Annotated in this window: 55 protein-coding genes (1 of these 55 cut by a window edge); 28 read left to right on the forward strand and 27 right to left on the reverse strand. The window is 65.8% G+C overall.

The genetic code is table 11. The features are described from left to right. Positions 1–134 precede the first annotated feature (134 nt). A complete protein-coding gene (gene dapD, locus DQG17_RS11610) occupies positions 135–962 on the reverse strand; it encodes a 2,3,4,5-tetrahydropyridine-2,6-dicarboxylate N-succinyltransferase (protein WP_116132997.1) in 828 nt (275 codons plus the stop codon). A 180-nt stretch (positions 963–1,142) separates the two neighbouring features. On the opposite strand from dapD, the gene DQG17_RS11615 reads away from it, so the two are divergent. Beyond that, on the forward strand, positions 1,143–1,991 hold the full coding sequence (locus tag DQG17_RS11615) for an LOG family protein (protein WP_116132998.1): 849 nt from the start codon (positions 1,143–1,145) through the stop codon (positions 1,989–1,991). Positions 1,992–2,204: 213 nt separating this feature from the next. After that, entirely contained in the window at positions 2,205–2,732 is a 528-nt protein-coding gene (locus DQG17_RS11620) for an HdeD family acid-resistance protein (protein ID WP_157973592.1), read from the forward strand. Positions 2,733–2,807: 75 nt separating this feature from the next. Here the strand turns inward: DQG17_RS11620 and DQG17_RS11625 are convergent, their stop codons facing one another. Continuing rightward, positions 2,808–3,533, reverse strand: coding sequence for a DsbA family protein (locus tag DQG17_RS11625; protein ID WP_116133000.1), 726 nt, complete (start codon positions 3,531–3,533; stop codon positions 2,808–2,810). 2 nt (positions 3,534–3,535) lie between these two features. Next, complete coding sequence (gene rlmN, locus DQG17_RS11630; protein WP_116133001.1) at positions 3,536–4,717, reverse strand: 23S rRNA (adenine(2503)-C(2))-methyltransferase RlmN; 1,182 nt, start codon at positions 4,715–4,717, stop codon at positions 3,536–3,538. 202 nt (positions 4,718–4,919) lie between these two features. Between rlmN and DQG17_RS11635 the strand changes: the two genes are divergently transcribed. Further along, positions 4,920–5,876: a PEP-CTERM sorting domain-containing protein gene (locus tag DQG17_RS11635; RefSeq protein ID WP_116133002.1), complete on the forward strand. Its 957-nt coding sequence runs from the start codon at positions 4,920–4,922 to the stop codon at positions 5,874–5,876. A gap of 78 nt (positions 5,877–5,954) precedes the next feature. Here DQG17_RS11635 and DQG17_RS11640 read toward each other — a convergent pair whose 3' ends face one another. Further along, positions 5,955–6,479 (reverse strand): invasion associated locus B family protein, encoded by a 525-nt coding sequence (locus DQG17_RS11640; RefSeq protein WP_116133003.1) that lies wholly within the window; start codon positions 6,477–6,479, stop codon positions 5,955–5,957. 178 nt (positions 6,480–6,657) lie between these two features. Here DQG17_RS11640 and DQG17_RS11645 point away from each other — a divergent pair, with 178 nt between their 5' ends. Then, on the forward strand, positions 6,658–7,653 hold the full coding sequence (locus DQG17_RS11645; protein WP_116133004.1) for an asparaginase: 996 nt from the start codon (positions 6,658–6,660) through the stop codon (positions 7,651–7,653). A gap of 66 nt (positions 7,654–7,719) precedes the next feature. Here the strand turns inward: DQG17_RS11645 and serB are convergent, their stop codons facing one another. Next, complete coding sequence (gene serB / locus DQG17_RS11650; protein WP_116133005.1) at positions 7,720–8,598, reverse strand: phosphoserine phosphatase SerB; 879 nt, start codon at positions 8,596–8,598, stop codon at positions 7,720–7,722. A gap of 216 nt (positions 8,599–8,814) precedes the next feature. Next, a complete protein-coding gene (locus DQG17_RS11655) occupies positions 8,815–9,657 on the reverse strand; it encodes a cytochrome c (protein WP_116133006.1) in 843 nt (280 codons plus the stop codon). A gap of 271 nt (positions 9,658–9,928) precedes the next feature. Between DQG17_RS11655 and DQG17_RS11660 the strand changes: the two genes are divergently transcribed. From DQG17_RS11660 to rnr, 7 genes are all read left to right on the forward strand, one after another. Beyond that, the gene (locus DQG17_RS11660) at positions 9,929–11,083 is read left to right on the forward strand and encodes a phosphoserine transaminase (protein WP_116133007.1); all 1,155 of its coding nucleotides are present in this window, start codon (positions 9,929–9,931) and stop codon (positions 11,081–11,083) included. A gap of 102 nt (positions 11,084–11,185) precedes the next feature. Then, positions 11,186–12,781 carry a phosphoglycerate dehydrogenase gene (gene serA / locus DQG17_RS11665; protein WP_116133008.1) on the forward strand — a complete coding sequence of 532 codons (1,596 nt, stop codon included), beginning with the start codon at positions 11,186–11,188 and terminating at the stop codon, positions 12,779–12,781. A 361-nt stretch (positions 12,782–13,142) separates the two neighbouring features. Further along, positions 13,143–13,622: a VPLPA-CTERM sorting domain-containing protein gene (locus DQG17_RS11670; RefSeq protein ID WP_116133009.1), complete on the forward strand. Its 480-nt coding sequence runs from the start codon at positions 13,143–13,145 to the stop codon at positions 13,620–13,622. Between the two features lie 128 nt (positions 13,623–13,750). Continuing rightward, on the forward strand, positions 13,751–14,494 hold the full coding sequence (locus tag DQG17_RS11675) for a metallophosphoesterase (RefSeq protein WP_116133010.1): 744 nt from the start codon (positions 13,751–13,753) through the stop codon (positions 14,492–14,494). Positions 14,495–14,659: 165 nt separating this feature from the next. Then, on the forward strand, positions 14,660–15,091 hold the full coding sequence (locus DQG17_RS11680; protein ID WP_116133011.1) for a MarR family winged helix-turn-helix transcriptional regulator: 432 nt from the start codon (positions 14,660–14,662) through the stop codon (positions 15,089–15,091). Positions 15,092–15,214: 123 nt separating this feature from the next. Further along, entirely contained in the window at positions 15,215–16,390 is a 1,176-nt protein-coding gene (gene bktB / locus DQG17_RS11685; RefSeq protein WP_116133012.1) for a beta-ketothiolase BktB, read from the forward strand. A 77-nt stretch (positions 16,391–16,467) separates the two neighbouring features. Next, positions 16,468–18,729: a ribonuclease R gene (gene rnr / locus DQG17_RS11690; protein ID WP_116133013.1), complete on the forward strand. Its 2,262-nt coding sequence runs from the start codon at positions 16,468–16,470 to the stop codon at positions 18,727–18,729. Positions 18,730–18,847: 118 nt separating this feature from the next. On the opposite strand, the gene DQG17_RS11695 is transcribed toward rnr, so the two are convergent. Beyond that, complete coding sequence (locus DQG17_RS11695; RefSeq protein WP_157973593.1) at positions 18,848–19,312, reverse strand: I78 family peptidase inhibitor; 465 nt, start codon at positions 19,310–19,312, stop codon at positions 18,848–18,850. Positions 19,313–19,384: 72 nt separating this feature from the next. Between DQG17_RS11695 and DQG17_RS11700 the strand changes: the two genes are divergently transcribed. Beyond that, positions 19,385–20,515 carry an S-(hydroxymethyl)glutathione dehydrogenase/class III alcohol dehydrogenase gene (locus DQG17_RS11700; protein WP_116133015.1) on the forward strand — a complete coding sequence of 377 codons (1,131 nt, stop codon included), beginning with the start codon at positions 19,385–19,387 and terminating at the stop codon, positions 20,513–20,515. 103 nt (positions 20,516–20,618) lie between these two features. Next, the gene (locus DQG17_RS11705; RefSeq protein ID WP_116133016.1) at positions 20,619–21,353 is read left to right on the forward strand and encodes an NYN domain-containing protein; all 735 of its coding nucleotides are present in this window, start codon (positions 20,619–20,621) and stop codon (positions 21,351–21,353) included. Here the strand turns inward: DQG17_RS11705 and DQG17_RS11710 are convergent. Then, positions 21,326–21,979: a TetR/AcrR family transcriptional regulator gene (locus DQG17_RS11710; RefSeq protein WP_369908022.1), complete on the reverse strand. Its 654-nt coding sequence runs from the start codon at positions 21,977–21,979 to the stop codon at positions 21,326–21,328. The two genes, DQG17_RS11705 and DQG17_RS11710, sit on opposite strands and share 28 nt — an antisense overlap. A 399-nt stretch (positions 21,980–22,378) precedes the next feature. Here DQG17_RS11710 and DQG17_RS11715 point away from each other — a divergent pair, with 399 nt between their 5' ends. From DQG17_RS11715 to DQG17_RS11730, 4 genes are all read left to right on the forward strand, one after another. Beyond that, positions 22,379–23,299, forward strand: coding sequence for an AEC family transporter (locus tag DQG17_RS11715; RefSeq protein WP_116133017.1), 921 nt, complete (start codon positions 22,379–22,381; stop codon positions 23,297–23,299). 76 nt (positions 23,300–23,375) lie between these two features. Beyond that, entirely contained in the window at positions 23,376–24,209 is an 834-nt protein-coding gene (fghA, locus tag DQG17_RS11720) for an S-formylglutathione hydrolase (protein WP_116133177.1), read from the forward strand. Continuing rightward, the gene (locus DQG17_RS11725) at positions 24,206–24,664 is read left to right on the forward strand and encodes a YaiI/YqxD family protein (RefSeq protein WP_116133018.1); all 459 of its coding nucleotides are present in this window, start codon (positions 24,206–24,208) and stop codon (positions 24,662–24,664) included. The genes fghA and DQG17_RS11725 overlap by 4 nt, the downstream gene beginning before the upstream one ends. A gap of 41 nt (positions 24,665–24,705) precedes the next feature. Further along, positions 24,706–25,326: an HAD family phosphatase gene (locus DQG17_RS11730; protein WP_116133019.1), complete on the forward strand. Its 621-nt coding sequence runs from the start codon at positions 24,706–24,708 to the stop codon at positions 25,324–25,326. A gap of 160 nt (positions 25,327–25,486) precedes the next feature. On the opposite strand, the gene DQG17_RS11735 is transcribed toward DQG17_RS11730, so the two are convergent. Continuing rightward, a complete protein-coding gene (locus DQG17_RS11735; RefSeq protein ID WP_116133020.1) occupies positions 25,487–26,746 on the reverse strand; it encodes an MFS transporter in 1,260 nt (419 codons plus the stop codon). 105 nt (positions 26,747–26,851) lie between these two features. On the opposite strand from DQG17_RS11735, the gene zapE reads away from it, so the two are divergent. Further along, on the forward strand, positions 26,852–27,946 hold the full coding sequence (zapE, locus tag DQG17_RS11740) for a cell division protein ZapE (protein ID WP_116133021.1): 1,095 nt from the start codon (positions 26,852–26,854) through the stop codon (positions 27,944–27,946). A gap of 10 nt (positions 27,947–27,956) precedes the next feature. Here zapE and DQG17_RS11745 read toward each other — a convergent pair whose 3' ends face one another. From DQG17_RS11745 to DQG17_RS11765, 5 genes are all read right to left on the reverse strand, one after another. Then, complete coding sequence (locus DQG17_RS11745; RefSeq protein ID WP_198666094.1) at positions 27,957–28,448, reverse strand: GFA family protein; 492 nt, start codon at positions 28,446–28,448, stop codon at positions 27,957–27,959. A gap of 101 nt (positions 28,449–28,549) precedes the next feature. Beyond that, the gene (locus DQG17_RS11750) at positions 28,550–29,824 is read right to left on the reverse strand and encodes a folylpolyglutamate synthase/dihydrofolate synthase family protein (protein ID WP_116133023.1); all 1,275 of its coding nucleotides are present in this window, start codon (positions 29,822–29,824) and stop codon (positions 28,550–28,552) included. Further along, a complete protein-coding gene (accD, locus tag DQG17_RS11755; protein ID WP_116133024.1) occupies positions 29,821–30,756 on the reverse strand; it encodes an acetyl-CoA carboxylase, carboxyltransferase subunit beta in 936 nt (311 codons plus the stop codon). Before accD ends, DQG17_RS11750 begins: the two co-directional genes overlap by 4 nt. A 76-nt stretch (positions 30,757–30,832) precedes the next feature. Further along, the gene (locus DQG17_RS11760; RefSeq protein ID WP_157973594.1) at positions 30,833–31,753 is read right to left on the reverse strand and encodes a CPBP family intramembrane glutamic endopeptidase; all 921 of its coding nucleotides are present in this window, start codon (positions 31,751–31,753) and stop codon (positions 30,833–30,835) included. An 84-nt stretch (positions 31,754–31,837) separates the two neighbouring features. After that, positions 31,838–32,728: a CPBP family intramembrane glutamic endopeptidase gene (locus DQG17_RS11765; RefSeq protein WP_116133026.1), complete on the reverse strand. Its 891-nt coding sequence runs from the start codon at positions 32,726–32,728 to the stop codon at positions 31,838–31,840. 495 nt (positions 32,729–33,223) lie between these two features. Here DQG17_RS11765 and DQG17_RS11770 point away from each other — a divergent pair, with 495 nt between their 5' ends. From DQG17_RS11770 to DQG17_RS11780, 3 genes are all read left to right on the forward strand, one after another. Next, a complete protein-coding gene (locus DQG17_RS11770; RefSeq protein WP_157973595.1) occupies positions 33,224–33,892 on the forward strand; it encodes a hypothetical protein in 669 nt (222 codons plus the stop codon). Between the two features lie 80 nt (positions 33,893–33,972). Then, positions 33,973–35,994 carry an NADPH-dependent 2,4-dienoyl-CoA reductase gene (locus tag DQG17_RS11775; RefSeq protein WP_116133028.1) on the forward strand — a complete coding sequence of 674 codons (2,022 nt, stop codon included), beginning with the start codon at positions 33,973–33,975 and terminating at the stop codon, positions 35,992–35,994. A gap of 142 nt (positions 35,995–36,136) precedes the next feature. Then, positions 36,137–37,042 carry a LysR family transcriptional regulator gene (locus DQG17_RS11780; protein ID WP_116133029.1) on the forward strand — a complete coding sequence of 302 codons (906 nt, stop codon included), beginning with the start codon at positions 36,137–36,139 and terminating at the stop codon, positions 37,040–37,042. Positions 37,043–37,082: 40 nt separating this feature from the next. Here DQG17_RS11780 and DQG17_RS11785 read toward each other — a convergent pair whose 3' ends face one another. The 3 genes from DQG17_RS11785 to DQG17_RS11795 are packed head-to-tail and all read right to left on the reverse strand — an operon-like array spanning position 37,083 to position 39,512. After that, complete coding sequence (locus DQG17_RS11785) at positions 37,083–38,051, reverse strand: OmpA family protein (RefSeq protein WP_116133030.1); 969 nt, start codon at positions 38,049–38,051, stop codon at positions 37,083–37,085. Next, positions 38,044–38,784, reverse strand: coding sequence for a GNAT family N-acetyltransferase (locus tag DQG17_RS11790; protein WP_116133031.1), 741 nt, complete (start codon positions 38,782–38,784; stop codon positions 38,044–38,046). The genes DQG17_RS11785 and DQG17_RS11790 overlap by 8 nt, the downstream gene beginning before the upstream one ends. Beyond that, the gene (locus tag DQG17_RS11795) at positions 38,781–39,512 is read right to left on the reverse strand and encodes a molybdopterin-binding protein (RefSeq protein ID WP_116133032.1); all 732 of its coding nucleotides are present in this window, start codon (positions 39,510–39,512) and stop codon (positions 38,781–38,783) included. Before DQG17_RS11795 ends, DQG17_RS11790 begins: the two co-directional genes overlap by 4 nt. Before the next feature lie 49 nt (positions 39,513–39,561). On the opposite strand from DQG17_RS11795, the gene sfsA reads away from it, so the two are divergent. The 3 genes from sfsA (at position 39,562) to DQG17_RS11810 (ending at position 42,348) form a co-directional block, all read left to right on the forward strand. Continuing rightward, a complete protein-coding gene (sfsA, locus tag DQG17_RS11800) occupies positions 39,562–40,281 on the forward strand; it encodes a DNA/RNA nuclease SfsA (RefSeq protein ID WP_116133033.1) in 720 nt (239 codons plus the stop codon). Positions 40,282–40,370: 89 nt separating this feature from the next. Continuing rightward, positions 40,371–41,180 carry a type I methionyl aminopeptidase gene (gene map, locus DQG17_RS11805; RefSeq protein ID WP_116133034.1) on the forward strand — a complete coding sequence of 270 codons (810 nt, stop codon included), beginning with the start codon at positions 40,371–40,373 and terminating at the stop codon, positions 41,178–41,180. A 133-nt stretch (positions 41,181–41,313) separates the two neighbouring features. After that, positions 41,314–42,348, forward strand: a complete 1,035-nt coding sequence (locus DQG17_RS11810; RefSeq protein ID WP_369908023.1) for a TRAP transporter substrate-binding protein — start codon at positions 41,314–41,316, stop codon at positions 42,346–42,348. 6 nt (positions 42,349–42,354) lie between these two features. On the opposite strand, the gene rsmD is transcribed toward DQG17_RS11810, so the two are convergent. The 8 genes from rsmD to DQG17_RS11850 form a co-directional block, all read right to left on the reverse strand. Next, complete coding sequence (gene rsmD, locus DQG17_RS11815) at positions 42,355–42,918, reverse strand: 16S rRNA (guanine(966)-N(2))-methyltransferase RsmD (protein ID WP_116133035.1); 564 nt, start codon at positions 42,916–42,918, stop codon at positions 42,355–42,357. Continuing rightward, positions 42,918–44,120: an NAD(P)/FAD-dependent oxidoreductase gene (locus tag DQG17_RS11820; RefSeq protein WP_116133036.1), complete on the reverse strand. Its 1,203-nt coding sequence runs from the start codon at positions 44,118–44,120 to the stop codon at positions 42,918–42,920. Before DQG17_RS11820 ends, rsmD begins: the two co-directional genes overlap by 1 nt. Positions 44,121–44,196: 76 nt before the next feature. Continuing rightward, positions 44,197–44,487, reverse strand: coding sequence for a 4a-hydroxytetrahydrobiopterin dehydratase (locus tag DQG17_RS11825; protein WP_116133037.1), 291 nt, complete (start codon positions 44,485–44,487; stop codon positions 44,197–44,199). Then, entirely contained in the window at positions 44,484–45,689 is a 1,206-nt protein-coding gene (locus DQG17_RS11830; RefSeq protein WP_116133038.1) for a GNAT family N-acetyltransferase, read from the reverse strand. The genes DQG17_RS11825 and DQG17_RS11830 overlap by 4 nt, the downstream gene beginning before the upstream one ends. A 59-nt stretch (positions 45,690–45,748) precedes the next feature. Continuing rightward, entirely contained in the window at positions 45,749–46,516 is a 768-nt protein-coding gene (locus DQG17_RS11835; RefSeq protein WP_232829410.1) for a glycerophosphodiester phosphodiesterase family protein, read from the reverse strand. Then, a complete protein-coding gene (locus DQG17_RS11840; RefSeq protein WP_116133040.1) occupies positions 46,509–46,973 on the reverse strand; it encodes a RidA family protein in 465 nt (154 codons plus the stop codon). The genes DQG17_RS11835 and DQG17_RS11840 overlap by 8 nt, the downstream gene beginning before the upstream one ends. A gap of 21 nt (positions 46,974–46,994) precedes the next feature. Continuing rightward, complete coding sequence (locus tag DQG17_RS11845) at positions 46,995–48,296, reverse strand: HlyD family type I secretion periplasmic adaptor subunit (RefSeq protein ID WP_116133041.1); 1,302 nt, start codon at positions 48,294–48,296, stop codon at positions 46,995–46,997. Next, a complete protein-coding gene (locus DQG17_RS11850; protein ID WP_116133042.1) occupies positions 48,293–50,029 on the reverse strand; it encodes a type I secretion system permease/ATPase in 1,737 nt (578 codons plus the stop codon). Before DQG17_RS11850 ends, DQG17_RS11845 begins: the two co-directional genes overlap by 4 nt. A gap of 181 nt (positions 50,030–50,210) precedes the next feature. On the opposite strand from DQG17_RS11850, the gene DQG17_RS11855 reads away from it, so the two are divergent. Both DQG17_RS11855 and DQG17_RS11860 read left to right on the forward strand, forming a co-directional pair. Next, positions 50,211–51,017: a VacJ family lipoprotein gene (locus DQG17_RS11855; protein WP_232829411.1), complete on the forward strand. Its 807-nt coding sequence runs from the start codon at positions 50,211–50,213 to the stop codon at positions 51,015–51,017. Then, positions 51,007–51,615, forward strand: coding sequence for a phospholipid-binding protein MlaC (locus tag DQG17_RS11860; protein WP_116133044.1), 609 nt, complete (start codon positions 51,007–51,009; stop codon positions 51,613–51,615). Before DQG17_RS11855 ends, DQG17_RS11860 begins: the two co-directional genes overlap by 11 nt. A gap of 121 nt (positions 51,616–51,736) precedes the next feature. On the opposite strand, the gene DQG17_RS11865 is transcribed toward DQG17_RS11860, so the two are convergent. Next, the gene (locus DQG17_RS11865) at positions 51,737–54,007 is read right to left on the reverse strand and encodes a transglycosylase domain-containing protein (protein ID WP_116133045.1); all 2,271 of its coding nucleotides are present in this window, start codon (positions 54,005–54,007) and stop codon (positions 51,737–51,739) included. Further along, on the reverse strand, positions 54,004–54,204 hold the full coding sequence (locus DQG17_RS21680; protein WP_157973596.1) for a hypothetical protein: 201 nt from the start codon (positions 54,202–54,204) through the stop codon (positions 54,004–54,006). The genes DQG17_RS11865 and DQG17_RS21680 overlap by 4 nt, the downstream gene beginning before the upstream one ends. A 73-nt stretch (positions 54,205–54,277) precedes the next feature. Between DQG17_RS21680 and DQG17_RS11870 the strand changes: the two genes are divergently transcribed. Together DQG17_RS11870 and DQG17_RS11875 are read left to right on the forward strand one after the other, a co-directional pair. Further along, positions 54,278–54,616 carry a P-II family nitrogen regulator gene (locus tag DQG17_RS11870; protein ID WP_116133179.1) on the forward strand — a complete coding sequence of 113 codons (339 nt, stop codon included), beginning with the start codon at positions 54,278–54,280 and terminating at the stop codon, positions 54,614–54,616. 34 nt (positions 54,617–54,650) lie between these two features. Further along, on the forward strand, positions 54,651–55,551 hold the 5' portion of the coding sequence (locus DQG17_RS11875) for an ammonium transporter (protein WP_116133180.1). It continues 452 nt past the right edge of the window; only the first 901 of its 1,353 coding nucleotides appear in the window; it begins with the start codon at positions 54,651–54,653; the stop codon falls past the right edge of the window.

Here is a 55,551-nt window from a genome sequence, read left to right on the forward strand (position 1 = left end):
AATGTTTATTTTCCGCGCTGCGCCACGTTATTGACTCAATACTGGCCCAATTTCGCCAATATGGTCCGCGGGTGCCCGAATTCTGCCGCATTCTCCCCCGGGCCCGCCTCTTCGACGGGCCCGGGGCAGGGGAATCAGTCGCGCAGCAGCTCGTTGATGCCGGTCTTGGACCGGGTCCGTTCGTCGACGCGCTTGACGATCACCGCGCAATAGAGGTTCACGCCGCCCGTCGTCGGCATCGAGCCCGAGACCACCACCGAATAGGGCGGCACCTCGCCATAGAAGACCTCGCCCGTCGCGCGGTCGACGATCTTGGTCGACTGGCCGATGAAGACGCCCATGCCGAGTACCGAGCCTTCGCGGACGATCACGCCCTCGACCACTTCCGAGCGCGCACCGATGAAGCAGTTGTCCTCGATGATCGTCGGGCCGGCCTGCATCGGTTCCAGCACGCCGCCGATGCCGACCCCGCCGGACAGGTGAACGTTCTTGCCGATCTGGGCGCAGGAGCCGACCGTGACCCAGGTGTCGACCATGGTGCCGCTGTCCACATAGGCGCCAAGATTGACGAAAGACGGCATCAGCACCACGCCGGGCGCGATGAAGGCCGATTTGCGCACGATGCAGTTTGGCACCGCGCGAAAGCCTGCCGCGGCCCAATCGTTGTTGCCCCAGCCCTTGAACTTGCTGTCGACCTTGTCCCACCAGCCGCCGCCCTGCGGGCCGCCATCCTGGATTTCCATGTCCTTGATGCGGAAGCCCAGCAGAACCGCCTTCTTGGCCCATTGGTTGACGTGCCAGCTGCCGTCTGCCTGCTTTTCGGCCACCCGCAGCTCGCCCCGGTCGAGCGCGTTCAGGGTGTCCTCGATCGCCTCGCGGATCTCGCCGCCGGTATGGGGGTTGAGGGAGTCCCGCACATCCCATGCGGCTTCGATGGCGCTCTCCAGGCTCGTTCTCGACATCTGCTGTCCTTCCTTCCTCGCGTCTGCCGCGCATCTAGCAGAAATGCCGCCCATTGCAACGCGGCGGCGCGGCGTTCTGCCGGCGGTTCCGTTGCAGGTATGCCGCGGGGCAGCGGGGTTTCCAGTCGGGCGCGGTCAGTCTAGCCTTGCCATCTACCAGCCACAGAAGGGCACCGCGCGATGACAGAGGACCACGCCAAACGCTCGTTCCGCGATGCGCAGGACGACATCCGCACCACGCGGGAAGTGCCCGAGACCGTGCAAAGCAGCTCGCCTGCCTACAAGCTCGCCTATGACGACTTTGACTTCATGCTGCGCGACGAGTTGCGTGCAGTGCGTCTGCAGCTGGAACTGCTGAAGCCCGAGCTCCTGATGACCGAGCAGGGTGTCGAAACGACCGTCGTGCTGTTCGGGGGCGCCCGGATCCGGCCGCGCGAGCAAATGGACGATAGCGCGACCGAAGGGATGGCGAAGCTGAGCCATTTTTATGACGAGGCGCGAAAGTTCGCGCGGATCATGACCGAACGCAGCCTTGCGGGCGGCGGGCGCGAGAACATCATCGTCACGGGCGGAGGCCCCGGCGTGATGGAGGCGGGCAACCGAGGTGCTGCCGACGCCGGGGGCAAGTCGATCGGGCTGAACATCGTGCTGCCGCACGAGCAGGCACCGAACCAATGGGTCACGCCCGAGCTGTGCTTCAACTTCCATTATTTCGGGATGCGCAAGATGCATTTCCTGATGCGCGCCGCGGCGATTGCGATATTCCCCGGCGGCTTTGGCACGATGGATGAATTCTTCGAGGCGCTGACGTTGATTCAGACCGGCCGGATGCGGCAGGTGCCATTCCTGCTGTTCGGCACGGAATTCTGGAACGACATCATAAATTTCGAGGGACTGGCCGAGGCCGGCACCATCTCGCACGACGATCTGAAACTGTTCCGTTTGGTGGACACTGCCGAAGCGGCAATTGCCGCAATCGACGACTGGCCCGGTGCCGGGACCAAGCGTTCAGCGATTCCGGGGCGTTAACACTTCTCGATCCGAGACCGACGGCATTTTGCAGCGCTGCAATTTGCTGTATCCTGCCGGCAACTTCGTCTGCTACAGAAGGCTTGCGGCGCAAAGGCAGGCACGAATTGGCGCGATAGATGAAAAAACTGACACTCCAAACCTGTCCCTACGCCGAGCGCATCGTCGATATATTGAATGTCGATGAATTCAAGCAACAAGGTAGGAACTCTGATGGGTAACCGCATTCTCTGGCTTTTGCTGGCCGTCCTGTTCATTGCGGGCGGAATGTTCGCGCTGATGAATCCCTTTGCCGCAAGCCTTGCGGCGACCGTGATCGCGGGCTGGGTCTTCATCTTCAGCGGCGTGGTCGAGGTCTTTGCCGGCTTCCGCGCCAAGGGTGCCGGCGCCAAGATCTGGACTGTCCTGCTTGGCCTTCTGGCAATCGTGCTCGGGATCATGATCCTCGGCAATCCGCTGGGCGGCATGGTGGCGCTGACGACGATCATCGCGATCATGTTCCTGGCCGGCGGCGTGGCCAAGATCATCATGTCCTTCACCATGGAAGATCGCCGCTTCCTGTGGCTGTTCCTGATCTCGGGGGCCGCCTCGGCAGTGCTGGGGTTCATCATCCTGACGAACTTCCCGCTGTCGGCTGCGACGTCGCTGGGTCTGCTTCTGGGGATCGAACTGCTGTTCGACGGGGCGGCTGCGCTCGGCATGGCCTTCAGCCGCGACCACGAAGAAGCCGTCATGGCCTGACCGCGCAGAGCGGTTTCAGGTCCAATGCCCTGCGCCGCGACCCTTCCCGGGGCCGCGGCGTTTTCCGTTCAGGCGTCAGGCCGCGCCGGTCCCGCCCGCCTGTTCGGCGATCAGCCGCCGGAAATTGCGCTGCGAAATCTCGCCCAGAACCAGCACCTTGCCGACGACCATCGCGGGCGTGCCGATAATGCCGAAGCGATGCGCCAGCGCCACGCTGCGTCGCAGCCGGTCTTCGGCCTCGGGTCCGTACATGTCGGCCAGCAGGCGCTGGGGGTCGAGCCCCTGTTCGACCGCAAGGTCCGCCAGATAGGCCTCGCTCGGCCGGAAGGCGCTGCGCATCAGGCGCTTGTGGAACGCCAGATACCCGCCCTGCATGTCGGCGGCGATGGCGGCTCGCGCCGCAACCTCGGATCCCGGCCCCAGAAGCGGCAGTTCGTGCCAGGTCACTGCGATCGCGCCGGCCTCGGCTTCGTCCGCAACCATCCTGGTCAGAACCCGGCAATAGGGGCAGTTGAAATCGGAGAATACCGCAACGGGGATCTGCGCGGTGGTGCGCGGCGTGGTGAACAGATCGGCAAGATCGCCCTGCGGCGGCGGCGCGCCACGGCTGTCGAGCCCGACGAAGGGGTCCGGGACGCCGCCCGACACCGGCCCCTGAACCATCCGGCGAAAGCCCGGCGGGTCGGACATCGGTTCGGTGCGAAGGGATTGGGGGCGGTTGCGCAACAGCCCCGAGATCCCGGCCGAGACCACGATCCCGACCGTCAGCACCGCAAGAAACTGCCGTCGCGACCCGGCCATGGTCAGCCGCCGAGACCGGCCTCGGTGGCGATCTGGGTCCGGCTCTTGCGAGCGCGTTCGGTCGCAGATTTCAGCTGTCCGCAGGCGGCCATGATGTCCTCGCCGCGCGGCGTGCGGATCGGGCTGGCATAGCCTGCCTTGTAGACGATGTCGGCAAAGCTCTGGATACGCGCGCGATCCGACCGCTGATAGGGCGCACCGGGCCATTCGTTGAACGGGATCAGATTGATCTTGGCCGGGATGCCCTGGATCAGCTTGACCAGCCGGCGGGCATCCGCGTCGCTGTCGTTAACGCCCTTCAGCATGACGTATTCAAACGTGATGCGCTCGGAATTCGACAGTTTGGGATAGGCGCGCAACTCGTCCAGCAGTTTTGCGATCGGCCATTTCTTGTTGATCGGCACCAGCGTGTCGCGGACCTCGTCGGTGGTGGCGTGAAAGCTGACAGCCAGCAGGCAGCCGATTTCCTCGGCCGTGCGGGCAATCTCGGGCACCACACCGCTGGTCGACAGCGTGATGCGCCGGCGCGACAGCGAGATCCCCTCGCCATCCATCACGATCTGCATCGCGTCGCGCACCGCGTCGAAATTGTACAGCGGCTCGCCCATGCCCATCAGCACCACGTTCGACAAAAGCCGGGTCTCGTCCTTGGGCGCTCGCCCCGGTTCCGGCCATTCGCCCAGATCGTCGCGGGCCAGCATCACCTGCCCGACGATCTCGCCCGCCGTCAGGTTGCGCACCAGCTTCTGGGTGCCGGTGTGGCAGAACGAACAGGTCAGCGTGCAGCCGACCTGGGAGGAGATGCAGAGCGTGCCGCGCCCCTCCTCGGGGATATAGACGGTCTCGACCTCGTGGCCGCCGGCGATGCGCACCAGATACTTGCGGGTGCCGTCGGCGCTGACCTGGCGGGTCACGACCTCGGGCAGCGCGATCTCGTAGCGCTCGGCCAGTTCGGTGCGATAGGCCTTTGACAGGTTCGTCATCGCCTCGAAGTCGCGCACGCCCTTCTGATAGATCCACTGCCAGATCTGGCCCACGCGCATGTTTGCCTGCCGCTCGGGCGTGCCGCCCTCGATCAGCACCTCGCGCAACTGCGCCCTCGTCAGCCCGACCAGATTGATCCGGTCGGATTCGGGCAGCTTGCGGGGCAGCGTCAGCACATCCTGAGTGATGGGCGCAGACATCGGGAGACTCCTGTTCGGAAAGACTGTTTTCTAGCAGAAATCGCCGCACATGCAAAGCCGTCCGACCTGTCGCTAGGGAATGTGGATTGCACCCACCGGCGTCACAAAAGCTTGAAAAAAGTGACACGTTGCGAGGCTAGGGCTCGGCACGGCGCCCGTCACCACCCGGGCCCGACATCAACAAAAAAAACCGGAGTTCCCCATGCGCCTTCTTTTGTCCGCCGCTTTCGTCGTTGCCGCGGCCGGCCCGATCCACGCCATGACATGGTCTCTCGACAGCTATGTCGATTATCCTCTCGTCGACGAAAACGAGACCGGCCTGCAGTTGACCCAGGGCATCGCCTGGAACGCCGCGGCCGGCGAATGGGTCACCTCGTGGCAATACGGTCTGGCCCGCTTCACTGAGGATTGGCAGTTCATTTCCGCAACCGGCCATATCGATCTGTCCACCATGAATGTGGTCAGCGGTATCCCGCAGGAGCTCGCCGATCAGGGCTTTGACCACATCGGCGATTTCGAGGTTCGGGACGGGGTCATCCATGCCTCGCTCGACAGCGCCGAGGGCGATTATCAGAACGGCCATGTGGCATTGTTCGATGCCGTCACGCTGGAATATCTGGGGGATCTCTATCCGATGATCGGGGACGAGACGAACCCCCGCAACGACGTTGCAAGCTGGACCGCGATCGATGCCGAAACCGGGCTCGGCTATGGCAAGGAATGGCAGCTTGGCGACACGATCAACATCTATGACGTGACCGACTGGAGCTTTCTCGGCACGCTCGAGATGGATCAGAGCCTGTCGAGCATCCAGGGTGCCAAGGTGCTGGACGGTATGATGTACCTGAGTTCGGACAACGACACGATGTCGATCTACGGCCTCGACTTGTCGACCGGACATGTCACCGAACTGTTCCAGCTTGATGGCGTCGACGGGGCCAGCATCGAGGTCGAGGGTCTGGCGCTGCGCACGCTCGGGGATGGCACCGTCGAGATGTATGTCGAGATGATCGCCAACCCGGGCGGCGGCAGCGAGCTCGATGCCTATACCCGGCTCTATCGCTATGTCGGCATCCCAAGCCCGGTGCCGGTGCCGGCAACCCTGCCGCTGGCGCTGTCGGGCCTTGCGGCCTTCGCGCTTGCGCGCCGCCGCCGCTAAGCTGCCGTTCCCTCGCGAAGCGGCCGGGGTATCTTGCCGATACCCCGGCCGCTAGGATCCTTGAACGCGCCCCGCGGTTCAGTTGGTGCAGCGCTTCTCGGCTTCCTCAAGCGCTGCGGTGAACCCCATCAGCGAGAAGGTGTCCTTGGTCTGGGTCCCGCGGGAAGAGCGTGCGGTCAGCGTCGCATCGGCGCCGCGCTTCAATGCCGTCACGATCTTGCTGTCGTCGGCCGCCGAGGCGGCCCAGGCCCATTCGCCATCGGTGAACATTTCGAACTGCGTGCCGCCGACATCGACCGTCACGGTCGAGCCGCCCGCAAAGGGATAGCCGCCGGTAAAGGACACCTCGCCCTCGGCGCTGCCCGGACGATAGGTGACGAACAGAAGAATGTCGCCACGTTGTACCGATACGGCACGCCCGTCACGGGAATTTTCGACCTTCTTGGGCGAAGAAACGCCCCAGCATTCCTTTGGATTGTCCTCGACGAAGACGCTCCAGTCGGTCTTGGCGGCGACCCGGTTGGTCGACTCCTGCGCCGACAGCGGTGCGCAAGCAAGAAGGGCAATGCCGGCGACGGCGCCAGTTCTGATCCAGAATGTCATGTGTGTCACAGCCTCCAGCTGTCTCTGCCTCAAGTGTGCCGCTTTCGGCCCTTGGCGGACTCTCAGCGAAGCGGAAGGAATTTCAACCTGCGCCAACTATGGTAACGCAGTTGTGGCAGGGGCGAAAACCCCAGAGACGCAAATATCGGCAACGAAGTGAGTTGGAAAGGGGCGGCCTATGGGCGCGGTTGAAATGGTCGAGATCTGGCGCGGCGCATTCCGGGAGACCGTGCATTCCGGTCATGCGGTGATCTGCGGCCCGGAGGGCGAGGTCGTGGCGGCCTGGGGCGATCCCGGGAAAGTGATCCTGCCGCGGTCCTCGCAGAAGGTCGTGCAGGCTCTGCCGCTGATCGAAACCGGGGCAGCCGATGCCCTGGGCCTGACCCAGCGGCATCTGGCCCTGGCCTGCGCGAGCCACGTCGGTGCCGAGGTTCACACCCAGGCGGTCGCCCGCTGGCTGGCGGATCTGGGACTTGGCGAGACCGACCTGCGCTGTGGCCCGCAAGAGCCCGAGGACCGGGCGGCCCACAAGGCGCTGCTGTGCGGTGGCGGTCAGGCCTGTCAGATCCACAACACCTGCTCGGGCAAGCACGCGGGATTTCTGACGGTGACCCGCCACATTGGTGCCGGTCCCGAATATGTCGAGCCCGACCACCCGCTGCAGCGGTCCGTGCTGGCGGCATGGGAGGATCTGACGGGCGAGACCAGCCCGGGCTTCGGCATCGACGGATGTTCGGCGCCGAGTTTTGCATCGAGCCTCGCCGGTCATGCCCGCGCCATGGCAAGCTTTGCCAATGCCCGCGCGGGTCAGGGACCCCGCGCCAGCGCCCAGGCGCGGCTGGTGCAGGCGATGATGGCGCATCCGGTGATGATTGCGGGCGAGGGGCGGGCCGACACGATGCTGACCCGGGCGCTGGCTGGCCGGGGCGTGGTCAAGTTCGGCGCCGAGGCGGTCTATATCGCGATCCTGCCCGACGCGGGCCTGGGGATTGCGCTGAAGATCGAGGATGGCGGTCTGCGCGCCGCCGAATGCGTGATTGCGGCCCTGCTGGTGCGGGCCGGCCTGCTCGATCCGGCGGACCCTGCCGCGCGGGCCTATCTGGCGCCGCCGGAGCGGAACCGCCGCGGGATCGAGGTCGGGCGGATGCAGCCGGTGCCGGGGCTGTTCGACTAGGCCGGGGCTGGCCGATGCCGCGCGGCTTGCATCGGCCGCACCTGCGGGACCCTTCGGCGGGGTCACTCAGGGTGTGACGAAGTCCTCCGCGGCATACCCCTGCAGAAACAGCAGCGCGCTCAGATCGCCGTGGTTGACGCGAATGTCGCATTCTGCGGCAACGCTCGGCTTGGCGTGCAGCGCAACGCCGGTCCCGGCAAGGTGCAGCATGCCAAGATCGTTGGCCCCGTCGCCGACCGCGATCACCGCGTCGTGCCCGATGCCAAGCCGGGCGGTGATCTCCTCCAGCGCCGCAATCTTGGCCTCGCGGCCAAGGATCGGCTCGGCGGGAACGCCAGTCAGATGACCGTCCTCGATCAGCAGCGTGTTGGCCCGGTTCTCGTCGAAACCGAGCGCCGCGGCGACCCGCGAGGTGAAGGCGGTGAAGCCGCCGGAAACCAGCACCGCATGGCCGCCATTTGCCTTCATCGTCGCGATCAGCGTGGCACCGCCAGGGGTAAAGGTGATGCGCTCGGCATAGACCCGGTCGATGACCGCCGCCGGCAACCCCTTCAACAGCCCGACCCGTTCGCGCAGCGCGCCCTCGAAGCCGATTTCGCCGTTCATCGCCCGTGCCGTGATCTCCTTCACGCGCGCGCCGACGCCGGCCATGTCGGCCAACTCGTCAATGCACTCCTGCCCGATCATGGTGGAATCCATGTCGGCCAGCAGCATCCGCTTGCGCCGGCCCTGGGATTTCTGCACCGCCAGGTCGATCTTTTGCGCCTGCAGACTGTCCCAGACCTGCCAGAGGTTGTCCGGCACTGCGGGCAAGGCGAACTCGGCGGCGATCCCGCGCGCAAGCCAGCGCGCCGCGCCGCCGCCCCAGGCCGAGCGCAGCGCCTCGACCAGCGGCGGTTCGAGGCTGGGATCGGCGGGGTTGGTCAGCAGCGTTGCAACAAACATTGGGGCGGCCCCGTGGTTTCTGTTGCGCGCGCAATACCGGCGGGCGCGCCGGAGATAAAGGGCCAGAGGCATTTCGCCATGCGACAGCGCCCGGGGCCGACGTCGAACAGCAGGTATTTAAGCCAAGAAGAAGACATGGCGCATTCTTCTTGGTCGAAATACCTGACGGAACCGCGATCGGTTTCTCCCCGGGCATCCAGGGCCCGGGGGAACGTTTCATCCGGCGTTGGGCAGCGGCGGCAGGCTGCGCAGATAGAGGATGATCGCGGCAAGGTCCTCGTCGGTCATCTTGGCAAAGAACGGATAGGGCATCGGCGGCAGCATCGGCGAACCGTCGGGTTCCACGCCCTTGGTGATCATCGCGGCAATCTCGGCGTCGGTGAAATCGGCCAGCCCGTCCTCGCTGCTGGTCAGGTTGGCCGAGACCGAGGTGCCCCAGGGGCCATGGAACTCGAATCCGCCCCGACCCAGATCGGTGTCGAGCAACGGGCCCTGCGGTCCCATCGGCGTGTGGCACTCCATACAATGCGCGACCGGACCGGCCAGATAGGCGCCGTAGTCGGCCGTGACCCCGCGCGGTATGTCCGCGACGTGATCGACCGGCGGGCCGTAGGCCGGCGGCAACGGAATGTTGTAGGTCGATTCGGGCAAGTCCGAGGCAACCGACGGTACTGTCCGCAAATAGGCGACGATCGCTGACAGATCGGTATCGGACAGGCCGCGGTACATCGGGAACGGCATCGGTGGGCCGATCAGCGATCCGTCGGGCCGGATTCCTTCGCGGATGGCGCGGGCCAGCTCCGCGTCGGTCCAGCCGGAAATCTCTCCGGCCGGGGTGATATTGGCCGATACGGCCGTAAACATCTCGTTTTGCTCGACCAGCCTGCCGGTCAGTTCCATTCCGGCAACGAACCCCTCGGGTCCGATCGGTGTATGGCAATTGCCGCAGCCCATCGGGCCGGTGACGAGGTATTCGCCCCGTTCCAAGAGGGTTTCGGCATGGCCGATGGCCGGCACGATAAATCCAAGGGCAAGCAAGGGTACCAGTTGAACGCGCATCTCCACTCTCCCTGTTCGCGTCGGTCGCGCAAACGATTGGCGACCTGCGCCAGTCTACACCCGCACCGCAATTTCATCGTGAGTCGTTTTCGCTGCGGCATGGCCGCATGTTTCCGATAGTGAACGCGATCCTGCCCGCGGCGCCGTGCAGCAGCATGCCAAGCTATCGGCGCCGCATTTTCTTGTTGCCAGCGTTGCCCAAGCGGTTCTATGACCCGCAGCGGGACACCCCTCCCCAACGAGGGGCAGATATCTGGAAGGATACCTGATCATGGCGATCGACACTCCGGCAGCGCGCCCGGCCAATCCGCGCTTCTCTTCTGGCCCCTGTGCCAAGCCCCCCTCATTCACGCTCGATGCGCTCAAGGATGCAGCGCTTGGCCGCTCGCACCGGGCCGCCATCGGCAAGGCCAAGCTGAAGGCCGCCATCGAGACGACGCGCGAGATCCTCGGCGTTCCGGCCGATTATCGCATCGGCATCGTTCCGGGCTCGGACACGGGGGCGGTCGAGATGGCGCTGTGGTCGCTGCTGGGCGAACGCAAGGCCGAGATGCTGGCCTGGGAGAGCTTTGGTGCCGGCTGGGTCACCGACGTGGTCAAGCAGCTGAAGATCGACGCCGAGGTGAAGACCGCCGGCTATGGCGAGATCGTCGATTTCGCAACCGTCGATTTCGACAATGATGTCGTCTTTACCTGGAACGGCACGACCTCGGGTGTGCGGGTGCCGAACGGCGACGCGATCCCTGCGGGCCGCGCAGGCCTGACGATCTGCGACGCGACCTCGGCCGCCTTTGCGGTCGATCTGCCCTGGGACAAGCTCGATGTCGTCACCTTCTCCTGGCAGAAGGTTCTGGGCGGCGAGGCGGCGCATGGCATGCTGATCCTCAGCCCGCGGGCGGTCGAACGGCTGGAAAGCTATACCCCCGCCTGGCCGCTGCCGAAGATCTTCCGCATGACCAAGGGCGGCAAGCTGATCGAGGGCATCTTCGTCGGCGAGACCATCAACACGCCCTCGATGCTGGCGGTCGAGGACTATCTTGTCGCGCTCGACTGGGCCAAGTCGGTCGGTGGGCTGAAGGGGCTGATTGCGCGCGCCGATGCCAATGCGGCCGTGCTGGCGAAGCTGGTGGCCGAACAGCCCTGGATCGACTTCCTCGCGGCCGACCCGGCGATCCGTTCGAATACCTCGGTTTGCCTGAAGTTCACCGACGAGCGGATCAAGGATGGCGCCGCCTTCGCCAAGGCCGTTGCCAAGCGGCTGGAGAAGGAAGGCGTGGCCTATGACGTCGGCGCCTATCGCGACGCGCCGGCTGGCCTGCGCATCTGGTGCGGCGCCACGGTCGAGACCGCCGATCTGGAGGCGCTGGTGCCCTGGATCGTCTGGGCCTTCGAGGCCGAACTTGCCGCCCAGACCGAAGCGGCCTGATCCCCGGTCCCGGGTCTGACCCGGGACACTTCCCGATACGCGCCAAAGGGCCCCGGAACTTGTCCGGGGCACAAGTCCCCCTGTCTCAAAAGGACCACGACAATGGCTCCCAAGGTACTCGTTTCCGACCAGCTCAGCGAAACCGCTGTCCAGATCTTCCGCGACAATGGCATCGACGTCGATTTCGATCCCACGCTCGGCAAGGACAAGGAACGGCTGGCCGAAGTGATCGGTCAGTATGATGGCCTCGCCATCCGGTCGAACACCAAGGTGACCGAAAAGCTGCTGGAGAAGGCCACCAACCTCAAGGTGATCGGCCGCGCCGGCATCGGGGTCGACAACGTCGACATCCCGGCTGCCTCGAAGAAGGGCGTGATCGTGATGAACACGCCGTTCGGCAACATGATCACCACAGCCGAACACGCCATTGCGCTGATGTTCGCGGTCGCCCGCCAGATCCCCGAGGCCAGCGCCTCGACCCATGCCGGCAAATGGGAGAAGTCGAGGTTCATGGGGGTCGAGCTGACCGCCAAGGTGCTGGGTGTGATCGGCGCCGGCAATATCGGCGGGATCGTCTGCGACCGCGCCGTGGGCCTGAAGATGAAGGTCATCGCCTATGACCCGTTCCTGTCGGACGAGCGTGCGGCCAAGCTCGGTGTAACCAAGGTCGAGCTCGACGAACTGCTGCGGCGTGCCGATTTCATCACGCTGCACGTGCCGCTGACCGACAAGACCCGCAACATTCTGGGCCGCGAGAACCTGGCCAAGACCAAGAAGGGCGTGCGAATCATCAACTGCGCCCGCGGCGGGCTGGTCGACGAGGAAGCGCTGGCCGAGATGCTGAAGTCGGGCCATGTCGCCGGCGCCGCCTTTGACGTCTTCGCGAAGGAACCGGCGAACGAGAACCCGCTGTTCGGCCTGCCGAACGTGGTCTGCACTCCGCACCTTGGCGCCTCGACCACCGAGGCACAGGAGAACGTGGCGCTGCAGGTGGCCGAGCAAATGTCGGCCTATCTGAACACCGGGGCGGTCGAGAACGCGCTGAACATGCCGTCGGTCACCGCCGAAGAGGCGATGGTGATGGGGCCGTGGCTGAAGCTGGCCGAACATCTTGGCGCCTTCGTCGGCCAGATGACCGACGAGCCGATCAAGGCGATCAACCTGCTCTTTGACGGTGCGGTGTCGAAGATGAACCTCGACGCGCTCGGCTGTGCGGCGATCGCGGGTGTCATGAAGGCGGTCAACCCAGAGGTGAACCTGGTCTCGGCGCCGATCCAGGCGGCCGAACGCGGGATCAAGATGGCGCGCACCACGCAGGCCAAGTCCGGCGTCTTCGATGCCTTCATCAAGCTGACAGTCGTCACCGATCAGCGCGAACGTTCGATTGCCGGCACGGTGTTCTCGGACGGCAAGCCGAGGTTCATCCAGATCAAGGGCATCAACATCGACGCCGATATCGGGCCGCACATGCTCTATACCACCAACGAGGACGTGCCGGGGATCATCGGAACGCTGGGCGGCACGCTGGGCGACAACGGTGTGAACATCGCCAACTTCACCCTCGGCCGCAGCGAGCAGGGCAAGGATGCCATCGCGCTGCTTTATGTCGACGAGCCAGTCGATCCTTCGGTGGTCGAGAAGCTGCACGCCACGGGGATGTTCCGGGCGATTCGACCGCTGGCCTTCAACGTATCCTGACGGGGCGCTCGACCGCGCGAATCGCCTCCGGCGGGGGCGACTCGCGTCCCCGGCCCGACCGGAAAGTCTTACCAGCAAGATCACGCCGAAAGGCTCGCGCAACGTCGCGAGCCTTTTTTCGTTTCGTGCCGGGGCAGTAGCGTCGGGCGGCGATGCCAGGCCGCGCGACGGCCTCGGTAATGGCCATAAAAACTCATTAATTAATATTGACAGAATCATTGGTCCTGTGGCTTGGTAATCGTAATTACCCGGCTCGAGGTCTGTAAGGCTAATGTGCCTGGAGAATTGTGCTGGGTTTTCTGAGAGTTGGTTCCGCAACCGCGGTGCTTCTGAAATCAAAAGTATAGCAGGCTGAACGTACATGAAAACATTCCTCGCCACCGCATTCGCACTGGTATTGCCAGTATCAGCGTTTGCTATCCCGCTTACCTCGGACTTCGGGTCCGGGTTGTTCGAACTGACTCCGGGCCAGACGGAATCCTTCGATTTCGAGGTGTCGGATGCCACCGACCTCGATATTCTCTTCAGTGGGATCGGGTTCAATTCCGGCAGCGATCTTGAACTGGTCACCTTCGGGATCGACTCTGCAGATATGTCGTTCGATCCTTCTGACGTCATGGTCTTTGCTCCGACAACACTTGCATCCGTTGCAAAGCTGATTAGCTCGTCTGTTCTTGGCGATTTCACGGTCTATTACACGCTGGACGCGAGTGCTGAGAATTCCGTATTTGTCGGATTTGCTGGTCAGGCATCGACGGTGCCGGTTCCGCTGCCGGCATCCGGCATGATACTTGTCAGTGCTTTGGGGGCTGTCGCTCTGGTGCGACGTCGCCGGAGCTGAACGAGGCTTTCACAGCGACTAATTCGGAAGGGGCGCTTTGGCGCCCCTTTTCAATTTAAAGGCGAAATATTGACCAGGTGTCGCGCCTGCCGTTCCGGTGCCCGCCGTTTCGTGCGAATGTCCGGCTCATGCGAATCTATGCCATCGGGGACGTGCATGGTCACGTCGACAAGCTGCAGGCGGCTCATGAGCTGATTGCGCGGGATCAGGCCGAGTGCGGCGGCGGCGGCGAGACGGTCGTGCATTGCGGCGACTATGTCGACCGCGGGCCGGACTCACGCGGCGTGCTCGACCATCTTCTCGCCTGCCGCAGCGCCGGGCTGCCCCATGTGATGCTGCTCGGCAATCACGACGAGATGTTGCTGCGCTTCCTGACCATGGAGCCCGGCGACCGCGCGGCATTCGAGACGGCGGCCTGGTGGCTGACGCCACCACTGGGCGGGCGCCGGACGCTCGCCTCCTACGGGGTGAAGGTTTCGAACTGGCTGCCGCTGCGCTGGATCCGGAAACAGGCGGACAAGGCGGTTCCGGCCGCACATCTGGATTTTCTCGAATCCCTCGGCACCTCCCATTCCGAGGCCGGCTGCTATTTCTGCCATGCCGGCATCCGGCCGGGGGTGCCGTTTGCCGAACAGGAAAAGCAGGACCTGATCTGGATCCGCGAGCCTTTCCTGACCGATCCGCGCGATCACGGGGCGCTGATCGTGCATGGCCACACCCCGGTCGAGCAGGTGACCGATTATGGCAACAGGCTCAATCTCGATACCGGCGCCGGCTATGGCCGGCCGGTGTCTGCCGTGGCGATCGAGGATGGCACGCCCTGGCTTCTGACCGACGAGGGTCGCCTACCGGTGCATCAAGTCACCTATTGATTGGGCGCTAACCCTGCGCAAAGGGTTGGCTAACCTTGCGTAAAGGCTTGGCTAACCCTGCGTAAAGGCTTGATTGTGGCCTTGGAGAACCGGTTTCCGGGTTGGCGCGGCTTGACGGAAATCCGGCTTTCCTTCAGCTATGCACCGAAAACAGGACGTGACGCTTTGACCGATTTTGAACTTGGAAATTTTCTTCCTTTCCGGCTGGTGGTCCTTGCGGGTCAGCTCAGCCGCGATTTCTCGCAGCACTATGCCGAGCGGTTCGGCCTGTCGCGACAGGAGTGGCGCGTGCTCGCCCATCTGTGGCGCACCGGTCCCGCCAGCGTCGGGGATATCCACCGTTTGGTCGATCTGGACAAATCGCGTGTGTCGCGGGCGGCGGCAAGCCTCGAGGCCGCAGGCCATCTGCGCCGCGAGGAGCATCCGACAGACCGACGGCTGGTGCATCTGTCGGTGACGGAATCGGGTCACGTGATGATGATGGAACTGTCGGAACTGGCCAAAGGCTATCAGCACGATCTGATGGCCCGGCTCGGCCCTGAAGCCGACCAGTTCCTCAAGGTCGTCGACCGACTCTGGAAGACCTCCGACGTCTGACGCGCGCCGTCCCGGGCCATAGCGCCTCCCCCGGTTACAACACTTCTTCCGCCAACAGTCTTGCCATGATTAGACTGGTTCCAAGCGTGCGCGAGGAGGCGTTCGCGGCGATGGGGAGGAAGCATGGAAGAAATAGTCATTCTGAGCGGTGTCAGAACCGCCATTGGAACTTTTGGCGGTGCGCTGGCCAGTGTTCCGCCAACCGAGATTGCCACCAAGGTCGCGGCCGAGGCGATGACCCGCGCCGGCGTCGAGCCGGACCAGATCGGCACGGTGGTTTACGGACACATCATAAACACCGAGCCGCGCGACATGTACCTGTCGCGGGTGGCGGCGATCGAGGCCGGCGTACCCGACAGCGTGCCGGCTCTCAACCTGAACCGGCTTTGCGGCTCCGGCGCGCAGGCGGTGGTGACCGCGGCGCAATCGCTGATGCTCGGAGATGCGGATTTCGCCCTTGCCGGCGGTGCCGAGGTGATGAGCCGCGCGCCGCATTCCATGGGGGCATCGCGGTTCGGCGCCAAGATGGGCGACGTGACGGCCGTTGACATGATGATCGGCACCCTGTCCTGCCCCTTCGGCACCGGGCACATGGGCGTGACGGCCGAGAACGTCGCCGAGTCCCACAACATCAGCCGCGAGGACCAGGACGCCTTTGCGCTGGAAAGCCAGCAGCGCGCGGCGCGGGCGATTGCCGAGGGACGGTTCGAAAGCCAGATCCTGCCGGTCGAGGTCATGGTTCGGCGCAAGCCCGTGGCCTTTGCCACCGACGAACACCCCAAGGCGAGCACGCTCGAGCAACTGGCCGGGTTGCGGCCCGCCTTCCGCAAGGGCGGGACCGTCACCGCGGGCAATGCGAGCGGCATCAACGACGGTGCTGCCGCGCTGGTTCTGGCGCGGGCCGCGGCGGCGAAGTCTGCGGGGCTGACCCCGCGGGCCCGGATCGTGGGCTACGCCCTCGCGGGCGTGGCGCCAGACGTCATGGGGCTTGGCCCGATCCCGGCCGTCACGGCGCTGTGCGAACGGTTCGGGTTCGGCGTCGATGACTTCGACGTCATCGAGTCGAACGAGGCCTTTGCCGCCCAGGCGCTGGCGGTCGGCCGGGCGCTGGGGTTCGACCCGGACAAGACCAACCCGAACGGCGGTGCGATTGCGCTTGGCCATCCGGTCGGGGCAAGCGGGGCGATCCTGCTGGTCAAGACGCTCTATGAGCTTGAGCGCAGCGGGGGCACGCTCGGGCTCGTCACCATGTGCATCGGTGGCGGGCAGGGCATTGCCGTCGCAATCGAACGGGTCTGACCGGTCATCGCAGGCCGCCCCGCGGCGGCCTGCGCATCCCGCGTGACAGGCCAGGGGCCGCATGCTACGCCCCGACTATGGCAGAGCTTCCCACCAAGGCTCAGGTTCTCGACTGGATTGCCGAGAACCCGGGCAGAAACTCCAAGCGCGATATCGCCAAGGCCTTCGGGGTCAAGGGTGCTGCGCGGATCGACCTGAAACGGCTTTTGAAGGAGCTGGAGGGCGACGGCCACCTGCACCGCGATCGCGGGCATTTCCGCGACCCTGAAAAACTGCCCCCCGTCACCGTTCTGCAGCTGCTTGCACCCGATGCGCAGGGCGACCTGTTTGCCCGGCCGCTGGAATGGCACGGCGACGGGCCGGAGCCGCGGGTTCTCTATGTCGCGCGCGAGACCGATCCGGGGCTGGGCGAAGGCGACCGTATCCTCGGCAAGGTGACCGAGGTGCGCGGCGACGGCCACCAGTATGAGGCGCGCCTGATCCGGCGGATCGGCCACAACCCGGTGCGGATACTCGGCGTCTTCCGCAAACAGACCGAAGGCGGGCGGATCGTGCCGATCGACAAGGGCATGGACCGGGAATGGGCCGTGCCGGCCGGCGCCACCTATCACGCCAAGGACGGCGAACTGGTCGAGGCCGAACAGGCCAGCCCGCGTGGCCGCATGGGCCTGCCCACGGCGCGAGTCATCACCCGGCTCGGCGATCCCTCGGCGCCCCGCGCGGTATCGCTGATCGCCATCCACCAGCACGGCATCCCCGACGACTTTCCCGACGAGGTGATCGAAGAGGCCGACGGGATGAAGCCCGCGGGCCTTGCCGGCCGCGAGGATCTGCGCGACCTGCCGCTGATCACCATCGACCCCTCGGACGCGCGCGACCACGACGACGCGGTCTTTGCCCATCCCGACGAGGATCCGAAAAACCCCGGCGGCCATGTCGTCTGGGTCGCCATCGCCGATGTCGCCCATTACGTGACGCCGGGGTCGGCGCTCGATGTCGAGGCGCGGATGCGCGGCAACTCGACCTATTTCCCCGACCGGGTGGTGCCGATGCTGCCCGACCGGCTGTCGGGCGATCTGTGTTCGCTGCACGAGGGCGTGCCGCGGGCCTGTATCGCCTGCCGGATGCGGCTGAACGAACAGGGCGAGAAGATCGACCATTCGTTCCACCGCGGGCTGATGCGCTCGGTGGCATCGCTCAGCTATGAAGAGGTTCAGCAGGCGCTCGACGGCGACCCGAACGACCGTTGCGGCCCGATCCTCGACCCGGTTCTGAAACCGCTGCAGGCCGCCTACAAGGCCGCCGCCGCCGCGCGGGAACGCCGCCAGCCGCTCGACCTCGACCTGCCGGAACGCCGGATCGTGCTGTCGCCCCAGGGCGAGGTGACATCTGTCAACTTCCGCGACCGGCTGGAGGCGCACCGGGTGATCGAGGACTTCATGGTTCTCGCGAATGTCGCCGCGGCCGAGACGCTCGGCGCCAAACGCCAGCCGCTGGTTTACCGCGTCCATGAAGAACCGCCGCCTGAAAAGCTCGAAGCGCTGCGCGAGACTGCGGCGGCCAGCGGGCTGACGCTTGCCAAGGGGCAGGTGCTGCAGACCCGGCATCTGAACAAGCTTCTGCACGATGCCGCCGGCACCGATTTTGCCGAGCTGATCAACATGTCGACGCTGCGCTCGATGACGCAAGCCTATTACAGCCCCGAGAATTTCGGCCACTTCGGCCTTGCGCTGAAGGCCTATGCCCACTTCACCTCGCCGATCCGGCGCTACTCCGATCTGGTCGTGCACCGCGGGCTGATCTCGGCCTATCGCTGGGGCAAGGACGGAATAACCGAGGCCGAGGCCGAACGGCTGGACCAGACGGCCGAACACATCTCGCAAACCGAACGCCGGTCGATGGCCGCCGAACGCGACACCACCGACCGCTATCTTGCAGCCTTCCTGTCCGAACGCGTCGGCACCGAGGTGTCGGGGCGGATCAGCGGCATCGCGCGCTTCGGCGTCTTCGTGAAGCTCGATGACACCGGGGCCGACGGGCTGGTGCCGATCCGTTCGCTCGGCAACGAGTTCTTCCATTTCGACCGCGAGAGCCAGACCCTGATGGGATCCGATTCGGGCTGGGTGATCGGGCTGGGGCAGCGGGTGACCTGCCGGCTGGTCGAGGCGGTGCCGGTCACGGGCGGCCTGATGCTGGAATTGCTGGAGCTTGAGGGCACGCCGGTTGCCCGCGCGGGCGTGCAGGCGCGCGGCCGCGGTACGCCGGTGCGGCGCAAGCCCGGCCGGGCAAAGGCCGCGAAAGCGGCGGAAAAGCGCAAGGTGACCCGGCGCCGGCGCTGACGGGACGTCCCGGAGCAGCTCCGCGCCGGCGTTTCACGGGCAAACAAGGACGCACACCGGTACCGCGCGTCCCCGATCGGCCCGGGCAGACGCGGCGCCCTGGCGCCGCCGCCCCCTATCAGCCGCAGATGATCCGGTTAATCTGGCCGCGTTCGTCGGTATAGAAATTCACCCTCAGCGGGTTGTATTCCTGACTGACGATGTCGTTCGGCCCGACGATCCGGTAGGGTTCCGAGAATCCTGCCGCGGCAACCGCCGCCGGGGTCAGGCCCATCAGGTACTGGAAGGTCTCCAGCTTGCAGGTGTCGGGCAGCCGTTCGGTCAGACCGCTCGAGGCGTTTTGCACCACCTGGCCATAGGGGTCCTGCTCGACCATCTCGAGCGCCGGGTCGGCCACGTCGCCCGGCGTGTTCTGGCCGCCGCTTGCCGGCGGCAGCGCGGCCCCGGGCAGCGGGGTCGCAGCCGTCGTATCGGCCGCGGGGCCGTTGACGAAGATCTCTTCCGAGATCGGTTGCTGTCCCATCGGATCACAGGCGGCCAGCGCCAGAAGAAGGGTTGCTGCCCCGGCAAATCTCAACTTCATTGGTTCCTCGCAGGTTGCGTTATCCGGGCGCATCGTCCACGGTCGGGGGCAGTCTAACTGGAGCAACAGGCAATGAAAACACGCGCTGCGGTCGCCTTGGCGGCGGGATCGCCGCTGACGGTGATGGAGGTCAACCTCGCCGGCCCTCGGCCCGGCGAAGTGCTTGTGGAAATCAAGGCGACGGGCATCTGCCACACCGACGAGTTCACATTGTCGGGAGCCGACCCCGAGGGGCTGTTTCCGGCAATTCTGGGGCACGAGGGCGCGGGCGTGGTGCTCGAGGTCGGCGAGGGCGTGACCAGCGTGAAGCCGGGCGATCACGTGATCCCGCTCTACACGCCCGAATGCCGCGAATGCTATTCCTGCCTCAGCCAGAAGACCAACCTCTGTACCTCGATCCGGGCCACGCAAGGTCAGGGGCTGATGCCCGACGGAACCTCGCGCTTCACCACTCTCGATGGCGATCCGATCCTGCACTACATGGGCTGTTCGACCTTCTCGAACCACACGGTCCTGCCCGAGATCGCGCTGGCGAAGATCCGCGAGGACGCGCCGTTCGACAAGGTCTGCTATATCGGCTGTGGCGTGACGACCGGGATCGGCGCCGTGATCAACACTGCCAAGGTCGAGGTCGGCGCAACCGCCGTGGTCTTCGGGCTTGGCGGGATCGGGCTGAACGTGGTTCAGGGGCTCAGGCTTGCGGGGGCCGACATGATCGTCGGCGTCGATCTGAACAACGACAAGAAGCCGATGGCCGAACGGTTCGGCATGACGCACTTCGTCAACCCGGCCGAGATCGGCGAAGATATCGTGCCCTATCTCGTGAACCTCACCAAGCGGCGCGGCGACACGATCGGCGGCGCCGACTATACCTTCGACTGCACCGGCAACGTCAAGGTGATGCGCCAGGCGCTCGAATGCGCCCACCGCGGCTGGGGCGAATCGATCGTCATCGGCGTCGCCCCGGCCGGCGCCGAGATCGCGACACGGCCCTTCCAGCTGGTGACCGGCCGGTCCTGGCGCGGCACCGCCTTCGGCGGCGCCCGCGGCCGCACCGACGTGCCGAAGATCGTCGACTGGTACATGCAGGGCAAGATCGAGATCGATCCGATGATTACCCACACCCTGGCCCTTGACGATATCAACCGCGGCTTCGATCTGATGCATGCCGGCGAAAGCATCCGCTCCGTCGTCATCTACTGATTGCCAGGGCCTTCTTCTTGGCCAAAATACCTTGCGGGGGTCCGGGGGCGCACAGCCCCCGGTCCTGCCGTCTCCACAGGCCGCACTGGCCGAAAGGTTTCCCATGTCCGACCAACGCCCCCTGCTTGCCGTCCTGATCGACGCCGACAACACTTCGCCGCAATTCGCCAAGGCCATCTTCGACGAGATCGCGGGCTTTGGCGAAGCCTCGGTTCGCCGGGTCTATGGCGACTTCTCCTCGCCGCAGATGAAGGGCTGGTCCAAGGTGCAGGCCGAATTCGGCCTGGTGCCGCACCACCAGCCGGCCAATACCGTGGGCAAGAACGCCAGCGACATCGCGCTTGTCATCGACGCGATGGACCTTCTGCACACCGCGCGCTTTGACGGCTTCTTCCTCGTGTCCTCGGACAGCGATTTCACGAGGCTGGCCAGCCGGATCCGCGAACAGGGGCTCGATGCCTATGGCGTCGGCCAGCGCAAGACGCCCGAGGCGTTTCGCAAGGCCTGCAAGCGATTCATCTATCTGGAAAATATCGATACGACCGTCGCTGCGGCTACGTCCGAGGCCGGCACCGCCGGCGTTGCCGACCGCAAGAAAGAGGCGCCAAAGCCTGCCATCGAGGCCCGCGACCTGATCCTGAAGGCGATGGATTCGATCGACCAGGACGACGACTGGTACACACTGGGCCAGATCGGCCAGCTGATCGTTTCGGCCAGCCCCGATTTCGATACCCGCAGCTATGGCAAGAAGAAGCTCTCGGACCTGGTGCAGTCGATCCCGATCTTCGAGACCCGCCGCGGTCCGGGAAATCAGTTGCTGGTGCGCCGGATCGACTGAACCGCGTCCCGTGCGCCATAGCGGGCCATGAACATCTCGACCGCGCCGTGCATCACCCGGTCGCATTCTTCCTGCGAGATCGTATCGTCGAGCCCGATCATGAGCCGGGTGAAGATGCCGGCCTTGCAAAGCTCGATGAACTGGTCGGCGGCGAGGTCGATATCCTCGATCTCGAGGCTGCCGCGCGCGACCGCGGTGCGAAAATAGTCGATCAGCACGCCGCGTGCCCGTGCCGGGCCATTGACCCAGAACTCGCGTCCAAGCCCCGGGAAACGCACGGTTTCCGCCACGACGACGCGAAACATCGCGCGGCCGAAATCGGACATGAGGAAGCTTGTCACCCGGATGGCCGCGTCCCGCAGCACGATCTCGGGCGGCAGGTCGGGGTCGATGTGATCGATCCCGCCGGTCGCCTGGCGCCGGCATTCGGTCTTGGCCACTTCCATGAACAGAAGTCTCTTGTCAGGGAAATAGCTGTAGAGCGTTGCCTTCGACACCCCGGCCGCCTTGGCGATCAGATCGACGCTGGCGCCTTCGAATCCGTCCTGAAGAAAGATCTCGCGTGCGCCAAGGACCACCTGGTCAAATTTGCGCCCACGCTTGATCCGGCCTTCGGACATACCCATCGAAACCCCCGCTGTGTCGCAAAGGTTAAACCGATGGGTTCGGTTCATCAAGCCAAGCAGTGGAAAAGCGACCCCTGCGCCTGCAGTGGATCGAGACCAGTATCCGGTTCGCGCAGGCACTCTAAAGCCCTCGGGGGGCCGGTACCGGCGAAGGATCGTGGCGCAAAGCAAAAGGCAGCCTGGACCGCGTCCCGGTCAAGCTGCGGCTCGGCATTGCAGCCATTGTCAATTCACCTCCAAACAGAGGAGGCCTTTGTTGGTCCGACGGGGGCGCCTGCCGTCGTCCGAGGGCACCATAGGGCAACGGTGTAAAATTTGCGCAAGTGCTGCGCAATTTCTGCGTCATTTGCGACAGCCGCCGCACGTGACCAGAGCCTTCCGTCGTGCTAGGCGCCAGACATGCTGCCGATCCTTGCCAAAACCCTGCCGTTCTTCGGCGTGATCGCCCTGGGCTACTGGTCCGGCCGGACCCGAGTCTTTCCCGACGAGGCGACGGCCTGGCTGACCAAATTCGTGTTCTACTTTGCGCTTTCGGCCATGTTGTTCCGGTTTTCGGCAAAACTGAGCCTGACCGAGGTGCTGGACTGGACCTTCCTCGGAGCCTATCTGGCCGGAACCCTGCCGGTCTACCTTCTGGCGACGGCGGTCGGGATCTTTCGCGGGCTGACGGTGGCCGAAACCGCGGTCGAGGCGCAATGCGCCGTCACCGGCAACACGGGCTTTCTCGGCGTGCCGATGCTGGCGGTGTTGCTCGGGCCGGCATCGATCGGGCCGATCATGCTGGTGCTGGCGGTCGATCTGATGGTGTTCAGCAGCCTGATCGTGATCCTCATCACCGGCAGCCGCGATGGCCGGGTGTCGCCGGCCATCCTGCAAACCGTGGGGCGCGGGTTGCTGAGCAATCCCATGATCGTCTCGATTGCGGCGGGCTTCGCCTGGTCGGCGCTGCGCCTGCCGATGCCGGGGCCGCTCGACGACTTTCTCGGCCTGCTCGGGGCCGCGGCGACGCCCTGCGCGCTGTTTGCCATCGGCGCCTCGCTGGCCTCGAAGAACGCCGAGCGGCTGTCGGTTGCGGCCTGGCTTTCGTTTTGCAAGCTGGTGTTGCACCCGGCCATGGTGGCCTTTGCAGCACTCGTGCTGTTTCCGGTCGAACGCTATTCGGCCGGCGTGATGATCGCCGCGGCCGCGCTGCCGGTTGCCGGCAACGTCTATATCCTCGCGCGTCACTACGGCGTCGCACCGCACCGGGTTTCGACCGCGATCCTTGTCTCGACCGCGGCTTCGGTGCTGACCGTCACGGCGATCATCGCCCTCGTGTGACGTTTGCCGCGGGGTCGGCCCTTGCCGGGCGCCGGTTTTGCGCGCTAGGCCGGGGCAAAGGACAAGGGAGCAGATGATGGAGACGATTTCCGAGAACCGCTGTTTCGGGGGCACGCAAGGGGTCTATCGCGCCGCCTCGTCCGCCTGCAGTTGTGACATGACCTTCGGGCTTTTCCTGCCCGAGCAGGCGCGCCTTGGGCCGGTGCCGGTGCTTTGGTATCTGTCGGGGCTGACCTGCACCCACGAAAATGCCATGGTCAAGGCGGGCGCACAGGCCCATGCCGCGCGGCACGGGCTGGCTTTGGTCTTTCCCGACACCTCGCCGCGGGGCGAGGGCGTGGCCGACGACGCGGCCTATAACGTCGGTCAGGGCGCGGGGTTCTATGTGAACGCGACCGAGGCACCCTGGGCCGCGAATTTCCGGATGTGGGATTATCTGGCCGAGGAACTGCCGCAGCTTGTGACCACCGAATTCGCCATCGATCCCGAGCGGCAGGCGATCACCGGGCATTCGATGGGCGGGCATGGCGCGCTGACCCTCGCCATGGGCCTGCCGGGGCGCTTCGCCTCGGTCTCGGCCTTCGCGCCGATCACCCATCCGACCGCGTCCGACTGGGCGGGCAAGGCAATGACCGCCTATCTGGGGCCGGACAAGGCGGCGTGGGCACCGCACGACGCCACCCTGATGATGCGCGAACGCGGGCTCGATGCGCCGCTGCTGGTCGATCAGGGCGGCGCCGACCAGTTTCTGGAGGCGCTGATGCCCGAGGCGCTGGCCGAGGCCATGGCCGCCCGCAGGCAGCCCGGCAGTTTCCGAATCCAGCCGGGCTATGACCATTCCTATTTCTTCGTCTCGACCTTCATGGCCGAGCACGTCGCCTTTCACGCCGACGCAATGAGCGCGGCGTGAGCACGATCTGGATCGATGCCGACGCCTGTCCGGTCAAGGACGAGGCCGAGGCCGTTGCGACCCGCCACCGGGTGCCGATGGTTCTGGTCTGCAACGGCGGGTTGCGCCCGCCCGCCAATCCGCTGGTGCGGATCGTCTATGTCGAGGAGGGGCTCGACGTGGCCGACCGCTGGATCGCCAGCCATTGCGGGCCGGGCGACGTGGTGGTGACCGCCGACATTCCGCTGGCCGCCGACTGCACCGCGGCGGGTGCCGTGGTGATCAAGCCCGATGGCGAGGTGCTGACCGAGCGCAACATCGGCGGCGTGCTTGCCACCCGCAACCTGATGACCGAGCTGCGTAGTGCCGATCCGCTGCGCCCCGGCGGCGGGCGGCCGTTCTCGAAATCGGACCGCGCCCGATTCTCGCAGGCGCTCGACCGCGAGTTGACACGGGCCCTGAAAGCGACAGGTTAGCGGCCGGGGAGACCCGGCGGCAGCAGAACTGGAAGGCAAGAATGGCCATCGACCTTGTGATCTTCGACATTGGCAACGTTCTGATCGAATGGCAGCCCGAACGCTATTTTGACGCCGTGATCGGCGAAGAGCGCAGGAAGGCGATGTTCGATGCGGTCGATCTGCATGGCATGAACGACGAGGTGGACCGCGGCGGCGATTTCCGCGACACCATCGCCGCGACGGCGGCGGCATACCCCGAGTGGCACGACGAGATCCTGCACTGGCACGACAACTGGATAAAGATCGCGACGCCGCCGATAGAACGGTCGGTCCGGCTGTTGCGGGCGCTGCGCGCGCGCGGGGTCCCGGTGCATGCGCTGACCAATTTCGGCGTCGGCACCTTCGAGATCGCGACCGCGCAGTACGACTTTCTGAACGAGTTCGACCGCCGCTTCGTCTCGGGCGAATTGAAGGTGATCAAGCCCGAGCCGCGGATCTATGAAATCGTCGAGGAAGGCTGCGGACATGCCCCCGAGACGATCCTGTTCACCGACGACCGGATCGACAATATCAAGACCGCGCGCGCCCGCGGCTGGCAGACCCATCTGTTCGAGGGCCCGGATGGCTGGGCCGAACGGCTGGTGGCCGAGGGGCTGCTGACGGCGGACGAGGCGGCATAGGGCGGATCTCTCCCCGGGCACGGGCCGATGGGGCGGAGGGGGCGGAGGGGGCGCTGCCCCCGCGCGCCGCTGGCGCGCCCCCCGGGATATTTTTGAACAGAAGAATACGGCAGATGCTCTGAGCGTTGTGAGGCCCGGTCTTGCGGGCCGGGGCTGCAGCTCAGGCGGCCAATGCGCCACCGCGCGGCGGGCGTTGATCGAGCGGGCGTTCCTGGACCGGAAGATGCACGAGCGCCGAGAAGGCGCCGACGCCGACGCCAACCCACCAGACGACGGTGTAGCCGCCGGTCAGGTCATACATCCGCCCGCCGAGCCAGACGCCGAGGAAGGCGCCGAGCTGGTGCGAGAAGAACACGATGCCATAGAGCGTGCCCATGTAGCGCAGCCCGTAGATATAGGCGACAAGCCCGCTCGTCAGCGGCACGGTGGCAAGCCAGAGCGCCCCCATGGAGACCGAGAACAGCACCACCGTTGCCGGCGTCATCGGCACCAGGATGAACGCGGCCGCGATCAGGGTGCGGGCGGTATAGATCCCGGCCAGAAGGTATTTCTTCGAGAACCGGTTGCCGAGCCAGCCGGCCATCAGCGTGCCGCCGATATTGGCGACGCCGATCAGGCTGATCGCGATGGCGCCGAGCGCGCTGGTCGAGCGGATCCCGAGCCCGTCGAGCAGCCCGCCGGACTGGATCGGGCCGCAGACCTCGGTCACGAAGGCGGGAAAATGCGCGGTGATGAAGCCGAGCTGATAGCCGCAGCTGAAGAAGCCGAGGAAGATCAGCGAATAGGAGGGATCGCGAAACGCCTTGCGCAGGATGGCGCCGAGGCCCTCGTCAATCGCGGTGTGGCTGGCAAGCACGGGCGCGCGCATCATCGGCAGTGCCGCGAGCGAGGCGAGCACCGCGATGGCGAAGACGGCGAAGACCGATTGCCAGGGCATCATGCCGAGCAGCCATTCGGCGAGCGGCGCGCCAAAGACCTGTCCGGCCGAGCCCGCAGCCGTGGCAACGGCAAGCGCCATCGAGCGGTTCTCGTCGCTGGCGGCGCGGCCCACGACCGCAAGGATCACGCCAAAGCCTGTGCCGGCAATGCCGAATCCCACCAGGATCTCGAGCAGCTGGTGCTGGCCCGGCGTCGTTGCCAGCGCCGACAGCAGCAGACCCGCGGCATAGGTGAGCGCGCCGAGGATGATTGCCCGGCGGTCGCCGAATCGTTCGGCGAAGGCGGCAAAGATCGGCTGTCCGATGCCCCAGGCAAGGTTCTGGATCGCGATTGCCAGCGAGAACTCGGCCCGCGGCCAGCCGAATTCCTCGGCGATCGGGATCTGGAACACGCCGAAAGAGGCCCGGATCGCGAAGCTGATCAGGATGATGATGGAACCGCCGATCAGGACCGGGGTGAAAAGGGGCGTGCGCGTTGTCATCGCGTGCAGTTTTGTCGGGCGAATTGGGCGCCGTCAAATGCAACGCAGCGTCTCTGTGGCAGCGCGGGTCTTCCCATTCCGCGCGCGCCTGCCTAAACCGCAGGAATGACGCGCGCACTGATCGAAATCTACGAAGACCGGGTCCGGGAGGGCCAACTGGCCCCCGATCCGGCGCAGATCGAAGCCTTGCCCGAGCTGGAGCGGGTGCGCACCGATCTGGCGACGCCGCGGCAGGCGGCCTCGGGTGGCTGGCGCGGTCTGTTTTCGAAACCCGCCGAGCCCGATCCGATCCTCGGGTTCTACCTTTGGGGCGGGGTTGGCACCGGCAAGTCGATGCTGATGGATCTGTTCTTCGATGCGGTTCGTACCGATCGCAAGCGCCGGGTGCATTTCCATGCCTTCATGCAGGAAATCCATGCCGCGATGCATGTCGTCCGCCAGCGCGGGGTGACCGATGCGATTGCGCCGGTGGCCGACGATGTGGCGGACCACGTGGATCTGCTGTGCTTTGACGAAATGCAGATCTCGGACATCACCGACGCGATGATCGTGGGGCGGCTGTTCGAGCGGCTGTTCGCGCGGGGAGTGGTGGTGGTCACGACCTCGAACCGGGAGCCCGACGAGCTTTACAAGGACGGGCTGAACCGGGATTTGTTCCTGCCCTTCATCGCGATGATCAAGCAGCGGATGGTGGTGCGGGAGCTGATATCGCGGCACGATCACCGACAGGGTCGGCTGTTGGGCTCGCCGGTCTATTTCACGCCGATCGACCATGAGGCGCGCGCGGCGATCCTGGCGATCTGGAACGATCTGGCGGGCGGCGAGGCGCCGCCGCTGATCCTGACCGTCAAGGCACGCCCCGTGGAAATCCCGGCGTTCCGCAACGGCGTGGCGCGCGCCGGGTTCTTCGATCTCTGCGGCCATCCGCTCGGGCCGGCGGATTATCTGGCGATTGCCGATCTGGTGAAGGTGCTGGTGCTGACCGACATTCCCTGTCTCGGCCGGTCGAACTTCAACGAGGCCAAGCGTTTTGTCACCCTGATCGACGCGCTTTACGAGGCGAAGGTGCGGCTGATCTGTTCGGCGGCCGCCGAGCCCGAATCGCTCTATCTCGAAGGCGAAGGGGTGTTCGAGTTCGCGCGCACGGCAAGCCGGCTGCGCGAGATGCAGTCGGCGGACTGGCCGCCCGACAGGGCCTGAGGCGGCGCGTCTAGTCGGGTACGTTCCGGCGGTGCCATTCGGCCAGGCTTTCATCGGGATAGGCATCGAAGGTGCGGTCGCCGTCCCGCAGGCAGGGCCTGGCCCAGTTGGCCCGGCTGGCCTGCATCATGTGGGAGCGATGCGGCGGCTCCGGCAATGGCGTGTCGATTGCCGAGGCGTGGGGGTGCACGAGGTCGGGCCAGCGCGGATCCCAGACCCAGAGCGCGCTGCCGCAGATCCCGCAAAAGTTCCGCTCGGCCGGGCTTTCGACGGTCTCGCCGGTATCGGGATCGGTCTGTCGCGCCCGGTAGGTGCGAATGTTCTCTTTCCCCTCGACCTCAAGCGTTGCGAAATCGCCGCCGAGGTTGATGGCATAGCCGCCCGTGCCGGCGGTTTTTCGGCAGATCTCGCAATAGCAAAGGTTGAAGGGGAACGGCTGGGACGAGCGCAGGGTGAAGGTCACGGCCTTGCAGTGGCACGATCCGGTCAGGTCCATTTCCATTGGGCGTCTCCGAGAGATCTCGATGTGGGCGTTTTCAACCTAGCATGTACCGGGCGTGCAGGCACCCGGATGGTGCGGGAACCGCCACGAGCCAAAGGCCGCTAGCCGTTGTCGCGCAGAACCGTGCCGGCGAGGTAGAGCGAACCGCAGACAAGGATGCGGGCAGAGGGATCTGCCTGCGCGATCCGGGTCACGGCCTGCAGGACGTCGGGCGCGGTGGTGGCGGCAAGGCCCGCTGCGCGGGCGGCTGCGGCAAGCGTCTCGGGCGTGTGGGCCTTGGGCTCGCCGGGGATCGGCACAGCGGTCAGGCCGGCCACCTGCACGACGAGCGGGCCGAGAAACTCGGCCGGGTCGCGGCTGGCAAGCATGCCCAGCACCAGATGGGTCGGGCGGGCAGGCAGGCGGGTCAGGGTGGCGGCAAGGGCCGCAGCGGCATGGGGATTGTGACCGCCATCGAGCCACAGCTCGGCGTTGGGGGCTGCCTCGGACAGCGGTCCGCGGCGCAGGCGTTGCATCCGGGCGGGCCAGCTTGCCCGCGTCAACGCCGCCTCGCAGGTCGCCTCGTCGTGGCCGAGATGGCGCAATGCTGCCAGCGCGATGCCCGCATTGTCGGTCTGGTGCGGGCCTTTCAGCGCCGGCAGCGGCAAGTCGAGCAACCCGGTCTCGTCCTGGAACACCAGCCGGCCGTGTTCCTCCCAGACCTGCCAATGCTGTCCGTGGACCATAAGCGGGGCACCAAGGCGGGCGGCCGCGGCCTCGATCACCTCTAGCGCATCGTCGTGCTGACGGCCGACCACGCAGGGTACGCCGCGCTTCAGAATCCCGGCCTTTTCCCGCGCGATCTCGGCCAGGCTATTGCCAAGAAATGCCTGATGGTCGAACGCCACGGGGGTCAGGATCGTCAGCCGCGGGGTGTCGATCACATTGGTGGTGTCCATGCGCCCGCCCATCCCGACCTCGAGCAGCAGCGCCTCTGCCGGCGTCTCGGCGAAGGCGAGCAGCGCGGCACAGGTCGTCGCCTCGAAGAATGTCACGGGCTGGCCATCGTTGGCCGCAAGGGTTCGCAGCAAGGCGTCTGCCAGTGCGGGTTCGCTGATCGGTTGGCCTGCGATCTCGATGCGCTCGTGAAAGCGCACCAGGTGCGGCGAGGTATAGGCATGGACCCGCAGCCCCGCCGCGGAAAGGCCCGCGCGCAGCATGGCAAGTGTCGAGCCCTTGCCGTTGGTGCCGGCGATATGGATCACCGGCGGCAGATGCAGGTGTGGATTGCCGAGCGCGGCGAGCAGCCGGAAGGTACGGTCGAGCGACAGCTCGATCTCGGCCGGATGCAGCGCCGTCATCTGCTCGAGCAGCGCGGCGCTGCCCGGGCTTGTCATTGGGCGGGGCCCGCTGCCGGCTGTGACTGGATCGCGGTCAGAATCGGCTGGTCGGGGGGTGGCAACTCGCCCTTCACCGCGGGCGGCAGGCCCAGCAGCAAGCGGGTGATGGCAATCAACTCGTCGCGCAGTTGCTTGCGATGCGTCACCCGGTCGAGCATCCCGTGGTCGAGCAGGTACTCGGCGCGCTGGAAACCTTCGGGCAGCTTCTCGCGGATCGTCTGTTCGATCACCCGCGGCCCGGCAAAGCAGATCAGCGCATTGGGCTCGGCGATCTGGATATCGCCCAGCATGGCATAGCTTGCGGTGACCCCGCCGGTCGTCGGGTGGGTCAGCACGACAATATAGGGCAGGCGGGCCTCGCGCAGCATTTCGACGGCAACGGTCGTGCGCGGCATCTGCATGAGGCTGAGGATCCCCTCCTGCATCCGGGCGCCGCCGGCGGCCGAGAACAGGATCAGCGGCCGGCGAAGCGCGACGGCGCGTTCGGCAGCCGCGACGATGGCATTGCCGACGAACATTCCCATCGAACCGCCCATGAAGGCAAAGTCCTGCGCCGCGGCAACGATGGGCGTGCGCGCCATCTCGCCCTCGGCGACCAGCATCGCGCCGTATTCTCCGGTCGATTTCTGCGCCGCCTTCAGGCGGTCTGGGTATCTTTTCTGATCGCGGAAATGCAGCGGGTCGGCCAGCGGCTCGGGCACCGCAACTTCGGTGAAGATTCCGCCATCGAACAGGTCGGCAAAGCGCTCGCGCGGGCTTAGCGCCATATGGTGGTCGCAACTGGTGCAGACGTTGAGATTGTCCTTCAGTTCGCGGTGAAACAGCATTGTCCCGCATTCGGGACATTTGGTCCAAAGGTTCTCGGGCACTTCGCGCCGCGAGAACAGCGAGTTGATCTTGGGCCGGACGTAGTTCGAGATCCAGTTCATGCGAAATCCTCGGCGCGGTCTGCGGGCAGACAGATAGGACGGGCAGAGCGCAATTGCAAATCGAGACAGCGCGCGATCAGCGGGCCAGCAGCATCCGGGTCAGGCGCCAGATCACCACCACGATCAGGGTCGAGATGCCAAGAGCCATCATCTCGCCGACGCCCGGCTGCACCGAGATCGGCGAGACGAACAGCGCCAGCCCCGAAATGCTCGGGCCCGAGGCGACAAACAGCATCCCCAGCACGTTGTTGCCGAAATGCAGCCCCATCGCCGCGCCAAGGCTGCCGGTACGCGCGGTCAGGTCGGCGGCGATCAGGCCGAAGATCAGCGCCGAGGCCATGACGACCGGCAGCAGAGGGCCAAGCGAGGGCGAATAATGCAGCGCGGCGAACAGGGCTGCGGGCAGCCCCATCCAGATCCAGCGCGATGCAAAACGGGCGGCGAGCTGCTGTTGCAGATAGCCGCGAAACACAAGCTCTTCGGCCGCGGTCTGCATCAGGATCAGCGGCAGCGCGAGCGGGACATAGAGGATCCAGCGCCCGAGCGGCAGGTTGGCCTGCGGGGGATCGAAGAACGCGCCGATGGCCAGCAGTACCCCGAGGATCGGAAGCTGGACCGCAAGTGCCGTCAGAAAGCCCCGCGCCCAGGTGCGCGGCTGTCCGAACAGCGACCCGGGGCCGCGGAAATGGAACGCGGCGGCCGCCAGCATCGGCCCGACCAGCAGCCCGACGAAGCTGATCAGCAACAGGAAAACGGCAATCGGGGTGTCGAGCCCGCCATAGCCGCTGATCGTGTTCTGGATGCTGCGCAGGCCGGCACTGACATGGATGGTGTAGTTCGGGTCGAGCCAGTTGGCGACGGCGACGAAGCCGCCGACCACCATGCCGCCAAGCGACAGCCCCATGAACCCGATCAGGATCAGGCCAAGCCCGAGCCGCCAGAGTTGAGGATAGAGCCTGGCATCCCGCAGCGACGCCTCGAATTCCGTTGTACGCATCGCTGTCTCCGCCGCCATTGGGTCCCAGAGGTAAACCCGCTTCGGGTGGTATTCAATCGCCGTTCCGGGGCAGGCCGGGACGGGTCAGACCCGCAGCACCAGCCGTGCCGCCAGCCAGCAGCAGAACAGCGTCGCGAGTTCGGGCAGCATCATCAGCGGGATCTGGTCCGCGTCCATCGCGACCGGCAGGTGATAGAGCGCAAGCCCCGATCCGGGGCCTGCCAGCGCCACGAACAGGATCGCCCCGGCATTGTTGGCCGCATGCAGGCCGATTGCTGCCCCGATCGTTCCGGTGCGGGCGGTCAGATCGGCCGCGGCCATGCCGAAGGCCACCGCCCAGAACACGAAATAGGGCGCATTCGCGCCTGCCGAGGCCGGAGCGAGGTGGGCAAAGCCGAACAGGGTCGCGGGGGCCAGCATCCACAGCGGTGTGTCGGGAAAGCGCGCCGCGAGCTGCTGTTGCAGATAGCCGCGGAAGAACAACTCTTCGGTACTCGCCTGCACCAGAATAGCGATCAGCGACACCGGCAGCAGCAGGATCCAGCCGCGCCGGCCAAGCATCGGGTTCACCACCAGTTCGGCATCCCGCGGCAACAGCAGGCCGAGCACGGCAAGCAACAGGCCGACGGCAAGGCTGACGCGCAGGAAATCGGTCAGTGCCATGCGTGGCGGGCCGAACAGCGTGCGCGGGCTGCGTCCGTGCAGCCCGTGAACCGCCATCGCAAGCCCGAGCCCGAAAAAGCCGAAGGTCGCGAGGGTGAAAAGCGTGGCGGCAGGCGTCGCGGGATCGAAGGTCGTGGCATCGACGAAGCGTTCGGTCGCCGCCGGTCCGAACAGGTTCGATCCGATGGCAAAGCAGAGCTGAAACAGCGCGAAGCCCGACACCAGTGTCAGCAGCGCGCCGGCCGCCGTCCGCCACAGTTCGGCGCTGGTCCGCGCCGGTGCGACATAGGCTTGCAGCGGATCATAGCGCATCGGGACCTCCGTTCCTTCGCAGAGGTAGGTGGATCGGCCGCAGGGCGCAATCGCTCTGCGGCACCAACGCGCCCCGGGCGGTCGCACGCGCCGGCTTGCGGCCGTCGACCCCGTGCCGATTGTGGCGTCAAATCAGGCATCATGCGCCTTGCATCGGCGTCCATTCGGCGCTTTTGCGCCAACCGGAGGACGCATCCGTAGAAGGTGATCGGATCCCCCTTGCGGGCCGCCGATTCCCTGTTGACCGGCTGGGGCAGGACGCCGCAGATAGCGCGCCGATTGCGTTGATTCGCAGCAGCAAAGACAGTACGATCCACACCAAAGACGGACAGAATTCGGTCGGCCGCGGAACCGCGGAACCGGCCGGGCGGAACAAGAGCAGGGCAGGGCCGTGGAACGGCCTCGGCGACAGGGCTGCGGCCATCGAAAGAGGCGCATCCCGCGGACGGGGCAGGGAAGGGGCCGTGACAAAACCGGGCGGCAAAGACGAGCGGCATGTCCACAGGGACCCTCAGGTCGAGATTGCGTGCGGCGGCACTGATCGGTGCCGTGGCCCTGACATTTGCCGCAAGCGGCGCCAACGCCCGCCGCGCCGGGTTTCCCGACGCGACGATGCCATCGCTGCCGACCCGGGTCTCGGTTCCCGACCGTTCGGTCGTGATCTCGGCCCCGACGGGCTATTGCGTCGACACCGGCGCGACCCAGACCGGCGGAACCTTCGCTTTCGTCCTGCTGGCCTCGTGCCAGGTGGTGACCGGCGATCCGCTGGCGCCCGGGCCGGTGCGACCCGGGCTGCTGACCGCCAGCGTCGGGTCCGAGGCGAGTGCCTCGCTGCCGGCCACCGCCGATCTTGACCGCTATTTCGCCTCGGACCGGGGCCGGGCCACCCTGTCGCGCAAGGGCGATCCCGCCGACGTGACCTCGGGGCCGAGCTTTGCCCGTGCTGGTGCGTTCTATATTCATGCCCATGAAAACGGCCCTGATCCGGTGACCGGCGGGCACAGCTGGCGCGCGATCTTCGCGGTCAATGGCCGGCTGGTCACGGTGACCCTGCGCGATCTTCTGGGCTATCCGATGAGCGATGCCGAAGCCTTCCAGACCGTCGAGGGCTTTGCCGAGCAGATCATGGTGGCCAGTCAGGCGAACTTCCCCCACCGGCATTGATGGCCCTGGAATGACGCCGCGTTGGGCGTGACAGGCGCGCACTGCCGCGACATCCTCTCACCGGGGTGAGGGAGATCAGCATGACCGCGTATCCGAGGCTTCTGGAGCCGCTCGATCTGGGATTCACCAGATTGAGGAACCGGGTCCTCATGGGCTCGATGCATACCGGGCTGGAAGAGACCGGCGACTGGAACCGGGTTGCGGCCTTCTATGGTGCGCGGGCGGCAGGCGGTGTGGCGCTGATGGTCACGGGCGGCATGGCGCCCAACGTCGAGGGTGCGGTGCTGCCCGGCGCGGCAGGGCTGTTCACGCCCCAGGATATCGCCAACCATCGGATCGTCACCGAGCGTGTTCACGCCTCGGGCGGCAAGATCGCGATGCAGATCCTGCATGCCGGCCGTTATGCCTATACGCCCGATTGTGTCGCGCCTTCGGCGGTGAAATCGCCGATCTCACCCTTCGTGCCGCGCGAACTGGACGAGGCGGGGATCGAAAAGCAGATCGCCGACATCGTGACGGCTGCCGCACGGGCGCGCGAGGCGGGCTATGACGGGGTCGAGGTCATGGGGTCCGAGGGCTATTTTCTCAACGAATTTCTGGTGACCCATACCAACCGGCGCACAGACCGCTGGGGTGGAGGTTATGAGAACCGGATGCGCCTGCCGGTCGAGGTGGTGCGTCGGGTTCGAAAGGCGGTCGGTCCCGATTTCATCGTGATCTTCCGGCTGTCTATGATCGACCTCGTGCCGAACGGATCGAGCTGGGACGAGGTGGTGCAGCTTGCCCGCGCGGTCGAGGCGGCGGGGGCCACGATCCTCAACACCGGGATCGGCTGGCACGAGGCGCGGGTGCCGACCATCGCGACCTCGGTGCCGCGCCGCGCCTTTGCCTGGGTGACACAAAAGCTGATGGGCGAGGTCGGGATCCCGATCGTCGCCTCGAACCGGATCAACACGCCCGGCGTCGCCGAACAGGTGCTGGCCGATGGCTGCGCCGACATGGTGTCGATGGCGCGACCCTTTCTGGCCGATCCCGATTTCGTCGCCAAGGCGGCGGCCGACCGCGCCGAAGAGATCGCGCCCTGCATCGCCTGCAATCAGGCCTGTCTCGACCACATCTTTGGCGGCAAGGTCGCCTCGTGCCTGGTCAACCCGCGGGCCTGCCACGAGACCGAAATCGCCATCGAACCGGCTGAGGTCCGTCGCCGTATCGCCGTGGTCGGGGCCGGTCCCGCGGGCCTGTCGGTGGCCATCACCGCGGCCGGACGCGGCCACAGGGTGACCCTGTTCGAGGCGGCCGCGCAGATCGGCGGGCAGCTGAACATGGCGCGTAAGGTCCCGGGCAAGGAGGAATTCGACGGCCTCGTCGCCTGGTTCGATACCATGCTGGAGCGTACCGGCGTCACGCAGCACCTCGGGCAGGCGGCGACGCCAGAGGCGCTGGTCGAGTTCGACGAGGTGATCCTTGCGACAGGCGTGCGCCCGCGCGACCCGGAAATCCCCACGGATCCCGGCGCGCCGGTGTTGGGCTATATCGACGTGTTGCGCGACGGCGCCGCGGTTGGCCGGCGGGTTGCCATCGTCGGCGCCGGCGGGATCGGTTTCGACGTCGCGCAATTCCTGAGCCAGTCCGGCCAGAGCGACAGCACAGACATCCCGGCCTGGCTTGCCCATTGGGGGGTCTGCGATCCGGCCGAAGCGCGCGGCGGTCTCGACCCGGAGGGCCCGGACCCCGAAGTGCCGGCGCGGCAGGTCGTGCTGTTGCAGCGAAAGCCCGGCAAGCCGGGCAAGGGTTTGGGCAAGACCACTGGCTGGATCCACCGCGCCGAGCTTCAGTCCCGCGGGGTCGGGATGCGCGGCGGCGTCCGGTACGAGCGTATCGACGCCAAAGGGATCGTCCTGCGAGCGGGCGAGGCCGCACCCGAGCGTCTTGCCGTCGATACCGTGGTGATCTGTGCCGGTCAGGAGCCAGAGCGCGGGCTCGCTGATCAGCTTGCTGCGCTGGGGCGCAAGGCGCATCTGATCGGCGGCGCCGACGTTGCGCGCGAACTCGATGCAAAACGCGCCATCGACCAGGGCGTTCGCCTGGCGGCGGCGCTGTGACGGTCAAATTGTATGATGTGAGATATCGACAATTGAGAATGTTTCCGAAACGGTGACCTTTGCTGTGCTATCCGTTCATTGTCGGCCGGTGAATGGCGGCCGCGGACCAGAACGAATGGGCAGATCAAGGGCAGGCAGGGGCATGGACCGGTTTACGGAAATGGAGGCGTTTTCAACCGTCATCGATCAGGGCGGGTTCACCGATGCGGCCAAGAAACTGGGCATTTCGAAATCGGCGGTGTCAAAGCATGTCTCGGCGCTGGAGGCGCGGCTTGGCGCGCGCCTGCTGACCCGGACCACCCGCCGGGTTGTCCCGACCGAGATCGGGCTGGCCTATTACGAGCGCGTGCGGCGGGTGCTGAGCGATGCGGCCGAGGCGGACACGCTGGTCGCCACCATGCAGACCGCGCCCTCGGGCCAGCTGCGGGTGTCGGTCGCGACCGATTTCGGCGTCAAGCAACTGTCGCCGGTGATTGACCGGTTCCTTGCGCAATACCCGGGGATCACCTTGTCGGTTGTGCTGAGCAACCGATTTGTCGAGCTGGTGAGCGAAGGCTATGACATGGCCATCCGCATCGGTGAACTCGACGGCAACAATCTGCGCGTCCACCGGCTGGCCGAAACCACACGGCGCATGATCGCAAGTCCGGCCTATATGGACCGAAACGGGCGGCCGTCACGGATCGACGATCTGAACGAACACCAGCTTTTGCACGGTTCCAGCAATGCGTCCGAACATGTCTGGAACCTTACCGCGCCGTCGGGCGAACGCCGCATGGTTCGCACCTCGGGATGCCTCAACGTGAACGACGGCCAGTCCCTGCTCAACGCCGCGATTGCGGGACTTGGCATCGCGTATCTGCCCAGCTTTCTTTATTCCGACGCCCTGCGCGCCGGGCAGGTGGAAGAGGTAATCCCAAGCCTGCCGGTCGAACCGCTGGGGATCTTTGCGGTCTACCCGCCGGACGGGATGCGGCAGCCAAAGCTGCGGGCCTTTATCGAGTTTCTGGTCGAAACCTTCGCCGACAAGCGCATCGGGGCCTGGTGAAAGGCCTTGCGGGCGACCGGCCCCCGGGGGGCAGCGTGCCTCAGTTTTCGGCCAGCAGAACGGCCTCGACTCGTCGGTTCAGCGCTCGGCCCTCGGCGCTCTGGTTCGAGGCCAGCGGCGCAAGATAGCCTATCCCCTCGGCCTGCACACGATCGTCCGCAATGCCATGACGCGAGACCAGGCGGTCCTTGACCGCCGCGGCACGTTTTCGCGACAGCGCGATGTTGCCGTCAAGCGAGCCGTCGGTATCCGTGTGGCCGACCAGCACGATCCGGGCGCCCGGATTGGCCCTCAAAAACGTCGCCAGGCTGTCGAGCGAGCCATAGGTCTTGTCGGACAGACGCGAGGATCCGGTCTCGAATTCAAGGTCGTCAAGTACCGCGTGGCCGTTGCCGGACAGCGCTTCGGCCAGGTTTGCGGGCACCGCGGTTGCAGGAGTGGCGGGTGCAGCAACACCGATTGAAGGGGCCTCGGCCGCGGTGGCGGGTGCCGGATCGGCGCCGGGGGGAGCAACGCGCAGGATCTGCACAAAACCGCGTTCGGCCGTCCGGCTGACCAGAAGGCTGGCAAGCGCGGGGCCGTGGGCGGTCTCCTTCTCGGCCAGAAGATAGCGGTAGTCGCCCAGATCGACATGCATCTCGGGTTCGCCGATCGACGGGATCGCGAAGCGGAACGAAAAGCCGCCGCAATCGCTGGCATCGCATTCGAAGCGCAGGCTATAGCCCTGGTCCAGCAACTGCGCCCTCAATGGCGAGATCAGCTGTGCGGTGGTCAGGCCCGGCGCCTGGACCTGCCAGGCCTGCATTTGCAACGCGCCGTTGCCGCGCTGCGTTTCGACACTGCCGTCGCGCCACGCTGCCACGGGCAGTTCGACGATACCGTCGGCGTCGGAAGTTTCGGCCGCCAGCCGTGCATTTCCAGGCAGATCAATCGTCTGGGCGAAGGCGACCTGCGCGCCCATGACCAGCGCCACGGCAAGGCCGGCGCAGCCTGCGATCCGTTCAACCATGGTCCGTTCCGCCAGGCCGCCGCTTGCTGCGATAGTGATAGCCTGTCACCGCCCGCAGGCCGAGCGAGCGGAACAGCGCGTTCGACGGCGCGTTCGATTCGGTCGCGAGCGCACAAAACCAGTCGGCCCCCTGCGCTTCGGCCCAGATCGCTGCGGCCGAGACCATATAGCGGGCGGTGCCGGTACGCCGCAGCGGTTCGGCGACCTCAAGGGCGTGCAGCATGGCAATCTTGCCCGCCGCGGCGGCGAAACCGGCGCCGGCAGGGCGGTCTGATGAGCGGCCGAGCAGCGCGATCTTGGGGGCCGTCACGCGGTTCATCACCGCAAGACGCCCCGCCCCGATCCCGCCCGCGGCCCAGATTTCGACCTGGGTGGCAAGTGGCGGCCAGGAGACCAGAAATGCCCGGACCGGCGGCGGCGGCGCGGTCAGCGTGGCCGTCGGGGCAAGATAGACCGTGACCGGGTCGATCCTGTCATAGCCCTCAGCCGCAAGGCGGGCGTCGAGGTCGGTCTCGTCCGGCCGCAGCATCGCCAACGGGGCCTGACCAAGCCCGCACTGGGCAGCGGCCAGCGCCGCGATGTCGGGATCCCCGGCCTCTGCCGTAGCGGCCGAAACCCGTTTGCCGCCGCCCTCGCCCACGCGCAACCGCCAGCCCCCGGCTTCGGTACAGCGCGCGGGCGGCCAGGTTGCGTCGATTGCAGCAAGGATCTCGCTGGCTGCGGGTTCGATCATGTGTCGATCCCGGCGAGCAGCCCGGCCAGCCGCGTCATCGCCGCGTCGATCCGGGCGCCGTCGCTGCCGCGAACAACGATGTTCGTGCCATAGGCGCCGTCGATGTGGAACGGATATGACCCCAAGGACAGGTCGGGATAATCCGTCGCAATCGCGGCAAGATCCCCGGCGATATCGCCCTCGCCGCGGTCGATGCGGATCGATTGCGACAGGATCGGGTCGCCACATGTCATCTGCGCCAGAACCGCCGCCAGCATCGCCTGAAAGATCGCCGGCACCCCGGCCATCACATGGACATTGCCAAGCGTGAAACCGGGGGCGGCCGAGATCGGGTTGTCGATCAGCTCCGCGCCCTCGGGGATCCGCGCCATCCGGAGCCGCGCCTCGTTCAGCACCTGACCGGTCGCGTCGTAATGCGCCTGCAGGATCGCGCGCGCATCGTCGCGCACGCCGATCCGACGGCCCATGGCCGCGGCAACCGCCTCGGCCGTGATGTCGTCGTGGGTGGGGCCGATGCCGCCCGAGGTGAAGACGGTGTCAAAGCTTTCGGACAGGGCGCGCACTGCAGCCACGATACGGTCGTGGTCGTCGGGCACGACGCGGGCCTCGGACAGGCGGATGCCGTGCTTGGTCAGTTCCTGGGCAAGGAAATGGGTGTTGGTGTCGTGTGTCCGGCCCGAAAGGATCTCGTCCCCGATCACCAGCATGGCAGCAGTAGGGTTGGTCATCGGTGTCTCCGTCTTGTCGCACTTACCCTTGGGGTATAAGGCCCGCCCCATGCGCTTTCAAACCCCGCTCGTGCCCGGTCGGCTGATCCGTCGCTACAAGCGATTTCTGGCCGACGTGCGGCTGGAGAGTACCGGCATCGAGGTTACAGCCCATTGTGCCAACCCGGGCGCCATGACGGGGCTTGCCGATCCGGGGCTGCGGGTCTGGCTGGAACCGAACGACGATCCGCGCCGCAAGCTCGGTTTCGGCTGGCGGCTGGTCGAGCTGCCGGGCGGCCATTGGGCGGGGATCGACACCTCGGTGCCGAACCGTGTGGTGGGCGAGGCGCTGCGCGCGCGGGTCATCCCGGAACTGGCCCGCTATGGCAATGTCCGCCCCGAGGTGCGCTATGGCACTGCCAGCCGGGTCGATTTCCTGCTGAGCGAACCGGGGCTGCCTGACGCCTATGTCGAGGTCAAGAACGTCCATCTGCGGCGCGACGGCGACTGGGCCGAATTCCCCGACTGCGTGACCAGGCGCGGCGCAAAGCATCTGGAGGAGTTGAGCGCCATGGTTGCCGAGGGTCACCGGGCGGTGATGCTCTATCTGGTCCAGCGCAGCGATTGCGCCCGCCTGCGGCTTGCCGCCGACATCGACCCCGGCTATGCCCGTGCCTTCGAGGCAGCCCGCGCCGCAGGGGTCGAAATGTTGGCCCGCGCGACCTTGATCGACACGAACGGGGTCGGGATCGCCCGGGCGCTGCCCGTGGACCGCTCGCCGCAGATCTGACCCGGTGGCTGGCAATTCTCGCCCTGCGGTCCTATGTTTCCGCTCAGAGGGGTCAGGGCGAACGCAGACGGAAGAAGGCAGTGAAAGCAGTGGACGACAACCGCACACATCTGACGAAAGACGGTATCCGGCTGTACGCGCCGGGGGATTTTGCAGGCATGCATGTGGCGGGGCAGGTTGCGGCCGACATCCTCGACCGGATCGCGCCGCTTGTGGTTCCGGGGGCCTCCACCAGCGAGATCGACAAGGCGATCGAAGATATGATCGTCGAGGCGGGCGCTGTTTCAGCCACGATCGGCTACAAAGGCTACAGGCACGCAAGCTGCATTTCCGTCAATCATGTGGTCTGCCACGGGATCCCGAGCGAAAAGACCCTGCACGATGGCGACATCCTGAACATCGACGTGACCGTGATCGTCGACGGCTGGTTCGGCGACACCAGCCGGATGTACGTGGCAGGCAAGCTCGGCCGCAAGGCCGAGCGGCTGATCCAGGTCACCCACGATGCGCTGTTCAAGGGGATTGAGGCGGTCCGCCCCGGCAACACCTTTGGCGACATCGGCCATGCGATCCAGGCCTATGTCGAGGCCCACCGGATGAGTGTGGTGCGCGATTTCTGCGGCCACGGCCTGGGGCGGGTGTTCCACGCGCCGCCGAACGTGCTGCATTACGGTCGGCCGGGCACTGGCCCAGTGCTCGAGGACGGCATGTTCTTCACCATCGAACCCATGGTGAACCTTGGCCGGCCCGAAACCAAGGTTCTGGCCGACGACTGGACCGCGGTCACCCGCGACAAGTCGCTGTCGGCCCAGTTCGAACATGCAGTCGGCGTCACGCCCGACGGCTGCGAGATCTTCACCCTGTCGCCGGCGGGCAAGTTCCACCCGACCTGGAACTGAGCCTGCACCCAGGCGGCAGCCTCGGCCATGGCCAAGCGTCAATCATGTTGAGCCTTGGGAACGCGCCGCGTATATCGCGCGGGCGCGCTCTGGCGCGAAAGACCGACTGACACCCTGACAGGAGTTCCTGCCCGTGCCGATCCCTCTTCGCGCCATCCCCCTTCTGGCCTGCCTTTCAGGCGCCGCCACCAGCGCCCCGGCGCAAGAGGTGGTGCTGCGGTTCCAGCACATGGTCTCGCCCAATTCCGCGGCACCGACCTATTTCATGGAGCCCTGGGCGCGCGCGGTCGAGGAACAATCGGGCGGCCGGATCAAGATCGAGATCTATCCGCAGATGGCGCTCGGCGGCAAGGCGCAGAGCCTTTACGACATGATCCGCGACGGCGCCATCGACGGCGGCTGGGCGGTGCCAAGCTATCAGCCCGGACGTTTCCCCGAGGCCGAGGCGCTGGAACTGCCGTTCATGATGCCAAAGCGCGCCGAACTGTCCTCGGTTGTCGCCTGGGAATACACCCAAGACCACCTGCTGGACGATTTCGCCGACGTCCATCTGATCACGGTGCACATGCACGGCCCCGGGATCGTTCACAAGAAGGGGCCGCCGGTCGAGACGGTCGAGGATTTCGCCGGGCTGCGGCTGCGCGGGCCGTCGCGGCCGGCAACCCTGCTGCTGCGAAAGCTCGGCGCCAATCCGGTCGGAATGCCGGTGCCGGAGTTCCCCGAGGCGCTGGCGCGCGGCATCCTCGATGGCGGTGTGATCACCTGGGAGATGGCGCCGTCGTTGAAGCTCGACGAGCTGACCGACAGCCACAGCGACGTGTCGGGGGACAAGGCGTTCTATTCGCTCTATTTCCTCTGGGCGATGAACAAGGCGAAGTACGAGAGCCTGCCGGACGATCTGAAGGCGGTGATCGACGCCAATTCCGGGGTGGCGATGGCGGCGATGGCGGGCCGCGCCTATGACATCGGCGACGCCGAGGGCTATGCCGCGATGGTTGCGGCGGGCGGTGCGGTATCCGTGATCGGCCCCGAGGAAACTGCGCGAATGCAGCTGCTGGGCGACGAGGTGGTGGTCGAGTGGATCGACGAGGCGACGGCGCGCGGGCTCGACGGTGCCGGGCTGGTCGAGGATGTGCTGGTCAAGGTCGATGACGTGATGGCCGAGTGAATCTGGCTAGCCGCCCGTACGGCGCAGGATCGTGATGTGGGTGTCACCATAATGGCGGCAATCGAGCAGCGCGAAGCCTTCGGGCGGGTCCTGCGGCGCGTTCTCCTCCCACACGATCAGGGCATCGGGGGCAAGCCAGCCACCGGTTTCCGCCGCCGCCAGCGCGCGCGCGCCCAGCCCCTTGCCATAGGGCGGGTCGAGGAACACCAGATCGAAGGGTGCGCCCGCAACCTCCCCGAGCCGCGTTGCGTCGCGGCGAACGATCCGGGTGATGGCCTCGGTGCGGGTCTTTTCGATATTCTCGCGCAGCAGCGCCCGCGCCTTGCTCCCGGCGTCGACAAAGGTGGCGTGGACTGCGCCGCGCGAGATTGCCTCGAGCCCCAGCGCGCCGGTGCCGGCGAAAAGGTCCAGCACCCGCGCCCCGGTGGCCGGGTCGTCATGGCTGGCGGCAAGCAGGCTGAACAGGCTTTCGCGCACCCGGTCCGAGGTCGGGCGCAGATGGGCGCCGGGATCGCCCTTGCCCAAGGCGGCAAGGCCCATGCCACGGAACTGGCCGGCAATGATCCGCATCAGACCAGCATCGCCTTGAGGTCGGCATCGGCGACGGCGGCGGGATCGGGCGAGACGCCGGCCTCGATCAGCCGCTTGCCGGTCATGTAGGCGCGCGGGTCGTTCATCGCATCGACCGCCAGCAGACGGGCACCGGCATAGTACCAGTGCGAGACCGCGCCCGCCCGCCCGCCGGGGCGTACCACGACGCGGTCGTATCCGCTATTCAGCCCGGCGATCTGCAGCTTGACGTCGTATTGATCGGACCAGAACCACGGCTTCGGGTCATAGGCCGTGCCCGCGCCCAGCATGTTGCAGGCAACCGACTCGGCCTGATCGATGGCGTTCTGCACGCTTTCGAGCCGGATCCGCCCGCCGCGCCAGGGGAACGAGGCGCAATCGCCCGCGGCCCAGACATGAGGGTCCGACGTCCGCCCAAAGCCATCGACGGCAATCCCGTTGTCGAGCGCAAGCCCCGCCGCTGCGGCAAGGCCCGTGGCCGGGGTGACCCCGATGCCGGCGATCACCAGATCGACGGCAATCTCGCGGCCGTCGCTCAGTCGTGCGCCGCTGACGGCATGGTCGCCGATCAGGGCCGTAAGCCCGGTGCCTTCGCAGATCTCGACGCCATGGGCATGGTGCAGCCTGCGGAAGTAATCCGCGGTTTCGCGGGCCGCGACCCGTTGCAGGATCCGCTCGGCGGTTTCGATCAGCGTGACCTGCAGCCCGAGTTTTGCCGCGACCGCCGCGGCCTCGAGCCCGATGTATCCGCCGCCGACGATCAGCGCCCGCGCACCGGGCTGGAATGCGGGCGCCATCCGGTCGACATCGGCAAGGCTGCGCACCACGTGGACACCGCCGAGCCGCCCGCCCGCTGCCTCGGGCAACTGCCGGGCCACGGTGCCGGTGGTCAGCGCAAGCTGGTCATAGGCGACGGTCTCGTCCCCGATCAGCAGCATGCGGGAGGAAACGTCGATCGCCTTGACGCGGGCACCGGTGCGCAGCGTGATCGCGTTTTCGGCATAGAAGGCGGCGGGGCGCAGCAGCAGCCGGTCGAGGGGCATTTCGCCCAGCAGGTATTTCTTCGACAGCGGTGGGCGCTGATAGGGCAGAACGGGTTCTTCGCCGATCAGGGTCAGCGGGCCGTCATAGCCCTCGGTGCGCAGCTTTGCGACCAGCGCCGCGCCGGCCTGCCCGGCACCGACCACCACAATTCCTGCCATTTCCTGCTCTCCCGGGCCCGTTCCTCGCCCTGCCGGCTATAGCCCGCGACGCGGCCGCAAGGCAACGGGCGGCCCGTCAGCCGGCGGCGAGCTTGTCCAAGATACGGGCGAGCGCCACGTCCCTGTCGCTCAATCCCCCGACGTCATGGCTGGAAAGCGTCACGGTCACGTCGCGATAGACATTGCTCCATTCCGGGTGGTGGTTGGCCTTTTCGGCCGCCAGCGCCACCCGCGTCATCCAGCCGAAGGCTTCCGAGAAGTCCGCAAAGCGGAAGTCCTTTGTGATCGCATCCCGGTCGGCCAGGCGCTGCCACCCCGCCGCGATCAGTTCTTCAATCCCCTCAGGGGTCGTTGTTGCTGTTGTCATTCGTCCACCTCCTCCTTGTCGCTGTTGCGCCGGAACGGGCCGTAACTGGTCAGGATCTCGATCTCTTCGGCCACGGCGGCACTTTCGGCGCGCAGAAACTGGTCTACCGCTCGGCGGAAACCCGGATCGGCGATCCAGTGCGCCGAATGGGTCGTGACCGGCAGATAGCCGCGCGCAAGCTTGTGTTCGCCCTGCGCCCCGGCTTCGACCGTCGAAAGGCCCTGTTCGATGGCAAAGTCGATGGCCTGATAATAGCACAGCTCGAAGTGCAGGCAGGAATGATGTTCGACGGCGCCCCAATAGCGGCCGTAAAGCGCGCCGCGCCCGATGAAGTTCAGCGCCCCGCCAATGGCGCGGCCGTCGCGTTCGGCCAGCACCAGCATGATGTCGTCGCGCAGATGTTCCTGCGCCAGATCGAAGAAGTCCCGCGTCAGATAGGGCCGGCCCCATTTTCGCGCGCCGGTGTGCTGATAGAACCGCCAGAAATCGTCCCAGTGTTCGGGGCGAAGCGCGTCGCCGGTCAACCGCCTTATGGTGCCGCCAAAGCCCTGCGCGGTGGCGCGTTCCTTGCGGATATTCTTGCGCTTTCGCGAGGACAGTGCGGTTAGGAAGCCGTCGAAATCGGCATAGCCGTCGTTCTCCCAATGGAACTGTTGGCTGTGGCGATGCATCAGCCCCATTTGCCCGGCCGCCTCGGCCTCGCCCGCGGTGCAGAACGTGATGTGCAGCGACGAGACATGGTGGTTCGCCGCGACCTGCACCGCCGCTTCGACCAGTGCCGCCATCCCGATCGTCTCGAACCCCGGCCTCACCAGAAACCGCCGTCCGGTGGCGGGCGTGAAGGGCACGGCGATCTGCAGCTTGGGATAATACCGCCCGCCGGCATTCTCATAGGCCTGCGCCCAGGAATGGTCGAAGACGTATTCGCCCTGGCTGTGGTTTTTCGCATACATCGGCGCGGCGCCGATCAACGTGCCGCCCTGCCGCGCCAGCAGGTAGGAGGGTTGCCAGCCGGTGCCGGGGCCGACCGAACCGCTGTCTTCGAGCGCCGACAGGAACCGATGCGTGGTGAAGGGATCCGTCGGGCGGCCGCCGGCTGCCGCCTCGGGGCAGGCGCAGGCATCCCATTCGGCCGCCGGAACGGCGGCAAGCGAGGGGATCACCTCGATCACGATCTCGGTTTCAGTCTGCGTCTGGGTCATCCGGCCCCCTGGAGTGCTGCGGTGGGGTCGTGCCAGACTTGTGCCTCGCGCCCCGGCGATCAAGCCGGCAGATAGCCTTCGAAGGTGATATTGTCTGCAAGTTTCCGTGCGCTGCCCTGTTCTTGCGCAGAACGGATGGTCCAGCACAGGATCGGCACGCCGGCGCGGCGCAGCGCGACGACGGGGGCGGCGGCAAGGTCGCTGGCCTGATGGCTGACAAACGAGGCGCCCACGCGGTCGAAATCGGCAATGGCGGCAAGCTCGGCGCGCCGGTCGTCGGGCAGGCCCGGCCAGTCGGCAGGCGCGAAGGCGCAGGTCGTCAGACCGCGCGGCACCTCGGGGGCAAGATCGGCGATGCGGGCGACCGAATGGGGGTTGAACGACATGAAGGCAAGCGGGCCGGGATAGCCGCGGACGGCATCTGCCGCCGCACGCTCAAGCGCCCCGCCCTCCGGGCCCAGCATCCCGGTCTGGTCCTTCAACTCGACCAGCAGCGGTACGCGGCCGTCGACGAGGGTCAGGACCCCGGCAAAGTCCGGGATCCCTTCGGTGTCGCCCCGCAACGGGATCGCCGCCAGTTGCCCGGCGGTGCGCGCCTGGACCGGGCCGGTGGTGTCGGTCAGCCGCTCGAGCGTGGCGTCATGGAACACCATCGCCTGCCCGTCGGCCGAAAGCTGCAGGTCGCATTCGATCCCGTACCCCGCCGCGATCGCCGCGGCAAAGGCGGCGCGAGAATTCTCGGGCCGCTGCCGCGCGCTGTCGTGCAGGCCGCGGTGGGCAAGCGGGCTGGCGAGGAACGCCCGGGGCAGGGCGACGGGATCAGGCAATCTGGAAGATCGCTTCGATCTCGACGGCCACGCCAAACGGCAGGGACGCCGCAGAGACCGCCGAACGGGCGTGGCGGCCGGCATCGCCGAGCGCTTCGACCAGAAAATCAGAGGCGCCGTTGATCACCTTGGGCTGGTCGGTGAAATCGCCGGTCGAGTTGACAAAGCCGGTCAGCTTGACCACCCGCACCAGCCGTTCGATGTCGCCGCCGCAGGCGGCCTTGAGCTGGGACAGCAGCGAGATCGCGCAACTGCGCGCGGCGGCGGCGCCGGCCGCAACCTCCATATCGGCGCCGAGCTTGCCGGTTATGAAACCGCCCGCGCCGCTGCTGACCTGGCCCGAGACATGGACCAGCTCGCCCACGATCACGTAGGGCACATAATTGGCCGCCGGGGCCGGGGCGTCGGGAAGGGTGACGCCAAGCTCGGCGAGGCGGGTTTCGATCTTTCCGGGCATCGGAATCTCCTGGTGGTGGTGTCAGCTTTCGCGGAACGCTTTGTTGAAATATTCGGTGAATGGCTTGAGCAGATAGGCCATGGGGGTGCGGTCGTTGGTGCGGATATAGGCCTCGACCGGCATGCCGGGCACGATTTCCTGCCCCTCGAGCTTCGCCAGTTCGCCGTCGTTGAGCTGGATTTCGGCGCGGTAGTAGGTTGCCCCGGTGTGCTCGTCGGTGAAGGCGTCGGCCGATATCTTGGTGACGTGGCCATCGAGCTGCGGCGTGGTGCGCGAATCGAAAGCCGAGAACCGCAGGATCACCGGCTGACCGACGAAAACCTGGTCGATATGGATCGTCGGGAACTTGGCGACGATCACCAGCGGCCGGTCCTGGGGCACGATATAGGCCACCGGATCGGCCGGCCGGATGACCGAGCGCGGGGTGTTGACCGTCATGTCATAGACGATGCCGCCAACTGGTGCGCGGATGTCGAGGCGGTCGAGCTTTTCCAGCAGGTTCAGGCGGCGTTCAATCAGTTCGACCACATTGTATTGCAGGTCGCGCAACTGGGAGATCGCCTCTTCCCGGCGGCTGGTCTGCAGCTTGAGGATCTCGATCTCGATCTCGGTGATCTTGCCCAGGGCTTCGGCGCGTTCGGCGGTCAGCTCGCCGATCTGGCCCATGAGATCGGCCTTGTTGCGCCGCAACCCAAGCACCCGGGCGGCCTGCGCGAGACCCTTGTCGAGCAGCGATTGCTGGCTCGCGAGTTCTTCCTCGATCAGCGACAGCTGCTCGCCAAGCGCGTCGATCTGGGCGTCGATCCCGGTGATCTGGCTGTCGATCTGCTCGCGGCGCCGGCCAAGCTGTTCGGCTTCCTTTTCCATGGAGGCGCCCCGGGCCTCGAACAGCCGTTGCTGGCCGTCGACCATATCGGCGACATCTTTCTGCCTGGTCGCGGCCTGCAGCAGGTCGGGGTGGAAGGTAACTTTGTCGGTGCCGTCGCGTTCTGCGGTCAGCCGTGCGGTGCGCGCCAGCAGCTCGTTCAACTGGCCCTCGACAATCGTCAACTCGGACTGAAGCGACGTGGGGTCGAGTTCGATCATAATGTCGCCGGCCGAAACCAGATCACCCTCCTGCACGTCGACCTTGGCAACGATCCCGCCATCAAGATGCTGGATCACCTGACGGTTCTGTTCGACCTCAAGCTGGCCGCTCGCCACGATGGCGCCGGAAATCGTCGCCATCATCGACCAGGTGCCAAAGCCGCCGACGAGAAGCAGCAAGGTAAAGCTGCCGAGCAAAAGCGGGAAGCGGGCCGAATAGTCCGGACGCTCGCTCATGTCACACCTCCCTGGGTGGTCGCACCCTGGATCTGCTTGGCATTCTTCACCATGTTTTGCAGAACCTCGTCGCGCGGACCAAAGGCGCGACGGATGCCGCCTTCCAGCACCAGCAGAACGTCGCATTCCTGGATCGCGGCGGGGCGGTGGGCCATGATGATGACCGACCGGCCCTCGGATTTCATCTGCCGGATCGCCCGGTTCAACGCCTCCGACCCCTCATTGTCGAGGTTGGAGTTGGGTTCGTCGAGCACCAGGATCACCGGGTTTCCGTAGAGCGCGCGCGCCAGCCCGATCCGCTGCACCTGCCCGCCCGAAAGCCGCCCGCCGGCCGCCGCGAGCGGCGTGTCATAGCCTTTTGGCAGTTTCAGGATCATCTCGTGCGCCGCCGCCTTCTGGGCGGCATCGACCACCAGCTTCGCGTCGGGTTGCGGGCTGAGACGGGCAATGTTTTCCGCAATCGTGCCCTCGAACAGGGTGACACGCTGCGGCAGATAGCCGATGTGCTGGCCCAGGACGTCGGGGTCGTACTGGTCAAGCGCCGCGCCATCGAGCCGGATCTTGCCGCCGGCGCAGCGCCAGACCCCGGTGATCGCGCGGGCGAGCGTGGTCTTGCCCGACCCCGAGGAGCCGATCACACCCATGGCCTGTCCGGGTGCCAGCGAGAAATTGATCAGCCGCAGCGAGGCCTGCGATTCGCCCGGAGGGATCACGGTGACCTGCTGGCCCTCGAGCCGCGCCTTGGGCTTGGGCAGCGGCGTGCGCTGGATCTCGGGAGGCATGTCGCTCAGAAGGCGCGACAGGTTCGACCAGGCCTTGGACGACCTCTGCAGCAACTCCCACTGACCGATGACAAGCTCGACCGGCGCCAAAGCGCGCCCGAGCAGGATCGAGCCGGCGATCATCGCCCCGGCCGACATCTCGCCGCGCAGCACGACATAGGCGCCAAGCCCCAGCATCGCCGATTGCAGCACCTGCCGCAGGGTCTTGGTCGCCGTGGTATAGCTTCCCGCGCGGTCGGACGCGGTCAGGCCCATATCCGTCGCCATGCGCCGCGACTGGTGCCAGCGATCGAAGGTCGCCCCCCGCATCCCGAGCGATTCGATGGCCTCGGCCTCGTCCCGCATCTGGTTGGCCATCTTCTCGGCCCGCTGGCCCATTCCCGCTGCGCGCAGCGAGGGCTGCCGGGTGCGCCACTGGTTTGCCAGCGTGATCGACACCAGAAGTGCGCCGCCCGAGATCGCGAGAATTCCAAGCCAGGGGTGGAAAAAGAAGATCAGACCAAGGAAGAACGGCGTCCAGGGAATGTCGAAGAAGGCGACCAGCACCGGTGAGCCAAAGAAGCGGTGCAGCGTCTCGAGATCGCGCAAGCCGGTTTGCGCGGCCTCCGCGCCCGGCTTGCCGGTTTCGCTGCGCAGCACGGCCGAGAACACCCGGCGGTCGAGAACGGCCTGAAATCGCGCGGCAATCCGCGCCATCACGCGGCCCCGCGCATAGTCGAGCAATCCCATCATGAGAAACAGGAAGCCGACGAGAATAGACAGCGCGACCAGCGTCTCGACCGAGCGAGAGCCAAGCACCCGGTCATAGACCTGCAGCATATAGAGCGATCCGGTCAGCGCCAGTATGTTGACGAAGATCGAAAAGACGAATGCGGCAAAGAACAGGCCGCGACTTTCGGCGCGCGCGTCCTGGAGTTCCCTCCTGCCGCGTGCGGTGTCGACTGCGCTCATTGACCGTCTCCTGGCAGGTGCCGGTTGTCTCTCCTACCCCACAACGTTAGGCTCGCCCAAACGCGGGGTCGCACCGTGATCTTCAGGGTATGAATGGCAAAATAGAGTGAAGCAGTCGATACCTCCAATGGCCGTGCCGAGACAAGTTTGTCCTGTCCGTCCCGGCGCCATCGGCGGATTGGTGCTGTTGGCCCTGCTTGCGGCCTGTGGACCGGCACCGGTCGCCACGGGCGTCGATGACCCCTATGAGGCGTCGAACCGCAAGGTGCACGACTTCAACAAGAAGCTCGATACTGCATTTCAGCGGGACAAGCCCGAAGTCGCGAACAATACGGCCGTCGAGTCCGCCGATACGACAATGGTCGCGGACGCGCCCGCGGTTGCCGCATCGCCCGAACCCGTCGCCGCGCCCGAGGCGGCGCGCAGCGGGGTCAGCCCGCTGGCGCAGGGGCTCAACAACTTCGGACGCAACCTCGATCATCCGCGGATGATCCTGAACAGCCTGCTGCAGCTGCGGCCCGGCGATGCGGCACGCAACACCATGCGTTTTGGCATCAATTCGACGCTGGGGCTTGGCGGTGTCTTCGATGTCGCCCGGGTCGCCGGCATGCCCGAGCGGACCACCGATTTCGGCGAAACGCTGCATGTCTGGGGCGTGCCCGAGGGCGCTTATCTGGAATTGCCGGTCATCGGCCCATCAACTCAGCGCGACGCAGCCGGCAAGGTGGTGGACTTTGCCATCAATCCCCTGTGGTATGTGTTAGGCACCCCGACGAACGCGGTTGCGGTTGCCTTCACCCTCGCGCCGGACGTGGTCGACCGGGTAAAATATGCCGATACGGTCGATTCCGTGCTGTACGGGTCGGCCGACAGTTATGCCCAGTCGCGCCAGATTTATCTGCAGAACCGTCGCTATGACCTTGGTGGTGGCGCCGTGGGCAGCAACGACGAAAGCATCGATCTCTATGAGGACCTATATGCCGATTGACCTTCATCGCCGTCAGTTCGTCCGCCGTGTGGGGCTGGGTCTGGCCGCGCTGGCCGCCGCTCCTACGGCAGGCTGGGCGCTGACCACCGACCAGGCCGCATCGCTGGTGAACCAGGTTGTGGACGACATCAACAGGGTGATCAACTCGGGCAAGTCCGAGGCCGCGATCTACAAGGAATTCGAAAAGATCTTCGGCAAATACGCCGATGTTCAGGGGATCGCGCTGCTCGCGCTCGGTGCCGACCGGAAACGGGCGAGCCAGGCCCAGCTTGTCGCCTATGTCGAAGCCTTCAAGGGGTATATCTCTCGCAAGTACGGCAAACGGTTCCGCGAGTTCATCGGTGGCCGGCTGGAAGAGACCGGATCGAAAGCGGTCAAGAGCTATGTCGAGGTCAAGACCATCGCCTATCTGCGCGGCGAGGATCCGTTCGACGTGACATTCCTCGTCTCGGACCGCAGCGGCAAGCCGAAGTTCTTCAACCTTTACATCGAAGGCGTGAACATGGTGCTGACCGAGAAGACCGAGATCGGCTCGATGCTCGACCGCCAGAAGGGCAACATCGACGGGCTGATCAAGCAGCTCAACGCAACCAGCTGAGGGATTGGCCGGGCGCCAAACCGGCGCCCTCAGACGTTTTCGCCCCGCGCCGGCATGATCACCGGGCGGGGCGTTTTGCTGTCCGGCCCCCGGCGGAAACCCGTCCTGGGGGCCGTGCTGCTCAGTTGCGGCGGCCGAACAGACCGTTCAGCAGCCGCTCGACCGGGTTCTGTCGTTGCGAGGGTTCGCCCGTTCCCGTGCCGCGGCTGCTCGCCCCGGTGGTGGAGCCGTCGTATTGCGGCGACGTCGCGGTCTCGCCCGGCAGGGTGGGGCTCGGCGCATTGTCGGGGATCTTCATTGGCAGCGGCTTTTCGGGAAGCCCCTCGTTGACCCGAACCATTGCCTCACGCCAGATCTCGGCCGGCAATCCGCTGCCGGTCACGCCGGTCAATGGCGCGTTGTCGTCGTTGCCAAGCCAGACACCGGTCACGTAGTCGGCGGTGAAGCCGATGAACCAGGCATCGCGCGCAGCCTGGGTCGTGCCGGTCTTGCCCGCCGCCGGGCGGCTGCCGAGCTTGGCGCGCTGGCCGGTGCCCTCTTCGATCACCTTGCTCATCATGTAGATGAGGTACTGCGAGGCTTCCTCCGAGATCACCCTTTCGCCAAGGCCGCCCGACTGGCCCATCAATGGCTGGTCGTCGTCCTGCAGCATCAGCGCGGTGACGCCATAGGGTTTTACTGAGCGGCCGCCATTCAGGATGCCGGCATAGGCGCCGGTCATCTCGACCAGGGTCGATTCCGACACGCCGAGTGCCAGCGCCGGGCCGACAGCCAGTTTGTTGTCGATCCCGAAATCCGACGCGACCTTGCGCACGTTTTCAAGCCCGACCGCCTCGGCGACCTTGACCGCGGGAACGTTGTAGCTGTGCGCCAGCGCCTGTGCCAGCGTGACCCGGCCGTGGAACTTGTGATCGTAGTTCGACGGGCAATACTGGCCCGAGCCCGGGACATTGACGCAATACACGTCGTCCAGCACGGTGGCGAACGGGGTATATCCCAGATCCATTGCCGCAGCATAGACGAAGGGTTTGAACGACGACCCGGTCTGGCGCTTGGCCTGAGTTGCGCGGTTGAAGGCGCCGCTGACCTTGGTGTCACGCCCGCCGACCATGCCACGGACGGCACCATCGGCAGACATGACCACGATTGCCGCCTGCGCCTCGGAATCCGCCTTCACCTTTTCGTCGAAGACGACCCGCATTGCTTCTTCGATGGCGGTCTGGATCCGCGGGTCGAGCGTTGTCTGCAGGGTCACGTCTTCGGTGGTGTTGTTGGTCAGGAAGCTCGGCCCGGTATCCATCACCCAGTCGGCAAAATACCCACCCGCACGCGCCTGCGCGGCAGACCCGAGCGTCGCCGGATACTCCCACGCATAGTCGCGTTGGGCGGCGTTGATGAAACCCTGGTCGTACATCAGCTTGATGACGGTATCGGCGCGGTCCTGGGCCCGCTTCAGGCTGTTGGTTGGCGCATACCGCGTCGGGGCCTTCAGCAGACCGGCCAGCATGGCTGCCTGACCCGGGTCGAGCTCGGCTGCGGTGATGCCGAAATACTTCTGCGCCGCGGCCTCGAACCCACGGGCCGAGGCGCCAAGATAGGCGCGGTTGAAATACAGCACCAGGATGTCGTCCTTGCCGTACTTCGCCTCCAGCGCCATGGCATAAAGCGCTTCCTTGATCTTGCGGCCCATGGTGGTGCGGCGGCAGTCGTCCTCGTATTCGGCTTCGGTCATGCCGCTGTCGGGGTCGAACGGCACGCCGAGACACAGCAACTTCGCGGTTTGCTGGGTCAGGGTCGAGCCGCCGTTGCCCGACAGCGGGCCGCGACCCTCGGCGAGGTTGATGCGCACGGCCGACGCGACGCCGCGCGGGCTGACGCCGAGGTGGCGATAGAACCGGCGATCTTCGGTCGCGATCACTGCGTTCTTCAGATAGGGCGAAACGTCGTTGATGTCGGTGATCTGGTCGAAGGTCTCGCCGCGCCAGGCGAACACGTCGCCGTTGCGATCGAGCAGCGTGACCGAGCCGCGCACCCGGCCGTCGAGCAGGTCGTCGAGAGGCGGCAGCTGCGAATAGAAATAGGCCACGCCGAAGCCGACCAGCAGCACCAGAACCGCAGTGGCGCGCCACAGGATGCTCCAGCCGAGGCGCGCAAGCCACGCGAAAGGCAGAAGGATCAGGCCGAGCAGTCCCCTTTGCCGGCGTCGGCGCGTGCCGCGCCCGCCACGGCCACCGCCAGCGGCCCTTGCCGACCCCGCAGACGCCTTGCTGCCCTTGGCCTTCGATGCCGCCGACTTGCCCGGCGCCTTGGTCCCGGTCCGTGCCGTGGTCGTGGAACCGCTATGTCTTTTGTCGGCCCTGATAACGGGCCGTTTGCCATTGCCTGAACTCATGCCCGAGCCTGCCTCCAGTCGATCGACTGATTGATTTTTTTTCCTTGATACCCTGAACCGACCGCCAAGGGGAGGGGGAGCGGCGCTGCGGGCAGATTCTTGATTGCATAAAAAAGCGCCAATTGTCGAGTTTGTGCAAAAATTGTGCAACCGAACGTGTAATCAGCCGTCTCTGCCGCGCGCGATTTCTTGAACATCCTCTGATCCGGCGTCTGTCTGCGTGCATAACCCGGTCGGAACATGTGTCCGGCCCATCTGAAGGGGAGCCAGGTGAAACTCATCATTGCAGCAATCAAGCCGTTCAAGCTCGAGGAGGTGCGCGAGGCGCTCACCGCCATCGGTGTTCGCGGCATGATGGTGACCGAAATCAAGGGTTTCGGCTCCCAATCCGGACATACGGAAATCTATCGAGGCGCCGAATACGCGGTGAACTTCGTGCCCAAGGTCAAGCTGGAGATCGTGGTGTCCGCCGCGATGGCCGATCAGGTGGTCGAGACGATCCAGAAGACCGCAAAGACCGACAAGATCGGCGACGGCAAGATCTTTGTTCTCGACGTGAAACAGGCGGTGCGAGTTCGGACCGGCGAAACCAATGACGACGCTCTTTGAAACAGCCGGCGTCCAGTTCGAGGTGGATAGGAAAATGCCCAAATATCTGAAATACCTGATGGCCGCGTCGCTTCCTGCGGCGCTGATGGCGTTGCCGGCGATCGCGCAGGACGCGCAGGCGCTGGCCGCGTCCGACATTGCCCCTGTGGTCGATACAATGGACAAGGGCGACGTCGCCTGGATGATGGTGTCGAGCCTGCTGGTCCTGTTCATGATCCTGCCCGGACTGGCGCTGTTCTATGGCGGCCTGGTGCGCAGCAAGAACATGCTGTCCGTGCTGATGCAGTGCACGATCATCACCGCGATGGTGATGGTGATCTGGGTCTTCTACGGCTATTCGATGGCCTTCGGCGGCGGCACAAACCCGTTCTGGGGCGGCCTTGGAAAGACATTCCTGTCCGGCGTCACGATGGACAGCATGTCGGCGACCTTCTCCGAGGGCGTGGTGATCCCCGAATACGTCTTCATCGTGTTCCAGATGACCTTTGCAGCCATCACTCCGGCACTGATCATCGGTGGCTTTGCCGAACGGGTCAGGTTTTCTGGGCTGATAGCTTTCATCCTGCTCTGGGTCACCTTCGTCTATTTCCCGATCGCGCACATGGTCTGGGACGGTGCGGGGTATCTGTTCAACATGGGCGCTCTCGACTTCGCGGGCGGCACGGTTGTGCACATCAACGCCGGTATGGCCTCGCTCGTCGGCGCGCTGGTGATCGGCAAGCGGATCGGCTACGGCCGGGACAACATGGCACCGCACTCGATGACGCTGACCATGGTCGGCGCCTCGATCCTGTGGGTTGGCTGGTTCGGCTTCAACGCGGGTTCGAACCTCGAAGCCAACGGCGGCGCGGCACTGGCGATGATCAACACCTTCACCGCAACGGCAGGTGCGATCCTCGCCTGGTCGCTGATCGAAGCGGTCACCCGCGGCAAGG

The sequence above is a fragment of the Tropicimonas sp. IMCC34043 genome, from assembly GCF_003390845.1.
GTDB lineage: Bacteria > Pseudomonadota > Alphaproteobacteria > Rhodobacterales > Rhodobacteraceae > Tropicimonas.

What these genes read in the sequence shown, in the direction of transcription:
- dapD (WP_116132997.1), bottom strand. Translation starts at nt 962, where the DNA reads ATGTCGAGAACGAGCCTGGAGAGCGCCATCGAAGCCGCATGGGATGTG.
- DQG17_RS11615 (WP_116132998.1), top strand. Translation starts at nt 1,143, where the DNA reads ATGACAGAGGACCACGCCAAACGCTCGTTCCGCGATGCGCAGGACGAC.
- DQG17_RS11620 (WP_157973592.1), top strand. Translation starts at nt 2,205, where the DNA reads ATGGGTAACCGCATTCTCTGGCTTTTGCTGGCCGTCCTGTTCATTGCG.
- DQG17_RS11625 (WP_116133000.1), bottom strand. Translation starts at nt 3,533, where the DNA reads ATGGCCGGGTCGCGACGGCAGTTTCTTGCGGTGCTGACGGTCGGGATC.
- rlmN (WP_116133001.1), bottom strand. Translation starts at nt 4,717, where the DNA reads ATGTCTGCGCCCATCACTCAGGATGTGCTGACGCTGCCCCGCAAGCTG.
- DQG17_RS11635 (WP_116133002.1), top strand. Translation starts at nt 4,920, where the DNA reads ATGCGCCTTCTTTTGTCCGCCGCTTTCGTCGTTGCCGCGGCCGGCCCG.
- DQG17_RS11640 (WP_116133003.1), bottom strand. Translation starts at nt 6,479, where the DNA reads ATGACATTCTGGATCAGAACTGGCGCCGTCGCCGGCATTGCCCTTCTT.
- DQG17_RS11645 (WP_116133004.1), top strand. Translation starts at nt 6,658, where the DNA reads ATGGGCGCGGTTGAAATGGTCGAGATCTGGCGCGGCGCATTCCGGGAG.
- serB (WP_116133005.1), bottom strand. Translation starts at nt 8,598, where the DNA reads ATGTTTGTTGCAACGCTGCTGACCAACCCCGCCGATCCCAGCCTCGAA.
- DQG17_RS11655 (WP_116133006.1), bottom strand. Translation starts at nt 9,657, where the DNA reads ATGCGCGTTCAACTGGTACCCTTGCTTGCCCTTGGATTTATCGTGCCG.
- DQG17_RS11660 (WP_116133007.1), top strand. Translation starts at nt 9,929, where the DNA reads ATGGCGATCGACACTCCGGCAGCGCGCCCGGCCAATCCGCGCTTCTCT.
- serA (WP_116133008.1), top strand. Translation starts at nt 11,186, where the DNA reads ATGGCTCCCAAGGTACTCGTTTCCGACCAGCTCAGCGAAACCGCTGTC.
- DQG17_RS11670 (WP_116133009.1), top strand. Translation starts at nt 13,143, where the DNA reads ATGAAAACATTCCTCGCCACCGCATTCGCACTGGTATTGCCAGTATCA.
- DQG17_RS11675 (WP_116133010.1), top strand. Translation starts at nt 13,751, where the DNA reads ATGCGAATCTATGCCATCGGGGACGTGCATGGTCACGTCGACAAGCTG.
- bktB (WP_116133012.1), top strand. Translation starts at nt 15,215, where the DNA reads ATGGAAGAAATAGTCATTCTGAGCGGTGTCAGAACCGCCATTGGAACT.
- rnr (WP_116133013.1), top strand. Translation starts at nt 16,468, where the DNA reads ATGGCAGAGCTTCCCACCAAGGCTCAGGTTCTCGACTGGATTGCCGAG.
- DQG17_RS11695 (WP_157973593.1), bottom strand. Translation starts at nt 19,312, where the DNA reads ATGAAGTTGAGATTTGCCGGGGCAGCAACCCTTCTTCTGGCGCTGGCC.
- DQG17_RS11700 (WP_116133015.1), top strand. Translation starts at nt 19,385, where the DNA reads ATGAAAACACGCGCTGCGGTCGCCTTGGCGGCGGGATCGCCGCTGACG.
- DQG17_RS11705 (WP_116133016.1), top strand. Translation starts at nt 20,619, where the DNA reads ATGTCCGACCAACGCCCCCTGCTTGCCGTCCTGATCGACGCCGACAAC.
- DQG17_RS11710 (WP_369908022.1), bottom strand. Translation starts at nt 21,979, where the DNA reads ATGGGTATGTCCGAAGGCCGGATCAAGCGTGGGCGCAAATTTGACCAG.
- DQG17_RS11715 (WP_116133017.1), top strand. Translation starts at nt 22,379, where the DNA reads ATGCTGCCGATCCTTGCCAAAACCCTGCCGTTCTTCGGCGTGATCGCC.
- fghA (WP_116133177.1), top strand. Translation starts at nt 23,376, where the DNA reads ATGGAGACGATTTCCGAGAACCGCTGTTTCGGGGGCACGCAAGGGGTC.
- DQG17_RS11730 (WP_116133019.1), top strand. Translation starts at nt 24,706, where the DNA reads ATGGCCATCGACCTTGTGATCTTCGACATTGGCAACGTTCTGATCGAA.
- DQG17_RS11735 (WP_116133020.1), bottom strand. Translation starts at nt 26,746, where the DNA reads ATGACAACGCGCACGCCCCTTTTCACCCCGGTCCTGATCGGCGGTTCC.
- zapE (WP_116133021.1), top strand. Translation starts at nt 26,852, where the DNA reads ATGACGCGCGCACTGATCGAAATCTACGAAGACCGGGTCCGGGAGGGC.
- DQG17_RS11745 (WP_198666094.1), bottom strand. Translation starts at nt 28,448, where the DNA reads ATGGAAATGGACCTGACCGGATCGTGCCACTGCAAGGCCGTGACCTTC.
- DQG17_RS11750 (WP_116133023.1), bottom strand. Translation starts at nt 29,824, where the DNA reads ATGACAAGCCCGGGCAGCGCCGCGCTGCTCGAGCAGATGACGGCGCTG.
- accD (WP_116133024.1), bottom strand. Translation starts at nt 30,756, where the DNA reads ATGAACTGGATCTCGAACTACGTCCGGCCCAAGATCAACTCGCTGTTC.
- DQG17_RS11760 (WP_157973594.1), bottom strand. Translation starts at nt 31,753, where the DNA reads ATGCGTACAACGGAATTCGAGGCGTCGCTGCGGGATGCCAGGCTCTAT.
- DQG17_RS11765 (WP_116133026.1), bottom strand. Translation starts at nt 32,728, where the DNA reads ATGCGCTATGATCCGCTGCAAGCCTATGTCGCACCGGCGCGGACCAGC.
- DQG17_RS11770 (WP_157973595.1), top strand. Translation starts at nt 33,224, where the DNA reads ATGTCCACAGGGACCCTCAGGTCGAGATTGCGTGCGGCGGCACTGATC.
- DQG17_RS11775 (WP_116133028.1), top strand. Translation starts at nt 33,973, where the DNA reads ATGACCGCGTATCCGAGGCTTCTGGAGCCGCTCGATCTGGGATTCACC.
- DQG17_RS11780 (WP_116133029.1), top strand. Translation starts at nt 36,137, where the DNA reads ATGGACCGGTTTACGGAAATGGAGGCGTTTTCAACCGTCATCGATCAG.
- DQG17_RS11785 (WP_116133030.1), bottom strand. Translation starts at nt 38,051, where the DNA reads ATGGTTGAACGGATCGCAGGCTGCGCCGGCCTTGCCGTGGCGCTGGTC.
- DQG17_RS11790 (WP_116133031.1), bottom strand. Translation starts at nt 38,784, where the DNA reads ATGATCGAACCCGCAGCCAGCGAGATCCTTGCTGCAATCGACGCAACC.
- DQG17_RS11795 (WP_116133032.1), bottom strand. Translation starts at nt 39,512, where the DNA reads ATGACCAACCCTACTGCTGCCATGCTGGTGATCGGGGACGAGATCCTT.
- sfsA (WP_116133033.1), top strand. Translation starts at nt 39,562, where the DNA reads ATGCGCTTTCAAACCCCGCTCGTGCCCGGTCGGCTGATCCGTCGCTAC.
- rsmD (WP_116133035.1), bottom strand. Translation starts at nt 42,918, where the DNA reads ATGCGGATCATTGCCGGCCAGTTCCGTGGCATGGGCCTTGCCGCCTTG.
- DQG17_RS11820 (WP_116133036.1), bottom strand. Translation starts at nt 44,120, where the DNA reads ATGGCAGGAATTGTGGTGGTCGGTGCCGGGCAGGCCGGCGCGGCGCTG.
- DQG17_RS11825 (WP_116133037.1), bottom strand. Translation starts at nt 44,487, where the DNA reads ATGACAACAGCAACAACGACCCCTGAGGGGATTGAAGAACTGATCGCG.
- DQG17_RS11830 (WP_116133038.1), bottom strand. Translation starts at nt 45,689, where the DNA reads ATGACCCAGACGCAGACTGAAACCGAGATCGTGATCGAGGTGATCCCC.
- DQG17_RS11840 (WP_116133040.1), bottom strand. Translation starts at nt 46,973, where the DNA reads ATGCCCGGAAAGATCGAAACCCGCCTCGCCGAGCTTGGCGTCACCCTT.
- DQG17_RS11845 (WP_116133041.1), bottom strand. Translation starts at nt 48,296, where the DNA reads ATGAGCGAGCGTCCGGACTATTCGGCCCGCTTCCCGCTTTTGCTCGGC.
- DQG17_RS11850 (WP_116133042.1), bottom strand. Translation starts at nt 50,029, where the DNA reads ATGAGCGCAGTCGACACCGCACGCGGCAGGAGGGAACTCCAGGACGCG.
- DQG17_RS11860 (WP_116133044.1), top strand. Translation starts at nt 51,007, where the DNA reads ATGCCGATTGACCTTCATCGCCGTCAGTTCGTCCGCCGTGTGGGGCTG.
- DQG17_RS11865 (WP_116133045.1), bottom strand. Translation starts at nt 54,007, where the DNA reads ATGAGTTCAGGCAATGGCAAACGGCCCGTTATCAGGGCCGACAAAAGA.
- DQG17_RS21680 (WP_157973596.1), bottom strand. Translation starts at nt 54,204, where the DNA reads ATGTTCAAGAAATCGCGCGCGGCAGAGACGGCTGATTACACGTTCGGT.